The 57671-nt window shown below is 26.9% G+C and carries 44 protein-coding genes and 1 pseudogene (1 of these 45 only partly in view); 10 read left to right on the forward strand and 35 right to left on the reverse strand.

Annotated features, from left to right (window positions below):
- From AC2A4K_RS09175 to AC2A4K_RS09195, 5 genes are all read right to left on the reverse strand, one after another.
- A protein-coding gene (locus AC2A4K_RS09175) for an SHOCT domain-containing protein (protein ID WP_322502185.1) crosses the window boundary here: on the reverse strand, window positions 1-209 show its 5' portion. It extends 13 nt beyond the left edge of the window; the window shows 209 of its 222 coding nt (coding positions 1-209); the start codon lies at window positions 207-209; its stop codon lies beyond the left edge, outside the window.
- Window positions 210-311: 102 nt separating this feature from the next.
- Window positions 312-476: a hypothetical protein gene (locus AC2A4K_RS09180; protein WP_322502186.1), complete on the reverse strand. Its 165-nt coding sequence runs from the start codon at window positions 474-476 to the stop codon at window positions 312-314.
- 28 nt (window positions 477-504) lie between these two features.
- Window positions 505-1842 carry a magnesium transporter gene (gene mgtE / locus AC2A4K_RS09185; protein WP_322502187.1) on the reverse strand — a complete coding sequence of 446 codons (1338 nt, stop codon included), beginning with the start codon at window positions 1840-1842 and terminating at the stop codon, window positions 505-507.
- A 526-nt stretch (window positions 1843-2368) separates the two neighbouring features.
- Window positions 2369-3142 carry a YdcF family protein gene (locus tag AC2A4K_RS09190; RefSeq protein ID WP_322502188.1) on the reverse strand — a complete coding sequence of 258 codons (774 nt, stop codon included), beginning with the start codon at window positions 3140-3142 and terminating at the stop codon, window positions 2369-2371.
- Between the two features lie 335 nt (window positions 3143-3477).
- On the reverse strand, window positions 3478-4137 hold the full coding sequence (locus tag AC2A4K_RS09195; RefSeq protein WP_322502189.1) for an HAD family hydrolase: 660 nt from the start codon (window positions 4135-4137) through the stop codon (window positions 3478-3480).
- 142 nt (window positions 4138-4279) lie between these two features.
- On the opposite strand from AC2A4K_RS09195, the gene AC2A4K_RS09200 reads away from it, so the two are divergent.
- Window positions 4280-4489 (forward strand): cold-shock protein, encoded by a 210-nt coding sequence (locus AC2A4K_RS09200; protein ID WP_322502190.1) that lies wholly within the window; start codon window positions 4280-4282, stop codon window positions 4487-4489.
- 50 nt (window positions 4490-4539) lie between these two features.
- Here AC2A4K_RS09200 and AC2A4K_RS09205 read toward each other — a convergent pair whose 3' ends face one another.
- The 5 genes from AC2A4K_RS09205 to AC2A4K_RS09225 all read right to left on the reverse strand — a co-directional run bounded on the left by AC2A4K_RS09205 (window position 4540) and on the right by AC2A4K_RS09225 (window position 10406).
- Window positions 4540-4749, reverse strand: a complete 210-nt coding sequence (locus AC2A4K_RS09205) for a heavy-metal-associated domain-containing protein (RefSeq protein ID WP_322502191.1) — start codon at window positions 4747-4749, stop codon at window positions 4540-4542.
- A gap of 46 nt (window positions 4750-4795) precedes the next feature.
- On the reverse strand, window positions 4796-5206 hold the full coding sequence (locus AC2A4K_RS09210) for a L,D-transpeptidase (RefSeq protein ID WP_416173349.1): 411 nt from the start codon (window positions 5204-5206) through the stop codon (window positions 4796-4798).
- 123 nt (window positions 5207-5329) lie between these two features.
- A complete protein-coding gene (locus AC2A4K_RS09215; RefSeq protein WP_322502193.1) occupies window positions 5330-6301 on the reverse strand; it encodes a Gfo/Idh/MocA family protein in 972 nt (323 codons plus the stop codon).
- 230 nt (window positions 6302-6531) lie between these two features.
- Window positions 6532-9081, reverse strand: coding sequence for a bifunctional lysylphosphatidylglycerol flippase/synthetase MprF (gene mprF / locus AC2A4K_RS09220; protein WP_322502194.1), 2550 nt, complete (start codon window positions 9079-9081; stop codon window positions 6532-6534).
- Between the two features lie 395 nt (window positions 9082-9476).
- Window positions 9477-10406, reverse strand: coding sequence for a flippase-like domain-containing protein (locus tag AC2A4K_RS09225; RefSeq protein ID WP_322502195.1), 930 nt, complete (start codon window positions 10404-10406; stop codon window positions 9477-9479).
- Between the two features lie 265 nt (window positions 10407-10671).
- Here AC2A4K_RS09225 and AC2A4K_RS09230 point away from each other — a divergent pair, with 265 nt between their 5' ends.
- Complete coding sequence (locus tag AC2A4K_RS09230; protein WP_322502196.1) at window positions 10672-11892, forward strand: argininosuccinate synthase; 1221 nt, start codon at window positions 10672-10674, stop codon at window positions 11890-11892.
- Between the two features lie 12 nt (window positions 11893-11904).
- A complete protein-coding gene (gene argH, locus AC2A4K_RS09235; RefSeq protein WP_322502197.1) occupies window positions 11905-13284 on the forward strand; it encodes an argininosuccinate lyase in 1380 nt (459 codons plus the stop codon).
- Window positions 13285-13459: 175 nt separating this feature from the next.
- On the opposite strand, the gene AC2A4K_RS09240 is transcribed toward argH, so the two are convergent.
- From AC2A4K_RS09240 to AC2A4K_RS09290, 11 genes are all read right to left on the reverse strand, one after another.
- The gene (locus tag AC2A4K_RS09240) at window positions 13460-13951 is read right to left on the reverse strand and encodes a hypothetical protein (protein WP_322502198.1); all 492 of its coding nucleotides are present in this window, start codon (window positions 13949-13951) and stop codon (window positions 13460-13462) included.
- Between the two features lie 187 nt (window positions 13952-14138).
- Complete coding sequence (locus AC2A4K_RS09245) at window positions 14139-15302, reverse strand: hypothetical protein (RefSeq protein ID WP_322502199.1); 1164 nt, start codon at window positions 15300-15302, stop codon at window positions 14139-14141.
- A gap of 10 nt (window positions 15303-15312) precedes the next feature.
- Complete coding sequence (locus AC2A4K_RS09250; protein WP_322502200.1) at window positions 15313-16326, reverse strand: magnesium transporter CorA family protein; 1014 nt, start codon at window positions 16324-16326, stop codon at window positions 15313-15315.
- A 218-nt stretch (window positions 16327-16544) separates the two neighbouring features.
- Complete coding sequence (locus AC2A4K_RS09255; RefSeq protein WP_322502201.1) at window positions 16545-17270, reverse strand: Bax inhibitor-1/YccA family protein; 726 nt, start codon at window positions 17268-17270, stop codon at window positions 16545-16547.
- 240 nt (window positions 17271-17510) lie between these two features.
- Window positions 17511-17849, reverse strand: a complete 339-nt coding sequence (locus AC2A4K_RS09260; RefSeq protein WP_322502202.1) for a hypothetical protein — start codon at window positions 17847-17849, stop codon at window positions 17511-17513.
- A gap of 36 nt (window positions 17850-17885) precedes the next feature.
- The gene (gene gltA, locus AC2A4K_RS09265) at window positions 17886-19280 is read right to left on the reverse strand and encodes an NADPH-dependent glutamate synthase (RefSeq protein WP_322502203.1); all 1395 of its coding nucleotides are present in this window, start codon (window positions 19278-19280) and stop codon (window positions 17886-17888) included.
- Window positions 19273-20172 (reverse strand): sulfide/dihydroorotate dehydrogenase-like FAD/NAD-binding protein, encoded by a 900-nt coding sequence (locus AC2A4K_RS09270; RefSeq protein ID WP_322502204.1) that lies wholly within the window; start codon window positions 20170-20172, stop codon window positions 19273-19275. The genes gltA and AC2A4K_RS09270 overlap by 8 nt, the downstream gene beginning before the upstream one ends.
- A gap of 318 nt (window positions 20173-20490) precedes the next feature.
- Entirely contained in the window at window positions 20491-21657 is a 1167-nt protein-coding gene (locus tag AC2A4K_RS09275) for an iron-containing alcohol dehydrogenase (protein WP_322502205.1), read from the reverse strand.
- Window positions 21658-21776: 119 nt separating this feature from the next.
- Entirely contained in the window at window positions 21777-23228 is a 1452-nt protein-coding gene (locus tag AC2A4K_RS09280) for an ABC transporter substrate-binding protein (RefSeq protein WP_322502206.1), read from the reverse strand.
- Between the two features lie 152 nt (window positions 23229-23380).
- Entirely contained in the window at window positions 23381-24829 is a 1449-nt protein-coding gene (locus AC2A4K_RS09285; protein WP_322502207.1) for an ABC transporter substrate-binding protein, read from the reverse strand.
- A gap of 207 nt (window positions 24830-25036) precedes the next feature.
- On the reverse strand, window positions 25037-26044 hold the full coding sequence (locus AC2A4K_RS09290) for a serine hydrolase domain-containing protein (protein WP_322502208.1): 1008 nt from the start codon (window positions 26042-26044) through the stop codon (window positions 25037-25039).
- A gap of 216 nt (window positions 26045-26260) precedes the next feature.
- Here AC2A4K_RS09290 and AC2A4K_RS09295 point away from each other — a divergent pair, with 216 nt between their 5' ends.
- Window positions 26261-26617 (forward strand): DUF6483 family protein, encoded by a 357-nt coding sequence (locus AC2A4K_RS09295; RefSeq protein WP_322502209.1) that lies wholly within the window; start codon window positions 26261-26263, stop codon window positions 26615-26617.
- Between the two features lie 642 nt (window positions 26618-27259).
- Here AC2A4K_RS09295 and asrC read toward each other — a convergent pair.
- Genes asrC through AC2A4K_RS09310 form a run of 3 tightly spaced genes read right to left on the reverse strand, consistent with a single transcriptional unit; the run spans window position 27260 to window position 31051 of the window.
- Window positions 27260-28258: a sulfite reductase subunit C gene (gene asrC, locus AC2A4K_RS09300; RefSeq protein ID WP_322502210.1), complete on the reverse strand. Its 999-nt coding sequence runs from the start codon at window positions 28256-28258 to the stop codon at window positions 27260-27262.
- A 24-nt stretch (window positions 28259-28282) separates the two neighbouring features.
- Complete coding sequence (locus tag AC2A4K_RS09305; protein ID WP_322502211.1) at window positions 28283-29314, reverse strand: 4Fe-4S dicluster domain-containing protein; 1032 nt, start codon at window positions 29312-29314, stop codon at window positions 28283-28285.
- A gap of 15 nt (window positions 29315-29329) precedes the next feature.
- The gene (locus AC2A4K_RS09310; RefSeq protein WP_322502212.1) at window positions 29330-31051 is read right to left on the reverse strand and encodes a ferredoxin hydrogenase; all 1722 of its coding nucleotides are present in this window, start codon (window positions 31049-31051) and stop codon (window positions 29330-29332) included.
- Between the two features lie 251 nt (window positions 31052-31302).
- Between AC2A4K_RS09310 and AC2A4K_RS09315 the strand changes: the two genes are divergently transcribed.
- On the forward strand, window positions 31303-34005 hold the full coding sequence (locus tag AC2A4K_RS09315; RefSeq protein ID WP_322502213.1) for an SH3 domain-containing protein: 2703 nt from the start codon (window positions 31303-31305) through the stop codon (window positions 34003-34005).
- A gap of 285 nt (window positions 34006-34290) precedes the next feature.
- Here AC2A4K_RS09315 and AC2A4K_RS09320 read toward each other — a convergent pair whose 3' ends face one another.
- From AC2A4K_RS09320 to AC2A4K_RS09330, 3 genes and pseudogenes are all read right to left on the reverse strand, one after another.
- Window positions 34291-34683 (reverse strand): HIRAN domain-containing protein, encoded by a 393-nt coding sequence (locus tag AC2A4K_RS09320; protein ID WP_322502214.1) that lies wholly within the window; start codon window positions 34681-34683, stop codon window positions 34291-34293.
- 28 nt (window positions 34684-34711) lie between these two features.
- Window positions 34712-35533, reverse strand: coding sequence for a hypothetical protein (locus AC2A4K_RS09325; RefSeq protein WP_322502215.1), 822 nt, complete (start codon window positions 35531-35533; stop codon window positions 34712-34714).
- Window positions 35534-35652: 119 nt separating this feature from the next.
- A pseudogene (locus tag AC2A4K_RS09330) lies at window positions 35653-35874 on the reverse strand (YdbC family protein).
- A 340-nt stretch (window positions 35875-36214) separates the two neighbouring features.
- Here AC2A4K_RS09330 and dndB point away from each other — a divergent pair.
- Genes dndB through AC2A4K_RS09355 form a run of 5 tightly spaced genes read left to right on the forward strand, consistent with a single transcriptional unit; the run spans window position 36215 to window position 42652 of the window.
- Complete coding sequence (dndB, locus tag AC2A4K_RS09335) at window positions 36215-37315, forward strand: DNA sulfur modification protein DndB (protein ID WP_322502216.1); 1101 nt, start codon at window positions 36215-36217, stop codon at window positions 37313-37315.
- A complete protein-coding gene (gene dndC, locus AC2A4K_RS09340; protein ID WP_322502217.1) occupies window positions 37308-38933 on the forward strand; it encodes a DNA phosphorothioation system sulfurtransferase DndC in 1626 nt (541 codons plus the stop codon). Before dndB ends, dndC begins: the two co-directional genes overlap by 8 nt.
- Complete coding sequence (gene dndD / locus AC2A4K_RS09345) at window positions 38923-41079, forward strand: DNA sulfur modification protein DndD (protein WP_322502218.1); 2157 nt, start codon at window positions 38923-38925, stop codon at window positions 41077-41079. The genes dndC and dndD overlap by 11 nt, the downstream gene beginning before the upstream one ends.
- 2 nt (window positions 41080-41081) lie before the next feature.
- Window positions 41082-41471, forward strand: a complete 390-nt coding sequence (locus tag AC2A4K_RS09350) for a DndE family protein (RefSeq protein ID WP_322502219.1) — start codon at window positions 41082-41084, stop codon at window positions 41469-41471.
- Window positions 41468-42652: a cysteine desulfurase family protein gene (locus AC2A4K_RS09355; RefSeq protein WP_322502220.1), complete on the forward strand. Its 1185-nt coding sequence runs from the start codon at window positions 41468-41470 to the stop codon at window positions 42650-42652. The genes AC2A4K_RS09350 and AC2A4K_RS09355 overlap by 4 nt, the downstream gene beginning before the upstream one ends.
- Window positions 42653-42732: 80 nt before the next feature.
- On the opposite strand, the gene AC2A4K_RS09360 is transcribed toward AC2A4K_RS09355, so the two are convergent.
- The 8 genes from AC2A4K_RS09360 to AC2A4K_RS09395 all read right to left on the reverse strand — a co-directional run bounded on the left by AC2A4K_RS09360 (window position 42733) and on the right by AC2A4K_RS09395 (window position 57527).
- Window positions 42733-44823: a hypothetical protein gene (locus AC2A4K_RS09360; RefSeq protein ID WP_322502221.1), complete on the reverse strand. Its 2091-nt coding sequence runs from the start codon at window positions 44821-44823 to the stop codon at window positions 42733-42735.
- Window positions 44813-45823, reverse strand: coding sequence for a DNA sulfur modification protein DndB (locus AC2A4K_RS09365; RefSeq protein ID WP_322502222.1), 1011 nt, complete (start codon window positions 45821-45823; stop codon window positions 44813-44815). Before AC2A4K_RS09365 ends, AC2A4K_RS09360 begins: the two co-directional genes overlap by 11 nt.
- A gap of 115 nt (window positions 45824-45938) precedes the next feature.
- Window positions 45939-51110 carry a DNA phosphorothioation-dependent restriction protein DptH gene (dptH, locus tag AC2A4K_RS09370; protein WP_322502223.1) on the reverse strand — a complete coding sequence of 1724 codons (5172 nt, stop codon included), beginning with the start codon at window positions 51108-51110 and terminating at the stop codon, window positions 45939-45941.
- Window positions 51091-52476 (reverse strand): DNA phosphorothioation-dependent restriction protein DptG, encoded by a 1386-nt coding sequence (gene dptG / locus AC2A4K_RS09375; RefSeq protein WP_322502224.1) that lies wholly within the window; start codon window positions 52474-52476, stop codon window positions 51091-51093. Before dptG ends, dptH begins: the two co-directional genes overlap by 20 nt.
- A 2-nt stretch (window positions 52477-52478) precedes the next feature.
- Entirely contained in the window at window positions 52479-54839 is a 2361-nt protein-coding gene (gene dptF / locus AC2A4K_RS09380) for a DNA phosphorothioation-dependent restriction protein DptF (RefSeq protein WP_322502225.1), read from the reverse strand.
- Window positions 54840-55024: 185 nt separating this feature from the next.
- Window positions 55025-55942 (reverse strand): hypothetical protein, encoded by a 918-nt coding sequence (locus AC2A4K_RS09385; protein ID WP_322502226.1) that lies wholly within the window; start codon window positions 55940-55942, stop codon window positions 55025-55027.
- A gap of 2 nt (window positions 55943-55944) precedes the next feature.
- Entirely contained in the window at window positions 55945-56265 is a 321-nt protein-coding gene (locus AC2A4K_RS09390) for a hypothetical protein (RefSeq protein ID WP_322502227.1), read from the reverse strand.
- Between the two features lie 131 nt (window positions 56266-56396).
- Complete coding sequence (locus AC2A4K_RS09395) at window positions 56397-57527, reverse strand: deaminase domain-containing protein (protein WP_322502228.1); 1131 nt, start codon at window positions 57525-57527, stop codon at window positions 56397-56399.
- Between the last annotated feature and the right edge of the window lie 144 nt (window positions 57528-57671).

Here is a 57671-nt window from a genome sequence, read left to right on the forward strand (position 1 = left end):
TTAATTTCATAATATTCTTCTTTGCTTATTTCACCTTTAGCAAACCTTTGGCTTAATGCCTTTAATGCTTCCTTATTAGGATTATTAAACTCTCTAAAAAGCTTAATTAAGAAATATGCTACAAAGAAAACTATAAGAAACATTACAAGCATCATAACTATAGACCCAAAGCCTCCCATTACTCCTCTACTAAAAAAATAACTACACATTTTCATCACCTCTTTTTAAGAGTAGAATAACTTTGTGAATAAATTATGAATATAAAAATACCTATGATTAAGATAAAAACTTTAATCATAGGTATTTTTATATTAATTATTAACTTCTTGAATACTAATTATTCCTTGAGCATTATCAGATACATCTAATTTTCCTAAATTATTAGGATTACTAAAATAAATCTTTCCACCAATAAATACTATAAGTGCTAATACTATTACCATTAAAATATTTTTGCCTCTAAAACTCTTTTTCATCTATTACACCTTCTTAATAAATAATAATCTAAGTTAAATATGGTAAGAATAATGTTCCTAAACCTAAGAAGAAAAAGAATCCACATACATCAGTTACTGTTGTAACAAAAACTGCTGATGCTAAAGCTGGATCTACTTTTAGTTTCTTTAAAATAACCGGTACTAAATATCCTGCAAAAGTAGCAGCTGTCATATTTAATATCATAGCTAAGCCGATTACTAAACCAATTGCAGGCTTTCCTGACCAGAAAACAGCCACAATAGCAGTTACTAAACCTGTAGCAGCACCAGTTAAAATACCAACACCAATCTCTTTAAAGAAAATTCTCTTTGCATTTTTAAAAGTTAATTCTCCTAAAGCTATACCTCTTACTATGATTGTTAAGGTTTGAGTTCCTCCATTTCCACCCATTCCGGCAACAATAGGCATAAATGTTGCTAAAATTACAACTTTACTAATAGTTCCTTCAAAAAGCCCAACGGTAGCTGAAGCTAAGAAAGCTGTTATTAAGTTTACGAACAACCATGGTAACCTACTTTTCACAGATTCTTTTACAGTACTATCTACTTTTTCTTCTCCGTCTACACCTCCTAAACGGTGTATATCTTCGGTTGTTTCTTCTTTTATGATTTCTATAACATCATCAATAGTTATTATACCTAAAAGCATATCTTTATAATCTACAACTGGTATTGTTAAAAGACCATATTTATCAAATATATTTGCAACCTCTTCTTGATCCATATCAAAAGGAACGCTTATTACATTTTTATTTACAATCTCTGAAATTTTCTCACCAAACTTACTTATAACAAGTTCTCTTAAAGAAACTACACCTTTTAATATTCCTAAATCATCAACTACATATATGTAATAAGCAGACTCAGCCTCTGGAGCGACTAACTGAAGATACTCTAGGGTTTCTTTTATACTCATAGTTTCCTTTATTGAAATATATTCTGTTGCCATAACTCCACCAGCTGTATCTGGTGCATATGTTAATAACTTTTTTAAATCCTTAGCTTCTTGCACTGGCATACTTGAAAGTAATCTGCTGGATTCTTCATCATTTAAGTTTGCCATTAAGTCAGTAAGCTCATCTGAAGATATATTATGTAAAACCTTTTTCTTTTTTTCCTCTGGTAAACTCTTTAAAATATTTACCTTATCATCATCCTTCGCAAAATCTATAATATCTGCGATCATATCTTCTGGAAGTTTTTGTATAAGCTTAATATTCTCTTCATTTTCTTCTAATAAATCTAATATATCAGCTGGATGAATATCATCTAGTGAATTTAATTTGTTATTAGAATATTTAATCAACATATCCTTTAACTTTTCTTCTGTTATTCTTTTATTCATATTTTATCCTCTTTTCTATTATACAAGAGGATTAATTACATTTAATAAATTCTAAGCTAACATATTGTAGTACAAATGGTATAAATGTATTTTTCCTCTTGTTTTTAAATTTAAATATTAAGTTTCTACTAAGGGGATCTCCTTCCATTTACACCACCTCCAAATACAATAAAAATTTTAAAATATTATTTCTATATATTATATTAAGTAACTTTTAACGTTTTGTAAACAAAAATTTATTTTGAATTTTTGTTTTTGGGAATATTTTGTAATAAAAAATCATAAATATATAATAACAAAAATTATAATTTAGTAATTTTTAACCTCACTTTTTCTTATTTTATAAAAGCATGTAGAGCCTTCTATGAATATTATTAAACTGTATAACCTATAATTTGTTTCTTTGTGTTGTAATTCTCCTTTTACATTTTTTATTCATATTCTACATGCTGAAACCAAAAGCAGATTAGTAAATACTAATCTGCTTTTTCATTTGGCTCTATTTTAGGTTAATGTTGATTTTCATTTAAATGGATTTATCAAATACCAAAGACTTACACACTGCAAAAAATTCTCTTGCATACATTGTAGGTACTAAATACCATTGACTATTACTAGTATATAATTCTACATTGCCATACCCATTTCTTTTAGCTAAAAGTTCACTTCTCATAGCATGAAAATCTGTTGTGATGACTAAAATATTTAAATCCTTGATAGGTTTTCCACTTAAATTTTCTATGATTTCTTTAGAATATTTCAAATTTTCATAAGTGCTAGTTGCCTTATTTTCAAGTATTATTCTATTTCTTGGAACTCCTTTTTCTGTAAAATATTTTGTCATTGCCTCTGCTTCTGTTATATTTTCTCCTGGACCTTGTCCACCTGAAACTATTATTTCACCGTCATAACCAGTTTTATCTAAGTATTCTATGGTTTTATCCAATCTATCTTTTAAGGTTGCCGTTAAACTCTCACCTCTTATACCAGCTCCTAAAACAACTATATAATCACAAGTATTTAATGATTTCTTAGGATAAAAAATTATTGCTCCTTCAACTATAATAAATATGATTACAAATATAACAGTTAAAATTTTAAATGGTTTATATATTCTTTTAAACCATTTTAATTTTAAAAGTTTATCTCTTAATAATACATAGGCTATAATTCCTATTCCAACTATTAAATAAAAAAAACTAAATGTAGTTTTTCCAGTTAAGGTGTTGACTAAAAAATAATATGCTATGAAAATTACTCCTATTAGAATCGAAATAAATTTAAGTACTGATTTTTTCACAATATTCTCCTCTCAAAAGTAATCAATATAAATTTTACCAAAACTGTAAACCTGAATCTATACAATAATGTTACAAAGAGTATATATAAATTAATTACAATTCATTTAAATTCTATTGAAACCTTTAATATACTTCTTCAACTACTAATATATTAAAATTACAACAAAGTTCATAGTTCATATTAAATTTTTTAAGTTTTGAAAGCACATAAAAAGAGGCTGTATCAAAATAACTTATAAATAAAACCTATAAATAATATGAGGAGAATATATTTATAAGTTTTATATGCAAGTTTTGATACAGCTCTTTTTAAATTAATTTGTTATGTTGTCAATTATAATAACTCTCTAAAGTCTTTAATTATTTTACTGACACCAACTATATCTTTAAAGGTTTCTTTTTCTCCTATGCCATCTATAACTATTATTTCTTTTACTCCTGCATTATTTGCTGATTTTATTCCTGAAATAGCATCTTCAAAAACAATGCAGTCTTTAATATTAACTCCAAGTAAATCAGCAGCTTTTAAATAAATATCTGGATCTGGTTTACTTCTTGTATTTCCATCATCAAAAGCTATTTTATTTATATCAAACCATCTATTTAAATTAAAGCTTTCAACAAAAAAGTCTACATTCTCCTTTATAGAGGCAGTAGCTATGGTAAATGGAATTCCTCTCTCTTTTAAATAATCAAAAAATTCATTAGCTCCTGGCACTAACCTAAAATTTTCTTTATCCTTTTTACATAACTCTCTATAAACTCTTTCTTTTTCTTTTGAAAGCTTGTCTATTTTATCTTTATCACAATCTTCTCCTATAATATATTTTAAAATAAGTTCATTTGTCCTTCCATGAACCTTAGTTTTAAATTCCTCTTCATTTAATTCCACGCCTCTTATTTCTTTTGAAAATTCTTTCCAAGCAATTTCATGCTTTTCTGAATCCCAAAATAAAGTTCCATTGAAATCAAATATAACCCCTTTACAATCCATAATTCCTCCTAAAATATCATTTTTTATTATTATAACACTAACTCTTAGTAGTAATATAAATTTATAAAAAATATGTTTATTTTTATTATTATTTGAAATACTATAAATGTTTAACTTTTTTAATTTAAGGAGAAATATATTTATGAGTAGTAGAACTGGAATAGTAAAATGGTTTAACCCAGAAAAAGGATATGGCTTTATTTCTTGTGATGAAGGTGATGACATATTTGTACATATATCACAAGTTAAAGAACAAGGTCCTGAAAAAGACTTACATGAAGGTGAAAGCGTGTCTTTTGATATAAGTGAAGGTGAAAAAGGTCCTATGGCTACAAATGTTCAAAAGCTATAAACAAAAGAGCCCTATTACTTAAGTAATAGGGCTCTTTTATTTAAACTATACTAATAATTTCTTATAGGAAATCCTGTGTTTTCAATACAACCTCTTATTTCATCTTCACTTGTATTTTCATTAAACATTACTTCTATACTTCCTCTAGCTACATCTACACATACCTTTTGAACTCCACTTATATTTTCTAAAGCATTTTTTACTTGAGTTTTATTTGTGGAACTTCCTAGTCCGTCTACTAAATAATGAATCTTATCCATACTATTTTCTCCTTTCAAATGATTGTTCTAAAATAGTATGTGTAATCTAAGCTATTAAAACCGTAGTATTATCTGGTATATTCTCATATATCCATTTAGCATTATCTGTGGCAAGTCTAATACAACCATGACTTAGGGCTTGTCCTAATCTACCATCTTTAACGTTTTTTCCACTTCTATCATACAGAATAGAGTGATAATAATACCCATCAATTATTCTTGTTGCATATTTTACTGAATAGTCTGCACCTGCAAAACTTGGCTTTCTTCCATTAATTAAAAAAATGCCTTTTCTTGTTGGTGTTGAAGGCTTTCCTACTGTACTAATCCACCTATATAACCTCATCCACTTATTATTCATTTTCTTATAAACATAAGTGTATTTAGTTACTAAATTTGTTACTAAAAGATAATCAGTTTTACTCTCTAAGTTATTAGAGTTAACAAAAGAATCCATATCTATATTAAAGTTTGTATAGTTTAAAGAATTATATTTTTTTGAAAGATCTATATTCAAATTAAATCACCTAAAGAATATTAACAATATATTATATTCTTTAGGTGATATTATTCTCTACATTTATTTTTCAAATGGATAAATTATTCCCCATTGCTCTCTAACATTATTCATAATATTTGTAACATCATATGTTAATTCCATACTCTTAGACTCTTGATTATTCCTTATGCTATTTTCCATAAAAATAACCTCATAATCTAAAGCCTTTTCAACCTCTCCAACTTCTATAACCTCTACTTTTCCATCTAAATAATTTATAGTAGCCTTATTAGCTCTTGGGAAATCATCAATTGTTACAAATCCATTATCACAAGAAACAATTCCTCTCTTAGGCATCTTAGATCTAAATGCTAAGGAAATTACAGCCATTTCATCCTCTTTAGTCTTTAATATTATTCCTGATTGTTCGTCAACACCAGTATTAGCTTTTTTAACTGTAGTTAGTATTTCTACGGGCATACTAGATAAGAAATATCTAGCAAAGGATAATGCATAAGTTCCTATATCTAAAAGTGCTCCTCCAGCTAAATCAATATTAAAAAATCTGTTATTTTCATCATATTCTTTAAAACTTCCAAAAGAAACTTGAATCATATTAACTTTTCCCAATTTACCATTTTTAATTTTATTTAATACCTTTTCATATAATGGCATATGGAATATAGTCATTGCTTCTTCTAAAACTAAATTATTTTCTTTTGCTATTTTTAAAGCTTCATCTAATTCTTTCTTATTTACAGTTATTGCTTTCTCGCAAAGGACATGTTTATTATTATTTAAACTTTTTATCATATATTCATAATGATTACTATGAGGTGTTGCTATATATATAGCATCTATTTCCTCATCATTTATCATTTCCTCATAGCTTCCATAAGCTTTTTTTACATTGTTTTCACTAGCAAATTTTTCAGCTCTCTCTTTATTTCTAGATGCTACAGCATAAACCTCGCCATTAACTCTATTTAGAGCCTTTGCAAAATCTCCAGCTATGTTTCCTGGTCCTAATATTCCCCATTTAAGTTTTTTCATATTTTCAGCTCCCATCTTTAATGTAAACTATGTCATTTAAATTCATTTTAAACTAATAAACACTTTTAAGCAAAGCTTATTTTAAAACAGAGTCATAAAAAAAGTTGTATTGTTTTTTATTAACTCATCTTTTTCTAAAAGATAACTTTTAATAAGATATTCAATACAACTTTTATTTTTTATTTGACTATGTTCTAGCTAAAATCAACACTAATTTAAAACATTGCCTTTTATTTAATTATATTTTTTAAATTTCTTACAAATAAACTTTCATCTACATTTCTGCTTCTTGAACACACTATAGCAGCTTGTATCACTGTAATTAATATGGATGTATTTCTTCTATATGCAATGTATTTATATTCCCATTTATGACTAAATTTCTCCTTAAATCTTCTTAATCCTTTGAAAGAATAAAAAGCTTGTCCGTTTTCATAAACTTGAAGTGCTAATTTTTCATTCCAAAAAGCATATTTAGATAATCCAACATTAGCTAGTGGCGCCATTCCCATATTAAAGATTTCATATCCATTTTCTTTTCCATATTCAATTAAACTTATGAACATAAAATCCATAACTCCTCTTGGAGTATTATTGCTAAACCTCATTAAATCTACAGAGAAGCTTTCATCATCATACATATACATAATATTAGCGAAGGCTTTTATCTCTCCCTCTGCATCTTTTAAGATAGCTATAGGAGCTTTACTTAAATAGTCTTCATCAAAAAATCCAACTGAAAATCCTTTTTCTTTTCTTCCATCTAACCATTCATCTGATATATCTTTTAAAGAATCTAAGAACTCTCTTGAAAATGGTGGCTCAACCATATGGAAAGTATATCCTTCCTTAGTTACCTTACTTCTTGAAGTTTTTAAACTCTTCATCTTGTTTCCTACAACTTTAAATTCTTTTACATCTACCTTAGCTTCTTCTCCAATTTTCATAAAATCATATCCATTAGAGTGAAGATAACTTATCATTTCATCATTAACTTGATAAAATACTGGTGTATAACCATAGTTGTCAGCATATTCACAGAACTTTTCTATTTCTCTAAATAAATTTTCCGTATTTCCTACAGGATTTCCTAAAACAAAAAGCTTGTCTCCATATACCTCATACTGAATAAATAGATCTTTATCTTCATTTAAATAAATATATTTGTCCTTTAAAAATACTAAATGAGTTAGGGAATCTCCCTTATATTCTTCTATTATTCTTTCAACCTCTTCCTTACATTCATCAAATACTCTTACAGGAATTTTTCTTCTTACATTGAAGAAATAGATAGCAACATAAATTACTGTTACTAATACAAATGCTATAAAACCAAATTTATACGCCATTTTATAAGGCATTTTACGCAATATTCCAACATATTTAAGATGTCTTCCAAATCTAATTAAAATGAAGAAATAAACTGAAAAAGATGCCATTAATATTGCCGAATCTATTATAGTATTTTTACAACTCACAACGAAACTATCTCTATAAAACATTCTTCTACTTAAATATAATATATATGCCACAATCATTATAAAAACTAATTCATATGGATTTATTCCTCTTGTAAGTGATAGCGGTATTCCTAAAAGAAGTAGAATCATACTTGTTTTATATATACTTTTAGCTCTATACTTCATCATAAGAGCTGTAAGCATTATTAAGAATCCTAATACTACACTCATTCCCATGGAAAGTCCTAATACTTGTTTTCCTAAAAGTTCTTTTAATAATCTTATTTTAAATAAATATTGTGGTGCTATATTTGATAAAGTTATAACCGCTCCTGATATGAATACTAAAGCTACTACTACTTTATAAGCCACTTTAGAAACTATTTCATATGGTAAACCATTAAACTTTTCATTTATTTTGCTACCAAAATCATGTACAAAAAGTAGTACACCAATAACTGCTGGAACTATAAAGTAACTTATTCTATAAAGTATTATAACTAGTAATGTTTGTTCTATAGGAATTCCAACGCCTTCTAATCCATTCATAAATGTTAAATCGAAAGTACCAATTCCACCTGGAATCATACTAATTATACCTATAACAGCTGCTTCAATATATATTGGTAAGAAAGTATTAACACTTATTGATGCTCCTGTTATTCTTAAAGTAGCGTAAATTAAAATTATAGTTGTAAGCCACTCTAAGAAAGATATAAATATAGTACCTAATGTACTGAAAAATTCTAATCTATCCTTTGTCTTAACATATTTATAAGTTGAATAAATTATAAATACTGGTGCATATAAAGCTATTATTGCTATAGCATACTTTATTACCCCCAAATTATTCCAAGAATATACTTGCATTCCCATATATGCACAACAAACGATTGATAATCCTGTTAGATTTAAAGCTACTATTTTACCTATTTCTTTTAATAACTTCTTTTTGTCATCTACGTACTCCCCATAGAAATATTGTTTAAATGCTAATGATGTAGCACCTCCAAAGCCAAGTAAACTCGCTATTGAACTGGCTATCCATGAATATTTGTAAAGTCTACTATTTTTTAACCTTATCCCTACTTTTTTCTTTAAAATAAAATCATAAAAAGATAATGGAATATATGAAATAATACCTAAAGCTGCAATTATTAATAGATTTACAAAATCTAATTTATTTCTATACATAAAGAAATACTCAGTATTAAAATTTCTAAATACTGAAGTAAACTCTCTTACTATAAACAGTATAACTACCGAAACAAATGCTATTTTTAAAAATAATTTTAATTTATCTCCTATTTTTAACTTCACTTTTTATCCTCCCATTGTTCAAATTTCAATAATATTATATATTCATAACGTAATTGTAAGCCATTGATTAATATTTCATTTACATTACAATTATGTAAGGATTCTATCTTAGAATAAAAAGGAAATCAATATAGAAAAGGTTACAATAACCGTATTTAACCTAATTATATGTAAAATTTAATGTAAATTTAAGAAAAGAAAAATAATTTAATTTTTGGTTTATCAAAAAACTTATTTGATTATTTATCATATATTTCACTTCTCTTGATATTTAAATATAACTCTTTTTTTCATTTCATCACCTCATTTATATATTTATCTAAAATGTATAAATATACTTAAATATTAATTTAAAAAAGCCATTATATTTAAAATATACAATGACTTTTTAAATTCTATTTACTTTTATTCTTTATTATTGTTTTAAAATTCATACCAAAATCATGAACATATAAAATTAAACCTATGACTGCTGGTAATATAAAATAACTTATTCTATAAAGTATTATTACTAAGAACGTTTGCTCTATTGGAATTCCTAATGCCTTAAATCCATTTATAAAGGTTAAATCAAAAGTTCCTAGTCCTCCTGGAACCATACTTGCTATCCCAATTGCTGTAGCTCTTATATAAACATAAAAATATTCAGCTATATTTATATGAGCACCTGTAATAAAAAGTATTAAATATATAAGTAGCATGTTTCCAATCCACTCTATAAAAGATATACCTATTACCCTTAAAACAAATCCCTCTTCTTCTTTTTTCTTTTTATATTTATATAATGAATTTATAACAACTAATGGTGTATATGTAGCAATTGCAAAAACTATATACTTTATAATTCCTAAATCTTTTAAATCTTTAAACTCTAGAAAAACATAAATTATACATAATATTGATAAACCACTTAAATTTAAAAATATTATCTTACCTATTTCTTTTAAAAGTTTCTTTTTATCTTTAACATGATTCCCATAAAAATATTGTTTAAAAGCTAATGAAGTTGCTCCACCAAACCCAAGTAAACTTGCTATTGAACTTGCTATCCAAGAATACTTATATAACTTTTTATTATTCATATCTATACCAACATTCTTTTTAAGAATAAAATCATAAAAAGATAAAGGCATATATGCTACAATACCAGCAATACCAATTAAAAATAGTTGTAGAAAATGCAATCTATCTCTATACATATTAAAATACTTAATATTAAATTCCTTAAACATATTTTTAAAACCAAATACTACTAAGACTAGTATTACTGTTATAAAACTTAATTTCAAGAAAAGCTTAATTCTATTATTTAATTTAATTTTCAAACCCTTTCTCTCCTTTTGCCTTTGTTAACATTTCATTAATATTATTTTACATTAAATTAAATAAAATTCAAAATATAATTTATATTTTTTAAGACATATAAAGCCTTTCTTTTTGTATACATATAAGAGTATTTGTATACATATAAGAGTATTTTTATACATATTTCTTATGTTTTACTTATTTTTTACGCATAATAATTGCATAATTATACTTTTAGTTGTATAATGCTATTATATTCTATTTATAACAAGGGGGCAATTTATTATGAAAAAATATAAAAAAGTAGTCTTAGCATATTCAGGAGGACTTGATACTTCTATTATCATACCGTGGTTAAAAGAAACTTATGGCTGTCAAGAAGTTATTGCAGTTGTTGGAAATGTGGGGCAAGAAGATGAACTTTACGAACTAGAGGAAAAAGCTGTAAATACTGGGGCGTCAAAAATATATATTGAAAATTTAAAAGAGGAATTTGTAAATGAATTTATATTTCCAACTATTCAAGCTGGGGCAACTTATGAAGGAAAATATTTACTTGGAACAGCATTTGCAAGACCTATCATCGCAAAGAGAATAGTTGAAATAGCAAAAAAAGAAGAAGCTGATGCTATTTGTCACGGCTGTACTGGTAAGGGAAATGATCAAGTAAGATTTGAACTTGCAATAAAAGCTTTTGCACCTGATATGCCAGTTATAGCACCATGGAGAATATGGGATATAAAATCTCGTGAAGAAGAGATAGAATATGCAATTAAGAAAAATATTCCTATAAATATAACTTACGAAACTAATTACAGTAAAGATAAAAATCTTTGGCACTTAAGTCATGAAGGTTTAGATTTAGAAGATCCATCAAATGAACCAGATTATAAGAAAATACTAGAACTTTCAAAGACATTAGAAGATGCACCAGATGAACCAACGTATATAACTATTAGTTTTGAAAAAGGTATTCCTCTAAAACTTAATGGTGAAAATTTAGATGGTGTTGGAATTATAAAAAAATTAAATAAGCTTGGTGGAGAAAATGCAATTGGAATAATTGATATGGTTGAAAATCGTTTAGTTGGTATGAAATCAAGAGGTGTATATGAAACTCCTGGTGGAACAATATTAAACTTTGCTCATAAGGAACTTGAATCAATTTGTCTAGATAAAGAAACTTCTCATTATAAAGAAATGGTTGCCTTAAAATTTGCTGATATTGTATATAATGGTCAATGGTACACTCCACTTAGAGAAGCTCTTTCAGCATTTGTTTCAAAAACACAAGAAAATGTAACTGGTGAAATAAAACTTAAATTATACAAAGGAAATATAGTTAACGCAGGAATTACATCACCTTATTCATTATATAGTGAAGAATTTGCAACCTTTGGCGAAGATTCTGTATATAATCAAAATGACTCTACTGGATTCATTAACTTATTTGGGTTACCTATAACAGTAAAAGCTAAACTTGATGAAACGTTAAAAGATATTTAAGGAGTTGATCATATGAAACTTTGGGGAGGAAGATTTAAATCAGGAACAAATACATTAGTAAATGATTTTAATTCATCAATAAGAATTGATAGTAGAATGTTTAAAGAAGATATTTTAGGAAGCTTAGCTCATGTTAAAATGCTAAGAAAGCAAGAGATAATTCCTGAAGATGCCTATAATAAAATCGAATCGGGATTAAATGATATTTTAATAAAATTAGAAAATAATCTTATAGAAATTGATGAGAACTCTGAAGATATCCATAGCTTTATAGAAGGTCTATTAACTTATTATATAGGACCATACGGCAAAATGCTTCATACTGGACGAAGCAGAAATGATCAAGTAACTCTTGATTTAAAACTTTATTTAAAAGGATATGTACCACTACTTATAAGAGATATTATTGATTTTTTAGAAGTACTTTATAAAAAATCTGAAGAAAATATAGATACCATAATGCCAGGATATACTCATATGCAAAAAGCTCAACCAATTACTTTTTCTCATCATCTCTTAGCTTATTGTGAAATGTTTAAACGTGATGTATCTAGACTTAAAGACTTTCTAATTAGATTAGATGAAATGCCACTTGGAAGTGGTGCTTTAGCTACATCGACTTATCCTATTGATAGAGATTTTGTAGCTAAAGAACTTGATTTTTCAAAAATAACTTTAAATAGTTTAGATTCAGTATCTGATAGAGATTATGTTATAGAAGTTTTGTCTACTCTATCAATTATAATGATGCATCTTTCTAGGTTTTCAGAAGAAGTTATTATTTGGTGTACAAATGAATTTAATTTTGTAGAATTGTCTGATGAATATAGTACTGGAAGTAGTATAATGCCTCAAAAGAAAAATCCTGATGTTGCAGAGCTTGTTCGTGGTAAAACTGGAAGGGTATATGGAGATTTAATTGCTTTACTTACAGTAATGAAGGGATTACCTTTAGCCTATAATAAAGATATGCAAGAGGATAAAGAAGCATTATTTGATGCATTAGATACAGTAAAACTATCACTTCAAACATTTTCTGGTATGATAGATACTATAAAAATAAATAAGGATATTATGAAAGATGGAGCTTCCAAAGGTTTTACTAATGCAACAGATCTTGCTGATTATCTTGTCAAAAAAGGAATTCCATTTAGAGATGCTCATGGAATTGTTGGAGAAACTGTTCTTTACTGCATAAAAGAAAATAAAGGAATTTCTGATCTTTCTTTACTAGAACTTAAAAGATTTTCTAATATCTTTGAAGAAGATGTTTATGAAGCTATTGATTTTTTTACTTGTGTCAATGAGAGAAAAGTTATTGGAGGACCGGCTAGAGAATCTATAGAGCTTCAGTTAAAATATCTTAAACAATTTATTGAAACTAACAAATAAAAAATTATAATTTAGATGGGCCGTACCAAAACTTAATAATAAAACTTATAAATATATTACTAGAATTACTGAATTTCACTAATAATTTATAAGTTTTATTCAGTTATTTTGATACAGCGCCTTCTTTTTTTATTAATTATAATAATACCTTTTTTAAACTCATATAAATATAACTCTAAACTTTCATCGTTTCATTAAAATCGTTTACACCTTTAAAAAAATCTTCTATATCTAAAAATACATCTTTTAATCTCCCTGAATTTATTACAGTATATTTTGATGCTTCTTTGTTTCTTAAAAGAGAATTATTAGGCAACTCTATGACATATTTATTTTCATCAATACTATTATTATTTATAACAATTACATCCTTGTTTTCTAAAAAAATATATAATTTTCTATTGCTATCATTTATAGGATTGTAATCTGTATTATCCTTTATACTTTCTTCATTTAAAACATTTGTTATTTCTTCAATACTTTTTTTCTCCAAATCATTAGGTATTGTATAATAATTTTCATATCTTTCTTCACTTATATAATATTTCATCGAAACCACTTCATGCTCTCTAATCTCAAAGGAAGTTAATTTAGTAATAAAGCCGACCATAATTATTCCCACAATAAAAACTACTACTACTATAGGAATTAAAATTCTCTTTCTCATAAAAATCCCTCCTATTTTTTTTATTCATACAGTAGTGATATTACAATATTTTTCAATATTTTTAAAGTTATACTGCATAACTGGTCTTTTTTCGTGCATAACTGGTCTTATTTTGTAAATAATATCCAGATAAAATTTTCTATTTTCTACCCTAAAATGATATTTTTATAAAAAATAAAAGATATATTTAAATATATCTTTTATTTCTCTTACTATTATTTAAGTAATCCACTAAAGTTATTTTACTTAAATCATTTACTTGCATATTATTTAAATGTAAATATATATAATTTAAAATATCAATTTGTTCTGATACAGAAAATATATTACCATACTTATTTTCAAAATTAATATATATAATTTCATCTATCTTTTCTTTATACTTTAAAACTAAATTTTCAAGATTTTTAACATACTCTTCTTTTATAAAATCTAGTGCATATAAAAGTTCTATTTCTATCTTATTCTTTATACTTTCAGATCCTATGAATTTTTCTAAGTCAATTAAAATTCTACTCTTTAAAAACCCTTTATTATAAAAATCTATTAATTTAAAGAAACGCTTATTTAATGAACTATAATCAACCTTTTGTGATTCATAAAGCTTATGTTCTTCCATGCTTATTCCTAGATTATTTTGTATATCAAGAAAGTTTTGAAAAATCTTTTTTTCACCCTTTAAATATATACTGAATATTTCCTCATTTAATATATTTAATTCTAAAACTTCATTTTTTATTATATCTATAACATTTAGATTAACGTCTTCATGTGAAATTAATTTTATTTCATTTAATATAGATTTACTATCTAGATTTATTTTCTCTTTTAGTCTTTCTGTAGAATTATTTAAAAATTTCTTTAGTTCTATTAAAAACTCTTTTTCTATTTCTTTACCTTTAACCCCAAAACTAATCCTTAATTCATTATGGTATGAATATGCACCATTTAAAGCTTCTTTATATTCATTGATGTTTGGTAATACCTCATATTTTAAGTTTAATAAAAATTCCTCTATAATTTCTTCTTCTGATAACTCAATACTCTTATCATTTAAATCTTCAATTTTAATATTTATAATATTTAATTCTTTTCTAACAGACTTCAAAAATGAATCTACTTCATTTTTATTTTCACAATCATTTTTTGTAATCTTTTCTAAATTATCTAAGCTTTCCTTTAATAATTCTAAATAACTCTTTAATTTTAAGCACATCATATCTAACTTGTTTTCTTTTTCATATTTCTTTATACTACTATATAGTTTTAAAAACTTTTTCTCTAAATCTGATGGGATCTTATTTTCTATAATATTATCACTACTTTTTAATTCATACTCTTTAACCAGCATAATTTTTCTCCTAAAATAACACAGCTAAAACACCTACAATAGCTACAATTGAAACTAAAAAATAATATTTTTTTTCAAACTCACTTTTCAACTCATCATTAAAATATGGTTCAGTTATCTCTTTATTATTACTAGCCATTTTCTTATCTATATTATTAATTTTATCTCCAAGCCTTCTAGTCGCATCAATAGCATCAGCATTATATTTTGCTATTGTGCTATTTAATAACTCCATAGAGTTGTCCATATTAGTGTTTCCTTCTTCCAATAAGTCCTTTAATTCATCAAAATCCAATTTAGCTTTATGTTCTAATCTCTCAAAACTATTTTCTATATGCTCTCTAAATTGTAACAAGGAGTTTTCTAAATCTCCTTTACTAATCTTCAATCTGTTCTCTAATTTATTAACGCAATTCATCATTTTTAAACATTCGCCTTTTAGCATTTTATCAATTTCTTCTATTTTCTCTATATGCTCCTTGGCTATATTATTGCTTAAATTTACACTTTTAGTTAAATCTTCAGCTATTTCTTTTAAATTATCTATATTGTGCATTCCCTCTTCTTGAGATAATTCACATATATTTTTATTTATAATACTAATTTGTCTATTTAAGGCCTCAATTTCATTAAATGTTTCCTTAGCTTTCTCTTGAAGAACATATATATTGGCTCTAGATTTAGTAGATAGTTCTTCTATATTATTTAAAAATTTATTAGCTTTATTCTCAAATGTTTTTTCTCCCTGTTCAATACCTAGATTAAAATCCGATATAGCATCATCTAGTATTACTTTTAAATTATTTTGTAAACTTATTAAATTGTTTCTATTTATCGTAGCAGTTTTTTCTGAAGTACTTGCAAGAGTCTTTATTAAATTTTCTTCTGTAAGCTTCAAATCTCTATAAATAGATTTATCAAAGACGGATTTACTTATTTCTGAAACTAATTCATTAAACTCATCTATTAAATTATCCTCATTTAAATTATCCTCATTTAAATTATCCTCATTTCTATTTTCCATAACTTCCTCCTAACCCACTACCTAGATGCTTTTATGCACCATAAAAATTCATTTACTACTAAATATCCCTAATAAAAGCCATAAAATTTAACTCTTCTTTACAATAATTATACTTTATTTTCCATATATGTAAATAAGCTCTGCTCACTGTTTTAAATAATTTAATTTTTACAAAAAAAATAAACCAGTAGATTAAATTCTACCGGTCTATCTTTTCTTTAATTATTATCCATTATTTTAGCTAAAAGACTTAATATTTCAGTATATAACCATATTAAAGTTACCATTAAGCCAAAAGCTCCGTACCACTCCATATATTTAGGATATCCATATTGTTCAGCTTTTAATATGAAATCATAATCCATTATTAAACTTGCTGTAGCCACTACTACAACAAACAAACTAAATCCAATACCAATTATTCCTGAACCATATATAGGTAACATTATTCCAAAGAAGCTAAGTATCATTCCTAATAAGTAAATAGCTGCAATTGATATTATTGCTATGAAAACTCCTTTTCTTATTCTTCCTGCTACCTCTGGTGTTCTTCTATATATAAGAACTGTTGCTACTAAGCATATTATTGTTAAAAGTATAGCTGGAAATACAATTCCAGGAAACATACTTTCAAAGTATCTAGATATAGAACCTAAAAGAACCCCTTCAAAGGCAGCATAGAAAACTGCTGTGTATTGTGCAATTTTTGGTATAAATGATGTTAATAATCCTAAAATTAAGGCACCTATCATTGATACTACTAAAGCACTTCTATAATTTACATCAGGATTTTGAAAAGCTATCCAACTATAAACAAAAGCAACTCCTAAGATTGCTGTCATTATTAATATCTTAACTATAGTCCCTCTTACTGTCATGGTAGTTCCATCACTAACAGCCTTTTCAAAGCCAACTGCTAATGCAGGATTTGTTTCTTTTCTCATATTCTTACCTCCTTATATAAGTATAATTTATTTACTATAGTTTAAATTATATAGTCAAAGTATGTCAAATTTGTTTCATTTTATACTTTAGATATATAAATCTTATGTATTATTTCATTAAAACCAACTTATAATTATTAAACTTAAAAATATAAAGACTGCATTAAAAGTAAATAGAAAATATAAATATAATATTTATATATATTCATATCCCATTTTATATTTTAATACAGCCTTTCTTTAGTCTTCCTCTGAATCAACCCACTCATTCAAGCAATAATTCCCAAAGGTTTCTTTTATTATATTATTACTATTGCATCTAGGACACTTTTTATTATTTTTTAAAAATAAAATTCTCTTAAGTAGTCCTATATTAAATTCATTACCACAATCTATACAGATAAATCCATAAGTGCATACTATCCAAAGTCTATATAAAAAAATTTCTAAAACTACATATGTTAAAAAAAGTATTCCACCACTTAAATTCATTGGTTTTAATATATACGCAATTACAGCTGTTGAAATCAATATAATACTAAAAATTATTACACTAATTTTATTTTTTTTAGATTTCATATGAAATTGCTCCTTAATATTATTTAAATGACTTTATTATTTTTCACTCCTTAAATAATAATCTATTGACTTAGCAGCTTTTTTGCCTGCTCCCATAGCAAGTATAACTGTAGCAGCTCCTGTCACAGCATCTCCCCCAGCATAAACTCCCTTTAGAGAAGTCTTTAAACTTTCTTCTTCAACAACAAGACATCCTCTCTTATTAACCTCTAGTCCTTTTGTTGTTGATGATATTAATGGATTAGGTGAGGTTCCTAAAGACATTATTACGCTATCTACTTCCATAATAAACTCTGACCCGTCAATTTCTATTGGCTTTCTTCTACCTGATGAATCAGCTTCTCCAAGTTCCATCCTTATACATTTTATTCCATTAACCCATCCTTTTTCATCAGTTAATATTTCAGTAGGGTTAGTTAAAATATCTAAAACAACTCCTTCTTGCTTAGCATGATGTACCTCTTCTAATCTAGCTGGTAATTCCTTTTCACTTCTTCTGTAAATTATATGAGTTTCTGCTCCTAATCTTAAGGCTGTTCTTGCTGCATCCATAGCAACATTTCCTCCACCAACTACAGCAACCTTATCTCCTAAGTTTAAAGGAGTGTTGCATTCTCCTTGAAAAGCCTTCATAAGATTTACTCTAGTTAATACTTCATTGGCTGAAAAAACTCCATTAGCAGTTTCGCCTGGAATTCCCATAAACTTAGGAAGTCCTGCCCCTGATCCTATAAAAACTGCTTTAAAGCCTTCATTTTCTATTAATTCATTAATATCAACAGTCTTTCCAACAACAACATTGTTTTCTATTTTAACGCCTAATTTTTTTATTTGTTCTATCTCATACTTAACCACCTTTTCCTTAGGTAGTCTAAATTCAGGAATTCCATAAACTAAAACTCCACCAGCCTCATGTAATGCTTCAAAAATAGTTACATCATAACCCAATTTAGCCAATTCTCCTGCACAGGTTAACCCTGCTGGCCCACTTCCAATTACAGCAACCTTTTCTAAAATCTCTCCATTACCTTTTAAAGTGCTTATTGAATTTTTCTTAGCCCAATCTGCTATAAATCGTTCTAATTGCCCTATGGATACTGCTTCTCCTTTTATTCCCAAAACACATTTTCCTTCACATTGAACTTCTTGTGGACAAACTCTTCCACATACTGCTGGTAGAGAATTATATTTTGATAATTCCTCAAAAGATGATGAAAAGTCTCCTTTTTTTATAAAAGATATAAAACCAGGTATATTTACAGAAACAGGACATCCTTCCATACACTTAGGATTTTTACACCCTAAACACCTTTTTGCCTCTTCAATAGCGTCTTCTTTCTTATATCCTAAAGAAACCTCATTGAAGTTATTTACTCTTTCTAAAGGATCTTGCTCTTTTGCTTTAACTCTTTTCTTTTTTAAATTACTCATTTTTTAAATCACCTCTACATCCACATCCACCATGACTGTGTGTTTTTCCCTCTTTAAGCTTTAAAAAAGCTCTTCCTTCCTCAGTTTTATACATAGCTTGTCTTCTAATTGATTCATCAAAATCTACTAAATGCCCATCAAACTCTGGTCCATCAACACAAGCAAACTTAACTTCTCCTCCTACTGTAACCCTACATGCTCCACACATTCCTGTTCCATCAACCATTATAGGATTTAAACTTACTATAGTAGGAATATTTAACTCCTTTGTAAGACTACACATAAACTTCATCATTACCATAGGCCCAATTACAATTGCCTTATCATATTTTAATCCCTTATTTTTAACTAAATCATTCAATAGTTCAGTTACTTTACCTTTAAATCCATAACTTCCATCATCCGTTGCTATATATAAGTTTTCTGAAACTTCCTTAAGCTCCTTTTCAAATATTAATAACTCCTTATTTCTAGCTCCTACTATAACATCTGCATTAATCCCATTATTATGAAGCCATTTTACTTGAGGATATATAGGTGCTGCTCCTACTCCTCCAGCTACAAAGAGTATTTTTTTATTTTTTAACTTTTCAATATTCTCATGTATAAACTCACTTTCTTTTCCTAAGGGACCAACAAAATCATTTATATAGTCTCCTTTATTGTATTTCCCAAGCTCTACCGTAGTTGCTCCAAGACTTTGAACAACAATAGTTACACTTTTATCCTTAGCATTATAATCAGCTATTGTTAAAGGAATTCTCTCTCCCTTTTCATTAGTTCTAAGTATAATGAATTGACCAGGCTTAGCTTTATTAGCTACTCTTGGCGCTTCAACCTTCATTAAATAAACTGATTCATTTAAATATTTTTTCTCTAAAATCTTAAACATAGATCTAAACTCTCCTAAATTTTATTTATAGCTTTATTTTATAAATAAGCTCTTGTTTTAGGTGAATGTTGATTTTGGGCTAGCCCTTCAGACCATGTTAATGAACAGTTATAGCTAAAAATCAACACTAGTCTAAAACATGAACTATAAATAAAAAACCTCTAAATTTATCTTTAGAGGTTTCTCTTTTATCTTAAAGCTTATTTTAAATTAGCTTTATAAATTATAAAGCCATGAATTTTTTATAAGATAAACTTCATTAAAGTTTAACTGATAAATTATATAAATATGAAGTTAGTCTCACTTTATATTTATACTTTAAAAGTCAACATTATTACCATAATACGTACAAGTATAAAGTTTTTCCATAGTTTCATCATTTATTTCTCTTGGATTGGAACCTGTGCATGGATCTAATACTGCATTATGGGCTATAAATTTAAGATTATCCTTAAACTCAGTTTCATCTACTCCATATTCTTTCATAGAACATGGTATATTTAATTCTTTATTTAATTTATTTATTAACTCTATAAGAGCATCGGTTAATTCACAGTCATTTTCTCCTTTTAATCCAATATGTCTAGCTATATCACCATATCTATTTTCACAAGCTTTTCTATTATATTTAATTACATATGGTAAGAAAATAGCATTGGCACAACCATGAGGTATATGGAATACAGCTCCTACTTTATGAGCCATAGAATGCACTATACCTAAAAGAGCATTTGAGAAAGCCATTCCTGCTAGACATTGAGCCTCATGCATTTCGCCTCTTGCTTTCATATCTCCCTTAAAGGAGTTTACTAAATGAGTATTCACCATTTCTATTGCTTTTAAAGCTAATGGATCTGTGAAATTAGAGCTTTGACTTGCTGTATAAGCTTCAATAGCATGAGTTAACGCATCCATTCCTGTGTGAGCTACTAACTTTTCTGGCATAGTTTCAGCTAAACTTGGATCTACAATAGCTATATCTGGTGTGATTTCAAAATCAGCTAATGGATACTTAATCTTAGCTTTGTAATCAGTTATTACTGAAAAAGCAGTAACTTCAGTAGCAGTTCCAGATGTTGATGGAATAGCTATGAATTTTGCTTTTTTTCTGAGCTTAGGTAATCCAAAAGGAACAATAGCTTCTTCAAAGGTAAAATCAGGATATTCATAAAAAATCCACATAGCCTTTGCTGCATCAATAGGTGATCCTCCTCCTATTGAAACTATCCAATCTGGTCCAAAAGCTTCCATTTCTTTAGCACCCTTCATAACTGTTTCAACTGAAGGATCTGGTTCTACTCCTTCAAATACCTTTGTTTCTATTCCAGCTTCCCTTAAATATCCTTCAACCTTATCTAAGAAGCCAAATCTTTTCATTGAACCTCCGCCAATAACAATAAAAGCTTTTTTTCCTTCTAAAGTTTTTAGTATTTCTAAAGAATCTTTTCCATGATATAAATCTCTTGGTAAAGTAAATCTTGCCATGCTAATGCCTCCTAACATAATAGTAACATTGTATATTTTTTCAAATAAAATAGGTTTTATACCTAGTATAAAACCTACTTTACATTTTATTTCTTATAATTAAATTTTATTCCTAAATTCTATTTATTTTCTTTCTTCCACTGATCTAATTGACTTTGCATTTCTGTTTTAACCTTTTCTAATCCACAGTCATATAACTTTTTGTTTAATCTTTCTAAACCATCAACTGCATCTATAGAACCAGAGAATAATAATCTTTCAAACTCTTTAAGTGCGTTATTTATAGCAGTTATTTCTGATGTAACTGGTTCTGTATTAAACTTAAATCCTAATACAGGTGAAGATTTAGATGCATCATTAAACTCTTCAAAAGCTTGCCATTTATCTTTTGGGTCACTATCTAAAACATAAGTATCAAATAGATTTCCATATGCCCAACTTGTTACATTATAATTTTCTTGACCTTCAGGAGTTCTCTTTATTTGATTATCACTAACTTTTTCATAGTGAGTTCCCTCTAATCCAAACATTAACATATTTCTTAATGTAGAATCAGTATTTATTAAATTAATAAGCTCCATAGCCTTTTCTGGATTCTTAGATGTTGCTGATATAGCTGTCATTGCTCCTGTTGTTGAGTTATTTGATACAAAAGGATCTATTATAGATGTTGAAACAACCTCATAACCTGCGTTTTTACTCCATATGTTATCTGCATAAGGCTGACCATCAGATTTCGATACGAATCTCTTAATTTCTTTTTCCATATTTTTAACTGCAGCATCTTGATTTATATATCCTTTTTCATAATACTCTCTAAGCTTTATAATCATTGCTTTCATTTCTTCAGTTTCATATATATTTTGAACTGTTAAAGTTTCATCATCTAAGAAAACACCTAAGGGTCTTAGAAGATCATCAAAATTAATTGGTAGAGTATCTCCCTGAGTATAGAATGGTACTACATCAGGTTCATTTTCTTTTATAATCTTAAGCCATGGCTCTAAGTCCTCTACTGTATGAATGTCTTCATAAGGTATGTTATATTTATCTACATATTCCTTAGTAAATACCCACATAGGAGCTATTCCTATTTCCTTTTGGTTCGGAACGGCATAAATCTTTCCATCAATTTCAGCCCCCTTCCAAAGTCTTTCATCAATAACATCCTTAAGTTCTGCCCCATGAGAATCTATAAGATCATTTAATTCCATAAATGCACCTTTTCTAGCATTTTCCAAATATGGATTTGCCCATGAACATGTAAATATTAAATCAAATTCTTCTCCTGAATTTGATAAAACATTGGTTTTTTGAGTATAATCACCAAAGTCTATAGATTTAATATCAACAGTTGCATTTATTTTGTCCTTTATATATTTATTTACTTCCTCTTCAACTAAATCACCATCTTTAGGATTTGCTCCTATAACGTACCAAACCAAATTAACTGGTTTATCTCCGTCAGCTGAATTTGAAATTCCTCCGGATCCTCCACATCCAGTTAGTACAACTGAAGTTGTAACCATGGCTCCTAACATTATTGCTAGTAATTTTTTTCTTTTAAGCATTTTTATTTCCCCCTTAAATGATATTTAAATCACATCATTATATATGTTTATTTTTTTACATGATATAACATATTCCACAGAATTTAATAAAACGTTTACAACAATAGTTTTTAGTTAATAAAAGGGGACTTATTAGTCCCCCTTTCTAAATTCTATTTATTTTCTTTTTTCCATTCATCTAATTGTTTTTGCATTTCAACTTTTATATCTTCTAATCCAGCATCATATAATTTCTTGTTTAACTTTTCTAATGATTCTTCAGTATTTACTGAACCAGTATATAACGGTCTTATAAACTCACTTAATACATTGTTTACAGCTGATATTTGCGTTACAACTGGCTCTGTATTAAACTTAAATCCTAAGATAGTTGATGTCTCAGCATTTTTGTTAAATTCTTCAAAAGCATCCCACTTATCCTTAGGGTCGGCATCTAAAACATAAGTATCAAATAGGTTACCATATGCCCAACTTGTTACATTGTATGGTCCATTTGGATCCCTCTTTATTTGGTTATCACTAACTTTTTCATAGTGAGTTCCCTCTAATCCAAACATTAACATATTTCTTAATGTAGAATCAGTATTTACTAAGTTAATAAGCTCCATAGCCTTTTCTGGATTCTTAGATGTTGCTGATATAGCTGTCATTGCCCCTGTTGTTGAATTATTTGTAACGTATGAAGGTATTATTGATGAAGTTACAACTGGACGTCCTAAAGATTGTCCCCATCCATTTTCAGCATATGGTTGTCCATCTGCCTTCCATACAAATCTCTTAACTTCACTTTGCATATTATTTACTGCTGCATCTTGATTTATATATCCCTTTTCATAAAATTCTCTTAATTTACTTAAAAGATACTTTAATTCTTCAGTTTCATATAAATTTTTAACTGTTAAACTTTCATCATCATAGAATATTCCTAAAGGTGACATTATATCTTCAACGCCCTCTAATGGAATTCCATCTCCTTGAGTATAGAATGGAACAAAATCTGGTTCCTTTTCTTTTATAAGTTGAAGCCATGGCTCTAAATCATCTACAGAGTGAATATCCTCATATGGAACATCATATTTTTCAACAAGCTCTTTATCAAATACCCACATAGGTGCTGCTGCTATCTCCTTTTGATTTGGCACTGCATATATACCTCCATCAACCTCTGCTCCCTTCCAAAGCCTTTCATCTATAACGCCTTTAAGCTCAGCTCCTTCTTTATCTATAAGATCATTTAATTCTAAGAAAGCTCCCTTTCTAGCATTATCTAAATATGGGAAAGCCCATGAACATGTAAATGCTAAGTCATATTCCTCTCCTGAGTTAGCTAAAACATTCATTTTTTGAGTGTAATCTCCAAAAGAAATATGTTTAATATCAACTGTAGCATTTATCTTGTCCTTTATATATTTATTGACTTCTTCTTCTACCACTTCATTATCAGCTGGTGCATCCCCTATTACATACCATACTAAATTCACTGGTTTCTCTCCTTCTCCACCTGATGAAGCGCTTCCACCTGAGCCACATCCAGTTAAAAGAGCAGATGTTCCAATCATTCCTCCTAATATTAATGCTATTATTTTTTTGTGTTTAAGCATTTTTATTTTCCCCCTTAAGTAAAACTATTAATTTCTTGTAATATATATTTATTATGTAAACCAAATTATTATTCTTATTTCATTAACATTTAATAAAACGTTTACTTAAAATAAATAAAGGTGATTACCAATAGATATTTAAAATAAAAAATAGCTAATTTAAAAATTAGCTATTTTATAATAATTAGATTACATAGAATTATAAAATCACATGAAAGACTCTTCTATTTTCTTTGAAAGTTCAAATTTACTAAATTCCCTATTCCCTAATATATTAACAACAATATCTTTGTCTGGATATATTGCAGACATAAAGGTAACACCAGGATCTGAACCTGTCAAATAATATTTATATATACCACCTTCTCTCTTTATAATCCAAATACCATACCCATAATAAACATCATAATTTACATATACATGAGGAGTTAACAGCTTCTTTGTTATATCTTCATTTAAAATTTCAAAGTTAATTAACCCTCTCCATAACTTGTCCATATCCTCTTCTGTTACAAAAACTCCACCATCACCGCCACCTACAACAGGTAGGGAATATATATTGCTCTTTAATTGTCCATTTTTTGTTTCTTCATATCCATAAGCACAATTTTCAGGAAGCATATCCATAGCAAAGTATCCTGAATCTTTCATATTTAAAACATCAAATATATTTGCTTGTACAAAATCCTTAAAACCTTGGTCACTCACTTTTTCAACTATTAAAGATAAAATAACAAAACCAGAATTATTATAAGAAAATTTATCTCCTGGTTTGAATTTCATTTTTCCTTTTTTTAAAAGAGGTAGAAAATCCTTTGGTTCTCTTAAAAGATACATTGGTATATCTCTCCAAAGTTCGCTAAAATCGTTCATTTCATCCTCATCAAAGTAATCAGGAATCCCTGAAGTATGTGTTAAAAGTTGTTCTATTGTTATAGAATCATCATAATTTTGAAAATCAATATAATTTTTTATTAAAGAATCAAATTTAAGTTTTCCTTCTTCAACTAACTTACATATAGCTATAGCAGTAAATATTTTTGCTCCTGAAGCAACTCCAAATCTTGTTTCTAGATTATTTTCTCTCTTATTGGGAATATCTGCATATCCACATGTTTTACTAAATATCAATCCATCTTTATCTCTTAAAGTAAGCACTCCCGAAAAGTTTTTTATTTCTTTAATACTATCATTTATTTTATCATAAACGCTCATTTTATCACTCCTCTAATAGTTTCATTCCCATAAAAATCTTCTAAATATATTTTTATTTGTATATCTCTATTTCATTATACCTTTTTCTAGAATTTCCCTATTTAGGTATAATTATAACACTTAAATTTATTTTTAAGATAAATTTAAATTCAAGTCATATATTAATACTATCTTTTAATGGTAAAATATAAATATTAATTAAAAGGAGAAATAGTAATGAGAAATGATTATATATTAGATTTAGCTGAATCCTTAGGAAAAAAATTAGGAAAACTTGTTCATGATGCAAAAGAAGATTCAGAGCCAATTGCAATAGAAAACTTAACAGATAAAGATATATTAACTCTAAACTTAAAAAAGATGATTTCAAAAGGTGAGTATAATGAAGCTGAAAATTTATTATTTTCTTACTTAAATACTAAAAACACTTATAATTTAGAAGATCTTATTATTGTAGCAAATTGGTTTTATAATGAACTTTCTCTTAAAAGTGATGAGAATTTAAACCTTCATAATTTTAGTAGGGCTGAAATTTATCAAGGTCTTGAAGACTTTAAAAATCTTATAGTATAAGTTCATTTTATTAATTTATTTTTGTAACTATTTCTTTTTATTTAAGACATTATTACGTAACTTATAAATGCTAAATTAATATTATTATTTATATAATAGTTTTAACTCCTTATACCCTTAAGTTTACGTATATAAATTATCCAGTATTAAAGATTTTAATACTGGATAATTTAATTTTATGATTTATTTAAAGAATTTAAAATCAAATATTTTTATACCACTTTAAATTTTTTTGATAATTTATAGTTATTAATTAATATAACAAAAGAGATGAAGGTTAAAAACTTCATCTCTTTATTTGATACCAGTAAGATTTATTATCTTCCTGACAATAGATAGGCTTATTATTTTTTATATTTAAGAAATTATTTTAAAAGTAATTTTGCTTTTTATTTTGTTTATTTGTTTTTATCTTGTTTAATTAGTTTAATTTTGTTTACACTTAATTTTGCTTTTTAATTTAGAATATTTATTTATATTTTATCTTTGAATTTAGAATACTTGTAATTCTTTTTATTAATTTTTATATTTTTTGTTCAATTTATCATAGTAATTTTTCATTTGGTTAAACTTGTTTATTTTTTGTATTTTTTCTTTAGAATAAATTGTTTATATTTGATTTTTAATTTATATTAATTTTTTTTATTTGACATTTATGTTAGCTTTATATTCACGCTCTTTCCAGTTAAGTCTTGTAGCAACCTTAGCTTCTTTGTTTAACTGAACTCCATCTAGCATGATTTCTTTAAACTTATTATATCCTGCCATGTCCATTAAGTGGCCACCATGAAGGTATCTTGGTGAGCCTTGCAGAACATGTTTAGAGAATTTTTCCCAGTTCTTTATTACTTCATACAATACTTCTTCTGTAATATAATCTAAGAATACTTCTCCAAGTCTAGGAGTCTTTTTACTTGTTCTTCCTCCTATTAAAACTCTATAATAAGTTTCTTTTGAACGAGTAAAGGCTCTTGTTGGACATGCTTCTACACACTCTCCACATCCTATACAAAGTTCTTCATTTCTTATTACTTTTCCATTCACTTCTTGAATAGCTGAAGTTGAATGAGCTGCACAGGCTCTTGCACATGCTCCACATCCTACGCATCTATCATAATCATACTCTGGAATAGTAACTCCTATTATTCCAAAATCTGTCATATGAGCTTTTATGCAATCATTTGGACATCCAGCTATACATATTTTAATATGATAATTACTTGGAAATATTATTTTTTCTAAGTTTCTTGCTAAATAAGGTGTTTTTGCATTAGCTTTTATACAATGATCTGCTCCAACACAAGCAGATATATTTCTTGCTCCTAAAGTTGGATAACCATAATCATCAACCTCTAAGTCAACATTACAAAGTTCATTTTCAACTTCTTCTATGTATCCTCTAGCTAATTTATTTACTGCCTCTATGTTGTCATATTTTATTCCTGGAATATTAAATGTTTGTCTAGTTCCAAAGTGGAAACTTCCATTACCATATTTCTCTGCTATTTCTTGAACTAGACTTAAATGTTTAGCACTTATTGTACCCCCAGGAACTCTCATTTGAAACATGAATTCTCCTGGAACCTTTGATTCACGGAAACAATTGGTACGTAATTTATCTATATCAATATCTCTATTCATAGCTATACTCTTCTCCCTTTAATATTATCTTCCTAATTCTTCATAAATCTTATCTAATTCATCACTTAATTTATTTACTGTTGTTGCAAAGTTTATATATCTTGGACATATATCTGTACATCTTCCACAACCTACACATATTTGCTCTTTAGAAACATCAAGCTTTGGTCTATAGAATTTATCTAAAACTCTTTGCCTTATTCTTGTAGGAACTATTTCACTCATACTCTTATTTTTTAAAGCAGAAGATTTAACTAACTGACATCCATTCCAAGTTCTTCTCACTTCCTTTAATTTAGAATTATCTGAATGAGTAACTTCCTTAGTAATCATACAAGAACAAGTTATACAGCTCATATTACAGCTACCACAGCCTATACAACGATTTTTATAAGTGTTCCATAAGTCTAATTCTTTAACTTTATCTAATACAACCTTGTCCCATATTTCTATTTCTGGTCTTCTAACCTTTATTTCATTTTCCTTTGCAAATTCCATTTCAAAGTTTTCTTCCTTTGAATTTTCAAAGTATTTATTGAAATCATCATCCTTAACCTTTATAGAAATTTCTCCATCTTCATGGAACTTAACTCCTAAAGAATAGTCATCTGATTGATTAGTACCCATTGAAACACAAAAACATGTATCAAAAGATTTTGGACATCCCATAAGCATAAACTTAACTTTATCTCTTCTATTTCTATAGAAAGAATCATGCTTTAAGGAATTATCTATTCTCTTTATTCCATGTAAGTCACAAGAACGTAAAATTATTAATATGTCCTTTTCCTCTTCTAAATCATCTGTTTTTAAAGATTTACCTTCAAATTGAAGTGATAATGTATGATTTATTGGAATTAATAATTCCTTAGGTGAATATTGTGATTTCTCTTTATACACAACATCACTAAAAGAATTTATCTCTCCATATCTAATATTATTTGTATAACTATGTCTTCCTTCCCCTTCAAAACTTACTGGGGCATATATTTTATATTGTTTTTTTAATTCATTTATTAATTCATTGCTTTCGCTTTTTGATAATCTGTAATCCATAAAAAATCCTCCATATTATTTTTTGTATTTAAGATGAAATAACTCATGTGCTTTTCCTTTAGTTGGTTCACCTATAAATGAATCATACATTTTTAATACAGAGTTATTTTTGTGAGATTTTCTCTTTGGTAAATTCTTATCTTGGTTATATAAAACAGAAGCTCTAAGCTCTTTAATATTAAATAACTCTCTATTTTTAGAAATTACAAATGGTTGTCCACCACCATTTACACAGCCACCAGGACAAGCCATAACTTCTATGAAATGATAATTTCCTTTTTCCATCATTCCACTTTCTATAAAGTTAAATAAGTTTTTACCACCATGAATAACAGCAATCTTATACTCATTGTTTCCTATCTTTATAGTAGTTTCTTTTATTCCTTCTAGTCCTCTTACTTCTTTGTAGTCAATATCTTCTAAAGATACACCCTCTAAGATATCTGTAGCAGTTCTTAAAGCAGCTTCCATAACACCACCAGTGGCACCAAATAATGTACCTGCTCCAGTATATTCTCCCATAGCTGGATCTGCATCTTCATCTTCTAAGTTAAGGAAATCTATATTATTATTTTTGATTAGCTCAGCAAGTTCCCTAGTTGTAAGTACTGCATCTACATTTTTTATATCATCATTCCACATTTCATCTCTATCTGCTTCAAATTTCTTAGCAGTACAAGGCATTACTGAAACTGTAAATACTTTTGAAGGATCTATTCCTTCTACATATGGATAATATGTTTTACTTGCAGCACCAAAAATCTGTTGTGGAGATTTAGCAGAAGATAAATTATTTAATAGATCTGGGTAATAATTTTCTACTAATCTAATCCAGCCTGGACAACAAGAAGTAAACATTGGGAAAGGACCACCATTTTGTATTCTTCCAATAAGCTCTATTCCTTCTTCTAAAATAGTAACATCTGCTGCAAAGTTTACATCAAATATCTTTGTAAAGCCTAATTTTCTTAAAGCAGCATATAATTTTCCTGTTACATCAGTACCATAGTCCATTCCAAAGGCTTCTCCAATAGCTGTTCTTACAGAAGGTGCTATACCTATAACTACATGCTTATCTTTCTCTTTAAGAGCATCTAACACTCTATCCATATGAGATTTCTCACTTAAGGCTCCAACTGGACAAGCAACTACACATTGACCACATAATAAGCATTTAGTTTCATCAAAACAAGCTAAATTTTCTGGCCCTACACAAGTTTTACCCTCTTCATTTCTAAATCCCATGATTTCTGTTCCACTATTTTCTCTGCATGCAGCCACACATCTTCCACATTTTATACACTTACTTCTATCAATAACGATAGATTTACTTCTATTATCTATGTACTTTTCATCATCAAAAACAAAATTTTCTGTTTTCTTTCCATTAACTTTTTTTATAAGTGCTAATAATTCACAATCTTTAAGCCTTTTACAAGTTCCACATTTAAAATTATGGTCATTAAGTATTTGAGAAACTCTTTCTTTTACAGCCTTTTGAACTCTTTCATTGGCTGTATTAATTATGTCTCCCTCTTTTACTTTATAAGAGCAAGCTCTTACTAAATCTTTTTCTGAACTTACTTCAACAAGACAAACACCACAATTCCCCATATTATTGCAATCTTTTAGAAAACATAGAGTAGGTATATCTATATTTTCTCTTTTTGCTAAGCTTAATATGGTTTCTTCATTTTTAGCAATAACTTCTTTTCCATTTATAATTACACGGCACATAATATCTCCTCTAAAACAATTTATTTAAATCAACTATTTTATGGTAGCACCATTAGAATATAATGTTAAATATCTATATCCTTTAAATCATATAAGTAATTACTTATATATAATTTTAAACTTTTGGTTAACACATATTAATTAACATTTAAGATGAATTTTAATTCACAAATATTCCATCATTTATTAACAATTATAATTATGGTATAATAACACTGGAAAATTTTAAAGAAAATAGGAGATGATTTTTAATGGCTGTAGCAATAGTTCAGCAACAGCAGCAAGCAAATGACAAGATTAATATTGATTTATCTAACTCTAAAGTTGCTGTAGTAAAAAGCAAAGAAGAAAGTAATCAACCTGAAAAAAAGGAATTAAATAATAAAGAAGATATTAAAACTGAAAATAAAGTACAGTCTAAAGATGAAGAAAATCAGAATAAATCTAAAGCACCACAAAAAGAACAAACTAAGTCTGAAGAAAAACAGAATAAAAATCAAGGAAAAAGTAATGCTGAAATTAAAGAAGAGGTAAAAAAACAAAAACCTGTTATGGAAGAAATTCAGTTACCTGTTCCAAAACAATCAAGATATGCTTCTTTTGCAGTTTCACCTTATGACTTAAATGACTTTGCATCAGATGTTAATAAAAGATTATATGAATATGAAAAAGTTAAAAGTAATCAATCTGATGCTATGAATGAAGCTATCCGCTTACATAATGGTGACCCTAGTAATACTTGCGTTTTCTTCCAATCTGCTTGTTTAAGAGCAATAGGAATTCCCGTTCCAAATAATATTGGATATACCTCAGTTCTTTGGAATTGGTTAGAAGATAATAATTGGGAGATGCATAGAGATTTTTCAAACATCCAAAAGGGAGATATTATCTTTGCAAGTGAATATCATACTATGTGTTTCATGGGATGGAAAGATAAAGCAAATGGAATAGCTTATGTAATGGGAAATCAAGCCTATACTCAAGGAGATTCTTATTCAAATCGTAATTTAAATGGACAAACTCCTTCTAAAGAAAATGGATGGAATAATCAATATAGAGCTACAAGATATTATAAATATAAAGGAACTCCTGTAAAAGGTAATGGAAATTCTGATATTACTGACACAAGCACTACACCTTCAAACCCTTCTATCTCACAAGATCATAAATATACTGTAGAAGCTTTTAAAGGTACTGTAACAGCTAAGCAAGATGTTTATATTAATGAAAAACCATTCCCTACTACTGAAGGAATAAAGGCTATAGGACTTGCTCATGGAGGAGATACTTTCACTGTAACTGGTAAAGCCTCAAATGGCTGGTATGAGGTTCTTTATAATGGTCAAAAAGCTTACATAAGTAATAAATATACTAACTATATTGAAGCAAAAGAAGATTCATCTAATAAACCAGTTAAACCAACTACTCCAACTACTCCTAATAAGCCAGATGACTCTAAAAAACCAGTTAATCCAAGTGAACCTTCTAAGTCTACTGATGAGTCTAAAGACACTGAAAAGCCTGTTACTCCAGAAAAACCAAACAAACCAGTTGAGCCAACAAAACCTACTGACTCTACTGATGAAAATAAAACACAGGATTCAAATAAACCTGTTAAACCTACTAAGCCAGTAGAACCAACAAAGCCTGAGAAACCTGTAGAACCAAGTAAACCTGCTGAGGCAACCGTGAAAACAGCTTTCATAAAAGCTAATGGTGGTTTATGGCTACACTCTAACAAAGATTCTTATACATCTTCTAGATTGGCTTTAATGAGTAATGGAACAAAGGTTGAGGTTTTAGATGAAAGTGGTTCTTGGTTTAAAGTTAAATATAATGGAAATACAGGTTGGTGTTCAAAGGATTATTTAACTGACATAACTTCTACTAAGGTTCCAAGTGCAGAACCTTCAGAACCTACTAAACCAGTAGCTCCTAATAAACCTGATAATACAGTTGTAAAAACAGCTTCTATAAAAGCTAATGGTGGTTTATGGTTACACTCTACTAAGGATTCGTATATCTCTTCTAGAATAAATATTATGGATAAAGGTGCAAAGGTCACGATTTTAGAAGAAAGCGGTTCTTGGTTTAAAGTTAATTACAATGGAAAAACAGGTTGGTGTTCAAGTGAATTCTTAACAGAACCAGTGCCAGTGGTTAAACCAACTGAGCCTACAAAGCCAGTAGAACCGGCTAAACCTGTTAAGCCTGTAGAACCAAGTAAACCTGCTGAGGTAACTGTGAAAACAGCACATATAAAAGCTAATGGTGGCTTATGGCTACATTCTAGTAAGGATTCTTATGCATCTTCTAGAATAACTATAATGAGCAATGGAGAAAAGGTTGAAATCTTAGATGAAAGCGGTTCTTGGTTTAAGGTTAACTATAATGGAAATATGGGATGGTGTTCAAGCCAATTTTTAACTAATCCAACAGTTACATCTAAAGGCTCAACAACTGATCATGCTGAGGAAAGTAAACCAATTCAGCCAACTACTCCAGTTGAACCAAGTAAACCTATTGAAACAACTGTAAAAACAGCTTACATAAAAGCTAATGGTGGACTATGGTTACACTCTAGTAAAGACTCATATGCTTCTTCTAGAATAACTATAATGAATAAAGGTTCAAAAGTAAGAATTTTAGATGAAAGTGGTTCTTGGTTTAAGGTTAACTACAATGGAAATATAGGATGGTGTTCAAGTGAGTTTTTAACCAACCCATCTTCTTCACAAGTTTCAACTAGCTCTACTAAGCCAAGTACAAAAACAGTTCATATACAAGCTAATGGTGGCTTATGGCTACATTCTAGCAAAGATACCTCTGCCTCATCTAGATTAACTAATATGTATAATGGAGCAAAAGTAACAGTTTTAGAAAAAGGTGATACTTGGTCTAAAGTTGATTACAATGGGAATATAGGATGGTGCTATAATAAATATATTATTTAATAAACTTTTCTATTATTTTAAATTAGTGTTGATTTTAGATAGAACTGTAGGAACATCTTAATGAGCATATAGAGTTTTATTATTTTGGAATAGATAATAGAAACTCTTTGCGAAATTAAGTAATTCTGAGGGACTATCTAAAATCAATATTTACCTAAAATATAGTCTTATATAAAAACTCCTTTTGTTAAAAAACTGGATTTAATCCTCGTTTTCTTCTAACAAAAGGAGTTTTTCATTTTCTCACTAAAGCTCATATTATTCTCTTTCAAAATAAGTATATTTCTAAAAATCATCTAAATATAATCTAATTTGAATATCCTCTATTTCATCAAAGTAATAATCAACACATTTCACCTTGGCTAATATACTTTTACCACCATCCATAAGTCTTGCAAAAACTTTATTGTTTCTTCTTGGTATGTACCCTATTTTCTTTTCTGAATTATATACTGCAATGGCATATTTATCATATTGATTCTCTGATTCTCTTTTTAATCTTAATTCTTCATTTTCTTCTAAATATAAATCGTTGTCTATGTAATACCTTATACCTGCAATGTTTAGTGTATAAAGATAGATTATATTAAAAAAAGGCATTAATTCTTTATCCTTATCTAAAATGTTCATAATACTTGCATTATTACTAATGATTGATAATTCATTTTCCTTACTCATACTTAATTATTAGTGCTTTAACTATTCACTAACCCCTCTCCTTCTCTAAGATATTTTTTATCTTAGTATTTAAAAATTCTATTTTCTCTTTTAACTCTTTAATTTCTAAATTCAGTTCTTTCTTTTTATCATTTATAAAATCAATATCATTAAGCTCCACAATATCAAAAGGAAATTCATTCTTCATTCTATCAATAAATTTTCTTAAATCTTTTATTTTTTGAGATATATCTTTTATTCTTTCATCTATTCCTTTTATATGTATATCATCATTTACGTGTAACTCATTTAAAACTATATCCTTTAAAGCCTCTAAAGTTAATAAATCATTACTCTCATATGCTAATAAAGTTTTTTCCCACAAAAGCCTTTTCTCAGCATCTAACTCTCCCACCATGTCTGGATGAAGCCTTTTTGCTAATTGACGGAATATATTTTTAATTTCTGCAAGCTCCTCTTTAGTAACTGTAGGACTTTCCATTAATTCTTTAGAAAAGGCCATTTTATACTTGAAACTTTTAAGTTCCTTATAGTACTCCTTAAGCTCTTCATCTATTTTTTTATTTATCTCTTTCTCATCAATCTCTTGATCCTTGTTTATATAGTTCATCATTAAAGTAAGCCTATACTTTAAACTTCTAAACTCAATGTTTAATTCAACCTTTCTTTTTAAAAGTCCACCAAAATAACTTAAGTATTTAGCTTCAATAGCAACTTTTTCTTTACTTATAAGCTCCTCTTTTCTCTCAAATAGTTCTATGTACTCTCTATTTAAGTTTTCCAAAAGCTTTTTCTTTTCTCTTACATTCTCTAAATCTATTAATTCTCTTTTGTGTTCTTCATTACTCAAACTCAATCACCTCTCATAATTAAAAATTTATCTCTTTATACAAATTATAACATTCTAAATTTTTTATGTAATTAATAAAAAATAGAGTACCTATAAAAAGTACTCTATTAATCCAAAACCTATATATCCATAGAATTTAAAAGTTCCTTTAAAGCTTTTAACTCATCTAAGTCCAAAGTAATTCCCTTCCCCATCTTGCTATGATCTTCAGACCAATCTCTTATATCATATTTAGCTTCTCTTCCATTCCAACTTATTAGGTTTAATTCCTTATTCTATCCTTTTTTAGACTCAGATATAACTCCAAGCTCTTTTTCTATATCATACTTTATATCAGCCATTATATATCCCTCCTATCTATGATTTAAGTCTATTATAACCTAAAATAAATTTTTTCTGTCACTCCTGTCATAACTTAAACCTTAGTAATATCAATGTTTATAAGTAATGACAGACTTTTATAAGCATATCATCAGATTAAAAAGTAAATATTAATTTTTCTTCTGTACTCTTCATCTTATAAATTTTTTTGCTAGTTTTATAATTTCACTTATAACCTCCGCATCGGTTAAGGCTTGATTTCTCTACTTTCCAAGGATTTTTTAAGCTTTTCTGAGAACTTTTCATACTTAATTTTTTTTGATATAATAGGTCTGTATTACGTACGTAAGGAGGTTAAAAATGGAGAATAATTTCTTTTATACATTCCCAGCACTTAAAGGAATTCAGGCATCTAGAGAATTCTTCGTAATTATGTGTCCTTTATCTGTATTATCAAAGTTATTCATCTTTAATGATGATGAACTACCTCCAGAATATCGTGCACAAAGATTATTAAATAAATCTAGAATACCTGAAATAACATCCTATATGGTTGATAATCCTAAGGACTATGTGTTTTCATCAGTTACTGCATCAATTGATGGCGACTTTAATTTTGAGCCTTTTGATAAGGCTTTAAACGAAAATATGGGTACATTAAAAGTCGCTATGGATAGCAGATTATTAATCAACGACGGACAACATAGAAGAGCTGCTATTGAAGATGCTTTAAAAGTATCACCTGAACTTGGAAATGAAACTATATCTGTAGTTTTGTTTATAGATGAAGGACTTAATAGAAGCCAACAAATATTTGCTGATTTAAACAAACATGCAGTTAATGTTTCAAAATCAATCGGCATTTTATATGATTCTAGAGATCCAATTGCCTTAATAACAAAATCACTTATTGAACAAAATAGTTTTCTTAAATACTTCACAGATAGAGAAAAACCATCTTTATCTAAATATTCAAATAAACTATTTACATTAAGTAGTATAAATGAAACAAACAAAAAATTGCTTTGTAAACTTAATCCTGATGATGAGTCTACTCAAAAATTTGTATATGAATTTTGGAATTGCTTATGTACAAATATGAAAGAATGGCAATTTGTTTTTAATAAAGAACTAAGTGCAAGTAATTTTAGAGGCTCATATGTTAGTTCTAATGCTGTTGTACTAGAAGCTTTAGGAATAGTAGGAAATTGTCTTTTTAGAAAGAATAAATCTAAGTGGAAAGACTATTTAGTTAACATAAAAAATATAGATTGGAATAGATCAAACCTCTCTGACTGGGGTAATCGTGCCATTGGAAACAACGGACGTATAGTAAAAAATTCTAATTATGTTAAATTAACTACTAACATGATAAAAATAAAATTAGGTATTGAGCTTAATTCAGATGAGTTAATATTAGAAAATTCGTATAGAAAGCAGAAGGAAAATAAAAATGAGTAGCTTAAATATAAATGACAAAGTTAACAATATACTAGAAGAAATGACTCGTGTATATAAAAATGACTCAAGGCCCTGGGTTATAGGCTATAGTGGTGGAAAAGATAGTACTACTGTAGTTTTATTAGCATTTAAAATGCTTCAAAATTTACCAAAGGAAGAAAGACATAAACCTGTTTATGTAATTTCATCAGATACATTGATTGAAAACCCTATAGTATTATCTTACTTACAGCAAAACTCACAATATATAAATGAAGGTGCTCAGAATCTAGGTTTACCTTTATATACTGATATGATACATCCAGATTATAATAATACATTTTGGGCTAATGTAATTGGTAAGGGTCTTCCAACCCCTACTTCTATTAGATTTAGATGGTGTACCGAACGTTTAAAGATAAAGCCTTCCAATAAATTCATTGAAGATAAAGTAAAAGAAAATGGTGAAGTTGTTGTATTACTTGGTGTTAGAAAATCTGAAAGTATAGCAAGAGGAATTAGAATTAAAAATAGAGAAATTGACGGTTATTTATTGACACCTCATGTAACTCTACAAAATACTTATGTGTATAACCCTATTGTTGAGCTTACAACAGATGATGTTTGGGCTATTCTACTTTCAAATAATGGTGAAACACCATGGGGAACTAATAATAATGATCTATTTGCCCTTTATATGGGTGGTGAAGGTGGAGAGTGTCCTTTCACCGTAACAAATGATTCAGAGACACCCTCTTGTGGAAACTCAAGATTTGGATGCTGGATCTGTACTGTTGTTAAAGAAGATAAATCATTAACTGGATTTATTGAAAGTGGTGAAACTGAACTTCAACCACTACTTGACTTCAGAAGTTGGCTATTAAGCATACGTGATAAACATGAATACAGACAACAATATAGAAGAGACGGGAACCATTATTATAAAAAACTTTACTTAGAAAAAATGCCTTTATTAAATGACTATATCATTGATAAAAATCATTTGTTTTTTGATAAAGAAAATAATGAAGGATATATAGATTTAGTCAGATCAAAAGAAACTGATAAACTTTCAAATAAAAAATCAACAGATAAAGATAAAATATTTCTTGAGTTAATTCCAACAATTGAATCTGGTGAAGATATTAAATTAGATAGTAGCAAAATTCAATCTGATTCAAAAGGTGAATTTATAAATGTTGTTGGATATGGTCCTTTTAATTTTAAAGCTAGAAAACTTATTCTTGAAAAATTACTTGAAACTCAAGCTAAAATACAAGAAGCTTATGACCTTGATTTAATTACAATACAAGAGTTAGAAGCAATAGATAAAATTTGGGATGACGAAGAAGATTTAACTCGTAGAAGCTTAGTTGATATTTATTACAATAAAACTGGTAATAGGCTTCCTTGGGATGATTATAAAAAGCCTATTTTTGATAGTTCCACATTAGAACAAATATCTACTCTATGTGTAGAATCGGATATCCCAGAAGATTTAATTAATAAATTACTTATAGAAAGTAATAAGTATAAACACTTTACCAATAAAACTGTACTGGATAAATCTATAAGTAAATTATTAAACCAAAAACACTTACACAAAAGTTTAGTTGAGGAGATAGACAATGATAATTAATAATATAACACTTAAAAACTTTAGATCATATGAAGATGAAACTACCTTCTCATTTACTCCAACTGGTAATAAAAACATAGTTTTAATTGGTGGTGAAAATGGAGCTGGTAAATCTACTCTATTTGAAGCAATTAAACTTTGTATATACGGTCCTACAACTTATGGTTATCTTGGTAATAACTATAATTATCAAACTAAAATAAAAAATAATATTAATGATAATGCATTTAAAAATGAAGATATAGAATCATTTATAGGCTTAAGCCTTTCATTTAAAGAAGGAACAGAATTAAAAGATTATTATCTTAAACGTATATGGAAATATAAAAAACATAAATTAAATGAAGAATTCAAAGTATTTTTAAATGATAAAGAACTTTCTGAAGATGATAAACTTTATTTTGATAAGTATTTAAAATCAGTATTACCGCCTTCACTATTCGACTTTTTCTTTTTCGATGGTGAAGAATTAAGCGATTTCTTTGTTGGTAAATCATCAAGTTCAAACTTAAAAGAAGCTGTACTTGAACTTTTCAACTATGATACATTTGATGTATTGAAAAAACAATTACTTTCTTATCAAAGAAGTCATTCTAAATCAAATAAAAATTTAGATGAAGCTCAAGCTAAGTATGATGAAATTTCATCAGAAATATATGAGTTAAAAAATGATATAAAAGAACTTGAAAATACTATTTTAAATAATGAAACTATTCTTGATGATTTATATATAAAAAAGCAAAATGCTGATGATAACTTTAGAAATAGTGGTGGAATCTTTGAAGAAGAACGATCATTATTGAATTCAGAGATTAATAAACTTGAATCAGAACGTTCAGAAATAAATCAACAAATTAAAGATTTTTGTAATGATACTCTACCATTTTTAATAGTACCTAGACTATTAAACCAGACTAAGAAACAAATTGAAGATGAAGATTCACTACTTTCTTTTAATAGTATAAGTAAAAAGTTATCTGGTAATATTATAGAATCAACATTAAACAAACATTTACCTAAACATAATAGTATTAATTATGATGAAATAGCTATAACTCTTTTAAAAGAAATGTTTGAAATAGAAAAAATGAAGGATATATCTAATATATTAGAACTTTCAAATGAAGATAAAAATTCAATTAACTTCACAATAAATAACATATTAAGTAAAAGCAAAGACTTAAAATTAGATATATTATCAAAATTTACTAGACTTAAAGAAATCTCAATAAGTATGAAAGTTTTAAGAGAGAAACTTAATTCAACGGTTTCTGGTGAGTTCTTAAATAGTTATTTAGAATCAACTGCTATTTTAAATAAACAAATAAGTGAAACTGAAAATATAATTACTTCTTCAAGAGCTAAACTTGAAGAAAAAAATAATCAATTGTCTTTAAAAGATTATCATTTAACAAGAGCAAAAAATGAACTCACTTCACTACTTCAAAATAATAATGTTTTAGAAATGTCAACTAGTATTATTAGCTATTTAGATAAACTTCTTAAAAATATTACTAGAGATAAGATTGATTCTATAGAAAATGAGTTTATTAATATATTTAGTAGCATTATAAGAAAAGACAACTATGTAAATAGCATTGTAATTGATGATTCATTTAATTCTACTCTTTACATAAATAAAGAGTACGATACAAATGAAATATTAAATATATTAACTAATCTTGGTTTTGAAGGAACTGAAAAGAAATATGGTTCTAAGTTCATAGATGATTTATTTAAATATTTTAATGTACTTGATTATAAGAATTTAACTAAAAAACTTGAACAAATAGCCTTAGTTGAATATATTTCTTTAAGTTCAAAAGTTAATATAAATGACTTCTCAAAAGGAGAAAAACAAATTTATATACTTTGTCTAATTTGGGCTATTATAAAGAGTTCTGGTGTTGAAATACCATTTATAATTGATACACCGTATGCTCGTATAGATGAAACGCATAGAAATGCTTTAACAACAACTTACTTACCTAATATAAGTAAACAAGTAATTATACTTTCAACTAATAAAGAAATAGACAACGAATTATATCAAGTTGTTAAACCTTATGTATGTAATGAATATCTGCTTCTTTACAATACAGATTTAAGAAAAACAGAAGTTAAAAATGGATATTTTGAGGTGTAATTATGGGATTTAGATTAAAAACGTCAAAAAAGACAAAAGAAATATTTGAAGAATTAGGTGGAAGTTCAAATCTTAAACCATTTGCTTTGAGTAAAATAGCAGTTTCTATGTCTCTAAATTATGAAACATCTATTGAAGAATATGAAAGCAAAGATACAAATGGACTTGAACTACAAAGAGCTACTGTTACTGGTGAATTTGATACTATATTTAAAGCTCTTATTGAAATGAATTTAGGTAGACATATTTCAGATGATGAATACTACCCTACTTATATGAAACTTCACATGGATAGAGGTGCTGAACTTCTATATAATAAATATAAATACTCAGGTGGTAACTTAGAAAAATTTATAACTAAGATACTTGATGAAGGAGATGCTAGTATATGATATATCTAGATAATAGTGCTACTACTCCAATTGATCCAGAAGTTTTGGAAGCAATGTTACCGTATTTAAAAGAAGAATACGGTAACCCTTCTAGTAGACACTATACATTAGCTGTTAACGCAGAAAAAGCTGTAGAAAAAGCAAGAGAGCAAGTAGCTACTTTAATTAATGCAGACCCAAAAGAAATTATTTTTACAAGTGGTGCTTCTGAAAGTAATAATATGATTATTAAAGGTGTTTCTGATTATCTTAAATTTTATGAAGATAAAGGTAATCATATTATAACTTCAACTGTAGAACATAAATCCATTTTACAAACATGTAAGTTTTTAAATGGTGATGTATTTTGGAATAATCCAGATAAAACAATTGCAAGTCAATTTCTAAAAAAGAAAAAGACTACTAAGAAAATTGATAGAGGTTTTGAAGTAAGTTTCTTGCAAGTTAATGAATATGGTCAAGTTACCGATGAAAGTTTTAAAAATTCTATAAAAGAAAATACTATCTTAGCTTCTTTTATATGGGGTAACAATGAAATTGGATCTTTAAATAATATAGACTCACTTTCTAAGATTGCTAAGGAAAATAATATACTTATACATTCTGATGCAACACAGGTATTAGGCAAAGTTTCTATAGATGTAAAGAAAACTCCTATAGACTTCCTATCATTCTCAGCTCATAAGATTTATGGACCTAAAGGGGTTGGAGCTGCTTTTATAAGACAAGAAAGCTTTAATAATTATAAAATGACTTCCCTTATACATGGTGGTCAACAAGAGTTTGGATATAGAGCTGGAACTCATGCTGTTCATAACATAGTAGGATTCGGAAAAGCTTGTGAAATTGCAAAAAGAGAAATGGATAATTATATAAAAAAGATACTAAAACTTGAAGAAGAAACTAAGAGTATTTTAAAAGAAAAGTATCCTGAAATAGAGTTTTTAGGAGATTCTGAAAACAAAATACCTGGTGTAATAGGTATGATTATACCAAATGTAATAAATGAAATGCTAATAAAGAATTTAGCTGATAAAGTAGCTATTTCAGCAGGTTCTGCTTGTGGAATTGGTGAACCATCATATGTTATACAAGAAATTGGGAAAGCTAATTGTACTAATCACTTTATTAGAATTAGTTTAAATAAATCATTATCAATAAATGATGTTTTAAATTTATAAAAATAAACTTCTTCTTATATTTAAGAAGAAGTTTATTTTTATTTGTTATCTTCTAACTCTTAATTAACTCAAAGAAATATTTAATTAGAATTATTTAGATTTTTTTTCTTATCTATACTAGATAATAATTTTCCTATTTTCTCTTCTAACTTCTGTTTCTCACTAGATATAATTCTAAAATCAGCATAATTACACAAACCTAATTTCTCCAAGATTTTCGAAATTTCCATTTCAAAATTTTCGCATTTTATAAAATTCTCTAATTCAGTAATATTAGATTTTATTTTTTCTTTTAAAATTTCTAATGAATAAACATATTCTTCTTTTTCTTCTCCTAAAATGCTATTTATTATATAATTAATTCTAAAAAGAAATAAATTTTCAATCCTATAAACTGAATTATCTTTTTTAAATATTAAATCTAATTTATTTTTATTCTTAATATTTTTTTCAATTTTTAACATTTGAGTTAAATCTGGTAATTCATATTTAAAATCACAAATTTCATTTATATATTCAGTTAATATATTTTCAATAGTAGATTTTATTCTATTTATAGTATCTTTTATTTTAGGTAACTCACTATAAAACATTACTTGACAATGTGCTATTCTAGTTCTATATTTATATAACTCACACCAACTACCTATTATAGTTTTTAATTCTGTATTATATTCCAACATATTATTTAACAATAGTTCAATTTTAGAAAAATTAGTTTCTTTTATTGCTTTGTTCAACTCTTTTTTTAAATTATCTATACCTTTGCTTGTATTATTAGGCGATTCAATTATTTTTATTAATTCAATAAAATCACAATCATAAATTGTATTAAATATTTCCCCACCATGACCAATTCTTACTGAATCAACCATTTTATCTTTATTATTATTATTATTTATTCCTTCAACATATTGAAATATACTTATATATTTCCTTAATAAATTTTCACAAATACTTAATTTATCTGATAGAATTAATGAGTTTAACCTACTTAAACTATCAAAACATATTATAACTTCAAAATCTTTAAGTTTATATAGTAAAGTTTCATTCAATTTCAAATTATCATTATTTAATGAATTAAATTTTATATCTAATATATAAATATTGCTAATTAAATTTTGAGATATTTTCCTTATTTTTAAATTCAAATCTTCTTCTTGAGTCTCATATTCATATAAATCATCTTTTATTTTGATATTATCTTTTATATATATATACCCAAGTTCAGCTAAAATTTTTATTATTAAAATTTCCAAATTTGTTTCTTCTTGATTTTTTAATACTAATGTTAGTCTTTCTTCCTTATTAACTGTATTATCTTCTGTTTCATTTTCGGTCTTATTAATGCATAATAATTCTTCAATTATTTCATTATTTTTTTTCATTGTTTTTTCTAATATGCAATTAATTTCAGTACAATGTTTACTTTTTATTAAATCACAATTTAAAAATCTATTATGACTCAGTATATTTCTATACTCTTTAATTTTATTTCGGCTTGTTTCTAAATCATTCTTTAATTCTAAAAAAATATTTTTTTTCAAAATATTTTTCATCTTAGAAAGATTATCCTCTTTATTCTTTAGATATTCGTTGTAATATATTTCATATTCTTTTCCACCCAAAGGATTTTCTATCATAAATTCTATAATTTTAGTTAATTCTATTTTTTGAAGATTGTATTTAATATGTGGTGGCAATTTAATCAAATCTTCTTTTGTTTTAAAATTGTCTATAACATCATATACTTCATCTTCATATTCTTTTAATAAAGATAAAACTAAATAAGCTTTCAAATTCTCTTCAAATATCAATAATTTTTTTAGTTCTTTTTTTATAAATTCATGAGATAATAAATCTAAAATAACTAAATTATCTTTATATAATCTATCTGAGCCCATAACTTCGATAACTCTATTTTTTTCACTTTCATCGATATTTAACAGATTTACAAAATATTCATTTTCTACAGAGTTATTTGTATTTATTTTATAACATTCTAAATATTTATTTTCACCTATATTTTTAACTATACAATTTTCATTATTTAAAATAACATTTCCTTCAATATTATTTTTAAAGGATGATGTTATTCTTGAAATTATAGTATTTATATTGTCATCACTGTTAATTTCACTATTTTTAATTAAAAAATTAAAGCTCATAATTCTCCCCCCAATATTTATCTATTATTTCTTCTATTGTAGCTTTTCTATCACTTTGAGTTTTACACTTCTTTTCAAAAAATTCATCTGATATATTTTTTATAGAGCTTTTAATTTTATCTATTTTTTTATTTATTTCATTTATTTTACTCATATCTATTTTTTTCTTTTCATAAAAATATAATTTTAATTCTTCAGAACATCGTGCTCCTAATTCTATGTAAAAAACTTCATATTTTACAATACTTTCATTTTTAGCTTCTGAAACTATTAATTCTTTAACTTTATTATTAATCAATAATAAATCATTAATATACATATCATCTATTTCTGAGATAACAATTTTATCTTTTTTAAAATTACTGCTTAAAACTTTCAATAACTTTTCATTGAATTTATATAAATATTTATAAGGAATAGTCTCATTTTTACCTGCTTGATTTTCATCCATATCAATATAATTCAAAATATTTTCATCAGAATCTAGAAAACTCAATGTTATATAATTCTCTATAGTCTTTTTAAACCTTAATTTAGTGCCTGTAGTTACCTTTTTAGGTGTATCATTTATATCTATAAATATTTTTCTTTGTTGAAAATCATTTATATTATCTATTAATAACACACTTTGATATCTATCATCAATTTTTTCATTTAATCCAACTATTGACTTAAATCTATGTTGTCCATCTATAACAATAAATTTATCATTTTCCCCAAATGATTTTATACTTATTGTTTTTAATTTTTCATTATAATTTATTAAATTTTTAGAATTTGTAGCTGCTACAATAGTTGGATAAAATGTATTTTTATCTTTAATATATTCTGACATTATCTTTGCTCTTTCCTCTTCCACCTCTCTATTTATCGAAATATTACCAAGTTTAAATAATTTATCCAAATCAGAATAAGCAACTTTTAATATATATATTTTACTATTTTCAGTATTACTTTCTAACTTTATTTCATCAATTTTGATAGCATCAAATTCTTTCATAGTTCCCCCTAAATTTTATCAAAAGATTAAATTAAATCTATATACAATATTATGTAAACTTATCTTATATAGACTATTTTAAAACTTATAAAATAGTCTATATATTATTTTATATCTATAACTCCCAAAAAGCTAAGTCCTTCATAAATGATGGTCTCTCACTATCACCTATCTTAACCAAACTATGATGTTTAGCTAATCCTTTTATAGTTGTTACCAACTTATCTTCTTCCTGTTTACTTTGAGCATTAAATAGTTTTTTAACATCTCTATTATTTAAATCATCAACTCTATGAACAACCCAGTTTAATATATAGTTAGCATAGTCATTCTTATCTGTTGAGAAGTGAGTTAATAATTGTGTTGAAAGTATTGTTCCTACACCAAACTCTCTACCTTCTTTTAGTATTTTCTTTAATGCTGCAAAATCTTTACTTAAGAAGTTATCAGCTTCATCTACTAAAACTATCTTATTTAACTGTCTTAAATGACCTTCTATTTTACTATGTCCACTAGCTTGCATTTGAGCATAGAATAGGTCTAACGTAATTGCTACAACTAAGTTTTGTATTCCTTCATCATATCCTGATAAATCTATTACTGTAACCCCGTCTATAAGTTCAAATAAGCTTTTAGTCTCAAATGGATCTGGTTCAAATATTTCAAAATCTATAAGATTGCTTAATGCAGAATATAAACTATCATCTTTCTTCAAATCTTCTCTTGAATCATATACATCATAAACATCTTTTAGTGTTGGTGCTGGTTTATCCCAAGTATCCGGTTTATTTTTTATAATTCCTCTCTTCTCATAAGCTTCCATTATAAGTTCTCTTAATAATGTTTCTTGCTTATTACCAAGTCTAAATCCTTTTGCAATAGTTTCTTTTAAACTATTAGCAGTATGAAGAGGAAGCATTGGTTTTGAATTTGGACCTTTTACAACTGATAATGGATTGAATGGTAAATGATATAATTCAAATACCTTAGCATCTGTAGCCTCTATAAAGTCTTCTTTTGACTTATTATAATCTCCCTTATAGTCAAAGATAAGAATTCCAATGTCTTTTCCGTCAACATTATTCTTTGATTCTCTATGAAGTTGAGTAATTACTGACTTAGTAAACTGAGTTTTACCAGTTCCCATAGTTCCAATTATTCCTGTATTCGTATGAAGAACCTTATTGGTGTCATTTGGATAAAGAATGATTTTTTTATTGTTTTTCTCATTGGTTCCAAATACTATTTCCATAGTTCTATTTTCTTCTATTTGACTATTACAGCTATCTATTGTTTCTTTACAATCATCTGAAATCTCTTCTCTTAATTCAACTATTTCTCCTGTTGTATTCTCTTCATAAATGACTTCGTTATTTACAACATCTTCACCATCAGTATTCTCAATAGTTTCTTTACTATCTACATCTTGTTCAGTTACACCTTCAATATTTTCTACTACTGAAAAATCAACTTTAGAAATTAAAGCTTCAATTTCGCTAACTGTTTTAGTTATAAATTGAATTCCATCTTCTTCTGCCATTTCTATAACCATAACATCTTCAGTTATTTCAGAAATATTTTTAGTTACTCCTCTTTTGAAAGATACTACAGCAGCTTGTCCTAAAACTTTATCTGTTGAATCTACTATTTGATAATCTTCATTTAATAGCTTTCTTCTTAACTCAGAATCAATTACTTTTTCCCAGTTTTGATTATTACATACTCCATATAGGTTTAATTTCTCTGCACTTGATACTACTAGTTGCATCAAGAAGTTTCTATATACTTTCTTTGTATTTGAAAGTAATTCACCTTCTTTAGGTAATAAAGTTTCTTTAAGAAGACCTTTTGTTTTTTTAGCTTGTGTTATACCCTTTCCTATATATCCATCATCATTTATACCAATTTTAACTTCTATAGGATAGTAATGAACAAACACTTTTTCATCTTTTTCTTCTATTCCAACTAGCAATAAGTCATCACTTGTAGCACCATTGTTATCAAATCCTAAGTTCTTAACTGAAAAAAATCCTTCTGATTGTTTTAATCCTACTCCTCCAGAAACTCTTAGAATCTCTTCTAATGATATTGGTACCCATATTATATTTTCACTTTTAAACTTAGCTAATGCTAACTTAATAGCTGAAAGTATGCTTATTTTCTCTTTAGGAAAATGTGATTTACTTGATAACAATCTTAACAACCAATCTCCATTTATAGCATTAAACATATTTATTATCATTGGTGAGTATTCTTCAGAATTTTCTATGTCATTCTTGTTTAAGAATTCTTCTATTACCCTCTGATAAGGAGTTGATTTTCTAGTTACAGTTATTGCATCATACCCTCCAGCAGTTGTATATTGATCACTATAATGTATTATTAACAAGTCTTTCGCATCAGGATCATTTTTAAAGAAGTTTAAATCAACCTTTGGATTTATAAATGTTACCCAATGACTTGCATTATATATATCATCTAGTGAACTTTTACTTTTATTAGGAACTGAAATGGCTTTACATTGATTACTATTAAAAGGTTCCCCATTAGAAGCTGTATTTAAGGCATTAAGTTTCATAGCAACATTCATTAAATCAGTATTTGTATTTGCATATTTAGTACCAAATCCTGTTCTATATGCATCTCCTAAAAATACTGATGGAATTCCAGAGATTTCACCATTTAATATTACTCCTGATGGTATATCACTCATATTTGATGTTATAGTCCTTACATCCTCACTCATCTCTAAGAATGTAATATGAGCATATTCTATTCCATCTTCAACTTTTTTTGTATAGAATTGTACTTTTTCTCTATAAAGATTAAGTACATCCTCCTCTGACATGTTATCTACTTTTAAATCTATTCCATATAATCCTTTTATACTGGCTATATTTTCATTAAAAGCAACTTCTTCAAAAGCATTTGTTATATTTTCATCTGAATATATAAATAAATCTATTGGTAATACATTATTTCCTGATTTAAGTCTCTTTGTATAATATTTAAAAATTCCTTGAAGAATTTCTTTACTATCTCCTGTGTTTATCAAATTTATTCTAATTGCTGCATTTTCAGACATGTTAAATAAATATCTAAAATGACCTACAAACTCTTCAATTTTTTCTGTAACCAATTTTGATACAAATTCCCTAGATCCTTTATATCTTGGTAATTTTTCATCAACATAATATTTCCATTCTGGAGAATGTAATTGTTCCATTGGAATATATAATTCATTTTCTTCTCCAACTATATAAGGTAAAAGATAAGTTGAAGTAAACCTCTTAATGATTTCATCTGATAAATCCTCACTACCAAGTTCATTATTTATTTTTAATTGGTATGCTATATTTAATGGATGTAATGGCGTAAATATTAATTCTTTATCTTCTATTTCTCTTTTTATAATACCTAACTTAAATAAATTCTTTTGTTCTTTATTTAAATACTCACCTTCATTTATTGAATTTAATGCTTCTAAATAAACAATTATGAAATCCTTATATATTGATTTCAAATCATCATTTAAATATGTTAAACTAGGTAGCTTTCTAGATTTTTTATAATACTCTAAAATTTTAGAGTAAGCTTCTCTAACTTCAGAATATAGTAATATTTCATTTTTCTCTAATCCTTCTGTAGTTTCAATAAAACAAAAACCTTCTTTTTCTATAATTTCTTTCTCTAATGATAAATTTTTCCTAAATTCATCTCTTGTTAAGTATTCTCTTGTTCCAAAACCTAGCTTGTTATCACCTATAGACTTAAAATCAGCCTTTTTTTCTCTTTTAAGTTTCCATACTTTCATACCTGTTGCATACTCTGGCACTTGACTTGTCCCAATTATTCCAAACGGTACAATATCATTTTCAATCTTTGCTGTAAATCTAATAAGTTCCTCATCATTTTCATAGTTAAAGTCATCTGATATTTTAATCTCTACTAATTCATCACAGGGTATCTCTATCTGTTCATTATTAGACGTTAATTGATATTCTGATTTATTACTTTCAAACTCATTAAATATAATAGTTGAATCATTTGTATTTATAGATATATAACTATTATTTTTCTTAACAACTAATGTATATTTAGATTTTATCTCTTCTAAATATTTTTGATTAAAGTTTACAACAACTATTTTAAATTCGAACTTCATTTTTTCTGGTTTATAGACTACTTTATAAAAGTTTGATTTGAATTCATCTACCTTTAAGGTTACATTTAATTTCCTACCTGAAGTGGTAGCTTTTAGATTACCGACTATTCCTTTTTCATGAATATATTCTTTTTTTAGCTTATCATCAAATGTAAATTCTAAATTTATTTCTTCTAAGTTATTTTCATTAAAAACTATTATATTTCTAGTTCTTGATTTAGCCTTAGAAGTACCTTCTTCTTTATCCCATTCAACAGAAGCTCCTATATATTCTAGAGGTTTTATTTGTTTTTTATCTTCAACAGATTTTATTACATACTTATATTCAACATCTTTCCAATTAGCTTCTTTTAGCTTATCAATACCTTTATCATCAAAATACTTCTCTAATTGAGTCTCTGGATTACCATAGTTATGAATTTCATCTACTCTACTAAAATATAATGCATTTTCATTTATTTTATTTTCTAATTCTTTTCCTGATACTTGCTCTAATTTACTATCATAAAACAATCCAAAATTTCTATATTCATTTTTATCTATATAACCTTTATTTATTATTTCTAATATTTCTCGGTATTCAAAAATTGAATTACTATCTTGAAATAATGAACTTTTTTTTCTTTCCAAGTCTTTTTCAACAATAACTTTATCTACTTTACTAAAGTTATTGTTTGAAATTTTTTCTTTAATATTATTTTGTATATAATTTACATGAAATGGCATACCTTCTTTTGAAAAAGATTCTGTTCCTCCAACAATACTATCTAAAGTTGTATTATGTATAAATAGTATTCCCTTATTCTCATATCCTGGTTCATGTCCAACCATATTTCTAAGTCTGGTTAAAAAGTCTGGTTGAACATTATCAATAGTAGCAGCAACTATTAATTCTTTACCATTATGAAAATTTAATTTATATGATTTGTACTTAACATTTCCATTTTCATCTTTATATTCATAAGTTTCACTTAAAGTATTTTCCTTTAAAACATTATATAGATTTCTTACTTGTTCCTCAGTCTCAAATTGAATATTATATTTTGCTCCTGAATTTAAAGGATTATCTTTAAAAAACTCTAAAATTCTTTCTGATAAATAACTATAAAACTGATCTAACATATTGTGCATCCCCACTATCTGATTTCTTTTCTAGTAAGTTTAATTTTTCATAAAGCTGAATTATTTTTTTACTTGAATCCCTATCAAAGAATAATCCTCTTTTTTCAAATTCTTCAAATAAAACATTTAATTTCAGCTTTTTCTTATCATTAATACAAATTTTGGTCATTAATATTATATCATCTTCTGTCATATTAAGATTGTACCCCAATGCACCTCTTCTTTTTCCAAAGTTATTTTCAACAAACTTTACAAACCAATTTTTATAAGCATCATATGCTCTTTTTCTTGTTCCTTTATTGAATTGATATTCTAAGGAGTCATAAAGTCTATAGACTTCATTAAATCCATTAACAGAGCTTTGTTTTGAAGTTGGTCTAAATTCATCCCAAGCTACATCCTTTATCTGACTTTGATACATGTTTACAGCTTCTCTTAAACTGTCTTCTATTTCCTCTTTATCCATTGAATTATAAGCTTCTGCTAATTCCAAATAGCTAAGTTGATTTTCATCTCCATTTGTATTTAATAGTTCTAATGCTATAGCATGTGAAAATAACGAGTTGACTTTACCTTTTAATAACTCCCATCCCAATCTATAGGCAGTTCTATTTTTTGAAGTACTTTCCCAAGATAATGTATAGTACACTTTTTCTATTTTATCTAATTCAGCATTTTCAAATTTATCTAACTTTATACTTAATTGTGAGATATAAAACATATAGTAGTATTCTAATAACCTTTTTAACGAATCCTTATATAACTCTTCATGCTTTATTAAGAAGCTAAAATCTTTTATAAACATCTCCTTTACATAAGGAACATAGCATTTATATCCATCCATTGAGTACTTTTTCTCTTTTAATGTTGGTAATGATTTTAAGACTAATTTATATAGTATGTTATTTACTTCAGTATCATAATGACTTAATGCTTCTTTTTTTACATTTTCATCAAATAATACTGAATATAAAAAGCCAGCTATTTTTTCATCTGCATTTGTTGAGTTTATATAATTTAATGTTTTAATATCAAAGTTAACTAACTTTCCATCTTCTATAAACATTATTCTTATTATATCTTTAAAAGTCTCTCTACTTAAATTCCCTTCATAGTCACCAACCTGTTCAGCAACATCTTCTATAAACTCTTCATAATTAAAGATACCTTTTATTTCTTTATTTGAAATAAATCTTGAAAAACTTCCAAGAACACCTGAAAAATCATCAACTAATGTTTTTTCATTAGCTGCATATGGTAAAAGTTTATATCTAGATCCTTGTTTATGAGTTAACCCCTTTTCTGTAAACTTAAATCCATTCTTAAACTCTTCTAAATCTATTTTATAATCCTTAAATTCACTCATTCTTAAATCTCCACAAATCTATACATTTCAAATTCGTCATCATATTCTAATCTATATTTTTTATTATCATCTCTATTTTTTTCTGTAAATAAAAGACTTTCATTTTGTGACCCCGCCACCTCTAACTTATTTATAAACTCAATAAATTTAACAAATTGATTTTTATCCTTCTTATTTGGTCTATATCCGTTAGTAACCTTTTTTAATAATTGATATAATGAATAATCTATATCGATAGTTTCTGAACTTTCTAATCTCTCACTCTTAAATTTAATTTCCATAGTATTTAAAAACTTTATTAATTCACTATCTTTATTACTAGGTAAATTACTTATGTCAGCCTTAAAATCAATCTCTTCACTAACCTTGTATTTAGTTTGACTATTCCCAATAAAAATGTTTATGCTATCTTTATCAGCTTCCCCGTTCCATTTTAGAACTCCATTTTTTATAAAACTATATAAATCTTTAAGTTTACCTTTTTCACCTTTATTCCAATAATAAAGATTTCTTATAAACTCATCATAAATATCATCTTTTAATGAAAAGATATTGTTTTTACCACATAATAAATAACTTCTAATAAATAGTTTTAATAAGTCAATTCTTATTTTATTTACTACTTGTTTATCATTAAAATCTAACTCTTGAATACTACCTAAAAAACCTTTTGGATAATCAATATTTTCATTAAATAATTCTATTAGATTTACTGAGTTGTTAAATTTAATCACAAAGTCATCCAACTCTTCATTTCTTATGTTTAATGGATCTAATCTATTTAATCCTTCGAATATTGCTGATAATTCTTTATGGCTAAATAATATATTAGGCATTAAAGAATTTATATACTCTTCAGGTTTTAATCTTGATATTTTTTGCTTAAATGTTGGTGAGTTAATATCTATATACGTTCTAGATATTAAGATATCATGCAAGAAATTCAATAAAGCTCTAGTTGATATTATAGCTTTATTTTTTATTATTACTTGAACAAGTAAGTCTATAATACTTTCTTGAACCTCTTCGCTATTTAAAAGATCATAATTAGCTCTTATTGGACATCTATTAGAAATTGAACAGTTTGCACAATTCTCTTTATACGACTTATAAAAATAATTTAATTCTGATTTATTAGTCAGTTTTCCAAGTAACTCTTTTATGTATTCAGATTTAACTTTACCATCTTTTATTGTATAAAGATGATAATCACAAAAATTCACAAATTGAATATTACTATCTTCATCAAAATCATTTTCTACTATGGTTTGTTCAAGTATTTTATGACTTTCTACAAAGTCTTTTAACTTAGTAAATCTTGAACCATACTTAGAATCAATAAAATTATTTAAAGTTCCAAGATTTATAGCTAATATAAATTTTTGATTACTTGAATCAATTTTTTCATCACTAAACTCATCTAATACATCATTTAAAGTATCCATAGATGTTTGATTAGGTTCTAAACTTTCTGTAGCATCATTATGAAGCTTAAACTTTGAAATAATATCTGGATATTTATTTTTAAAATAAGATATGATGTGCGATTTTCCATCTCCTACACTACCACAAACTAATATTAGTTGTGCTTTATCACTTTTAGAGGTATTTATTATTAAATCTTCAAGTTTACTTTGAACATTTCTTTCTATATGCATATACTTTTTAAAATCACTAAAACTATTTAATCCTTCTACAGCTTCTTTAGAAGACTCTTTTAATCTTCCTAGCTCATCTATTAAACATGCTCTTTTTAGTTCTTTTATTTTTTTCGTTTCTATTTTTTGTTCAGGTTTTTCCTGAATAGTATTTAACTTTATATTTTCTTTTTCTAGAGTAGTACTAGCAACTTCTATTCCATTTTTCTCTTCATTTTTTCCATTAATACTATCCATAAATTTATTTAAAAAATTCTTTATGATACCTTTTTCTAATCCACTATTATCATTTTTAGGTTCTTTATATGGTGGTAAAGTAAAGTTGTGATCTAAATAAACTTCAACAAACCATCCTGTCAACTTATATACACATCTGTGGATTTTTAAAGCTTCTGAAAGTTCACCTTCAACACCTTCATGAACTGCTAAATTACCAGTTAATCTAATTGTATGAAATAAATCTTCAGCTTCTTTATTTAAATCTACATCCCATTTTAATTTTTTCAATCTTTCAACTTGGGTAAGTTCATCTAAAGATCCTAATCCTTCAATTTTAGCAACTTCTTGCGCTAATTTCTCTCCAAATAATCTTCCTTTTACTATAGAAGTATATGGTGATTTAAATATATTTTCATTTATTTCACTTATATAATCGTTTAAATCGCTATAATCTCTCTCTAAATAGCCGAAAACATTCTTGTCCACTAAAATTTCTCCTTTATATTTTGATTTTCACCTTTTTTCTTATAAATAATTTAATTAATTCTTTCAAAATTTACTAAAGAATCCAATATATATTCTTATTATAAAATCAATAGAGATAATTGTCCAATTCCCTGTAAGTTCTACCTATTTATAAAATTAAAAGGTAGTTTAAAACTACCTTTTAATTAATAATACCAACAATTACATGTATGCTTTCCACTAGCACTAACACTAACCTTACTTGCTGATTTTCCTCTTATAAACTTACAATTTGCAGTTTTATGAATATAGTTATTTCCACTTGCTACATATCCATAATCAGATGTTACTACTGGTTCATTAGGATCGCTATCCTGACTATCATATCCTGTTCTATTATCATGGCTAGCTGTCCCACCATTTGATTTAAATGTTCCGCTATTTTTGTTGCTAGATTGATTATTTTTTGAAGACTCTTTTTTAGCCTTAGCTTCTTTTTCTATTCTTGCCTTTTCAGCTTTTTCGGCTTCCTCTTTAGCCTTTTTCTCAGCTTCTGCTTTAGCTATTCTTTCTTGCTCTTCTTTTTTAGCTTTCTTCTGTACAAGATTATCATAAATCTCTTGTTTTTTATCTACTTCACTTTTTAAAGCTTCATAAGAATTCTCAAGTCTTTTATAGTTATCTTCAGCTAATTTATATTCATTTTCATCAATTTTATTATTGTTTAATTCTTCTTTTATTCCTTCATATTTTTCTATTGTATCTTTATATACAGCTTCATCTATTCCTAATTCTTTTAGCCCATCTCTTTTTATATTATTTTCATTGTTTAAATCTAAATTAATATTAACTCCTAATAAAAATATAAATAATGTTGGAAGTAATAAATAATTTAACTTTCCTCTTTTATCTAAGGTCTTTACTCTCTTTACTCCTACTATTACTGATGGTAAAACTAAAAAGAATAAATATATACTAAAAAGAACATTATCCATAGTAATGTTAGTTATGAAATCTAATAAAGCTAGAAAAGTAAAAAATATATAATATGTAATCATAAACACTCTATGGTTTCCACTTACTCCAGGTAACTTATCTAAAAAGTTTTTCAAGCTATTTCTCATTGTTATTCCCCTACTTCACTTTTTAAATCTGCTATTTTCTCATCTAAAGTTTTTAAAGTGTTTTTTTCATAATCAGTATATTTTTCATTTAGTTCATCATACTTCTTCTTTAATTCCACATATGATTCTTTTCTTTCCTTAGCTTTATCATTTTCTAAAGCTAAATCATTATATTTTTCTTGAGCTCTTATATATTTATTTTTAAAATACTCAATCTCATCTCTATAAATCCTACTATTTAAAGATATCAATAATATTAATCCTGCTACAAATGCAATAAGAGCTTTAAAATTAGAAATTTTCTTAATAAAAGAATTTCTCATATTGTGTCCCCCTTAAAAATATAAATCCTCGTATATATTTACATATTTATACTTTTAAGTCAATAAAGTTTAAATTAAATTTAAACTTATCTAAAATTATTCAAAATTAAGCTTTTAAAATTCCTTTTACTCTATATATAACCATACTTTTCACCATACTTTACTCTAACATTTATTAAGGGATACTTTTTAGAAAATTGGTTTATTACTAAATAACAGCTTGGACAAGGTTCCCACTTACTATATAAAGTAAGATCTCCTTCACCTTCAATTTCTTTTTCCTCTATTTGTCTATGTATTTCCTCAAATATCTTTTTTTCACTATCATTTATTCTATTGTAACCTATACCTAACTTACCAAGCTTATTTACCTTCATACTTTTAAAGGCTTGTTTCTCTTCTTTTCTTGCTTCACAATATCCAATTATCTCATTGCTTCCACTAATAGCTTTAAATTCTTTCCCATTAAATAATGCTACAGCTACATTTATTGAATCTTGAAGAGCCTTGCTTTGGTTTATTCTTATTTTTCCTATATGTACTTTATCACGCTCAATATACTTGTCTATATTTTTTATTAATCGTCTCATTCTTGGAATACTTCTATTTAAGTATTCATGATATTCCACTGTTCCTTTTTTTGCCTTAACATATCCAAGCCCTAAACTCTCCCCTGGCTTAATTAAAAGCCTTTTCATCTTTGTCTCCCTATTATAACTTTCCTCTACTTCACAATTATTTTTTATAACTATGTTTTTAAGAAGCTCTATATCCTTTGCATAAAGGTACTCCTCTTCTATTTCCTTTTCTAAAGTTATTAGTCTTTCACGTTCTTCTTCTGATATTTCTCCCTTAGTTTTTAATTTTATCTCTTCAACAATTTCCATAAGGTTATGAATATCCTCTTGAAATTGCACTTCTTTTTCATATTCAATTCTATCTATATAAAATTCATCCATATTATTAATCTTACTTACTAAAAGATTATGATTCCTTTCAAAAAGCAAAATCTTTTCTATATAATCAATAAAGTCTTTTATATTCTCTACTCTATAGGCAATTTCATCATTTATACATTCTTTCATTTTTTTCAAAGTATTATCATTTACGATGAACTCACTTAAAAGTAACTCCTTAATTTTTTCCTCTTTAAAATCTTTTATTTCAAAACCTTCATTTTTTAATACATTCCTAAATTCTTTTTTATCCTTAATCCTTACCCTTAGTTTTTTTATATTTAAATCTTTATTCTTCTGCAACATATATTTTTCCCTTCCAATTGAAAACTTCCTTTATTATTATACAATTATTTTTTAAATTAACCTAAAAGATTAATTTTACAATTTTATAATCTTCATAAATTACTAGTAAAAATATAAGTTGATTTCTAAAAATAAAGAGGTTGT

It is taken from the genome of Clostridium sp. LIBA-8841 (assembly GCF_057782475.1).

Bases quoted from the DNA above. Each gene is read 5' to 3' on its own strand.
- AC2A4K_RS09390 (WP_322502227.1), bottom strand. From the start codon at position 56,265: ATGAGAAATTCTTTTATTAAGAAAATTTCTAATTTTAAAGCTCTTATT.
- AC2A4K_RS09275 (WP_322502205.1), bottom strand. From the start codon at position 21,657: ATGGCAAGATTTACTTTACCAAGAGATTTATATCATGGAAAAGATTCT.
- dndC (WP_322502217.1), top strand. From the start codon at position 37,308: ATGAGTAGCTTAAATATAAATGACAAAGTTAACAATATACTAGAAGAA.
- AC2A4K_RS09240 (WP_322502198.1), bottom strand. From the start codon at position 13,951: ATGAGAAAGAGAATTTTAATTCCTATAGTAGTAGTAGTTTTTATTGTG.
- AC2A4K_RS09290 (WP_322502208.1), bottom strand. From the start codon at position 26,044: ATGAGCGTTTATGATAAAATAAATGATAGTATTAAAGAAATAAAAAAC.
- AC2A4K_RS09200 (WP_322502190.1), top strand. From the start codon at position 4,280: ATGAGTAGTAGAACTGGAATAGTAAAATGGTTTAACCCAGAAAAAGGA.
- AC2A4K_RS09355 (WP_322502220.1), top strand. From the start codon at position 41,468: ATGATATATCTAGATAATAGTGCTACTACTCCAATTGATCCAGAAGTT.
- AC2A4K_RS09205 (WP_322502191.1), bottom strand. From the start codon at position 4,749: ATGGATAAGATTCATTATTTAGTAGACGGACTAGGAAGTTCCACAAAT.
- argH (WP_322502197.1), top strand. From the start codon at position 11,905: ATGAAACTTTGGGGAGGAAGATTTAAATCAGGAACAAATACATTAGTA.
- dptG (WP_322502224.1), bottom strand. From the start codon at position 52,476: ATGAGTGAATTTAAGGATTATAAAATAGATTTAGAAGAGTTTAAGAAT.
- AC2A4K_RS09395 (WP_322502228.1), bottom strand. From the start codon at position 57,527: ATGTTGCAGAAGAATAAAGATTTAAATATAAAAAAACTAAGGGTAAGG.
- mgtE (WP_322502187.1), bottom strand. From the start codon at position 1,842: ATGAATAAAAGAATAACAGAAGAAAAGTTAAAGGATATGTTGATTAAA.
- AC2A4K_RS09260 (WP_322502202.1), bottom strand. From the start codon at position 17,849: ATGAAATCTAAAAAAAATAAAATTAGTGTAATAATTTTTAGTATTATA.
- dndB (WP_322502216.1), top strand. From the start codon at position 36,215: ATGGAGAATAATTTCTTTTATACATTCCCAGCACTTAAAGGAATTCAG.
- AC2A4K_RS09280 (WP_322502206.1), bottom strand. From the start codon at position 23,228: ATGCTTAAAAGAAAAAAATTACTAGCAATAATGTTAGGAGCCATGGTT.
- AC2A4K_RS09365 (WP_322502222.1), bottom strand. From the start codon at position 45,823: ATGAAAGAATTTGATGCTATCAAAATTGATGAAATAAAGTTAGAAAGT.
- asrC (WP_322502210.1), bottom strand. From the start codon at position 28,258: ATGAATAGAGATATTGATATAGATAAATTACGTACCAATTGTTTCCGT.
- AC2A4K_RS09245 (WP_322502199.1), bottom strand. From the start codon at position 15,302: ATGCTGGTTAAAGAGTATGAATTAAAAAGTAGTGATAATATTATAGAA.
- dndD (WP_322502218.1), top strand. From the start codon at position 38,923: ATGATAATTAATAATATAACACTTAAAAACTTTAGATCATATGAAGAT.
- AC2A4K_RS09215 (WP_322502193.1), bottom strand. From the start codon at position 6,301: ATGAAAAAACTTAAATGGGGAATATTAGGACCAGGAAACATAGCTGGA.
- AC2A4K_RS09210 (WP_416173349.1), bottom strand. From the start codon at position 5,206: ATGGATTCTTTTGTTAACTCTAATAACTTAGAGAGTAAAACTGATTAT.
- AC2A4K_RS09320 (WP_322502214.1), bottom strand. From the start codon at position 34,683: ATGAGTAAGGAAAATGAATTATCAATCATTAGTAATAATGCAAGTATT.
- AC2A4K_RS09310 (WP_322502212.1), bottom strand. From the start codon at position 31,051: ATGTGCCGTGTAATTATAAATGGAAAAGAAGTTATTGCTAAAAATGAA.
- dptH (WP_322502223.1), bottom strand. From the start codon at position 51,110: ATGTTAGATCAGTTTTATAGTTATTTATCAGAAAGAATTTTAGAGTTT.
- AC2A4K_RS09295 (WP_322502209.1), top strand. From the start codon at position 26,261: ATGAGAAATGATTATATATTAGATTTAGCTGAATCCTTAGGAAAAAAA.
- AC2A4K_RS09270 (WP_322502204.1), bottom strand. From the start codon at position 20,172: ATGTTTAAGATTTTAGAGAAAAAATATTTAAATGAATCAGTTTATTTA.
- AC2A4K_RS09195 (WP_322502189.1), bottom strand. From the start codon at position 4,137: ATGGATTGTAAAGGGGTTATATTTGATTTCAATGGAACTTTATTTTGG.
- AC2A4K_RS09360 (WP_322502221.1), bottom strand. From the start codon at position 44,823: ATGAGCTTTAATTTTTTAATTAAAAATAGTGAAATTAACAGTGATGAC.
- AC2A4K_RS09250 (WP_322502200.1), bottom strand. From the start codon at position 16,326: ATGGAAAATAGAAATGAGGATAATTTAAATGAGGATAATTTAAATGAG.
- AC2A4K_RS09285 (WP_322502207.1), bottom strand. From the start codon at position 24,829: ATGCTTAAACACAAAAAAATAATAGCATTAATATTAGGAGGAATGATT.
- AC2A4K_RS09385 (WP_322502226.1), bottom strand. From the start codon at position 55,942: ATGAGAAATAGCTTGAAAAACTTTTTAGATAAGTTACCTGGAGTAAGT.
- AC2A4K_RS09230 (WP_322502196.1), top strand. From the start codon at position 10,672: ATGAAAAAATATAAAAAAGTAGTCTTAGCATATTCAGGAGGACTTGAT.
- AC2A4K_RS09350 (WP_322502219.1), top strand. From the start codon at position 41,082: ATGGGATTTAGATTAAAAACGTCAAAAAAGACAAAAGAAATATTTGAA.
- gltA (WP_322502203.1), bottom strand. From the start codon at position 19,280: ATGAGTAATTTAAAAAAGAAAAGAGTTAAAGCAAAAGAGCAAGATCCT.
- AC2A4K_RS09180 (WP_322502186.1), bottom strand. From the start codon at position 476: ATGAAAAAGAGTTTTAGAGGCAAAAATATTTTAATGGTAATAGTATTA.
- AC2A4K_RS09315 (WP_322502213.1), top strand. From the start codon at position 31,303: ATGGCTGTAGCAATAGTTCAGCAACAGCAGCAAGCAAATGACAAGATT.
- AC2A4K_RS09255 (WP_322502201.1), bottom strand. From the start codon at position 17,270: ATGAGAAAAGAAACAAATCCTGCATTAGCAGTTGGCTTTGAAAAGGCT.
- AC2A4K_RS09305 (WP_322502211.1), bottom strand. From the start codon at position 29,314: ATGGATTACAGATTATCAAAAAGCGAAAGCAATGAATTAATAAATGAA.